53 protein-coding genes and 1 pseudogene (1 of these 54 running past the window's edge) are annotated in these 57671 nt (G+C 61.0%); 28 read left to right on the forward strand and 26 right to left on the reverse strand.

What is annotated here, in order from left to right:
• Positions 1-66: 66 nt before the first annotated feature.
• The 7 genes and pseudogenes from ftsA to ligA all read left to right on the forward strand — a co-directional run bounded on the left by ftsA (position 67) and on the right by ligA (position 10025).
• Positions 67-1398, forward strand: coding sequence for a cell division protein FtsA (ftsA, locus tag PMI11_RS05605; RefSeq protein ID WP_007814338.1), 1332 nt, complete (start codon positions 67-69; stop codon positions 1396-1398).
• Between the two features lie 56 nt (positions 1399-1454).
• Entirely contained in the window at positions 1455-3164 is a 1710-nt protein-coding gene (gene ftsZ, locus PMI11_RS05610; protein ID WP_007814341.1) for a cell division protein FtsZ, read from the forward strand.
• 261 nt (positions 3165-3425) lie between these two features.
• Positions 3426-4382 (forward strand): UDP-3-O-acyl-N-acetylglucosamine deacetylase, encoded by a 957-nt coding sequence (lpxC, locus tag PMI11_RS05615; RefSeq protein WP_007814342.1) that lies wholly within the window; start codon positions 3426-3428, stop codon positions 4380-4382.
• A 273-nt stretch (positions 4383-4655) separates the two neighbouring features.
• Complete coding sequence (locus tag PMI11_RS05620) at positions 4656-5525, forward strand: outer membrane protein assembly factor BamD (protein ID WP_193385595.1); 870 nt, start codon at positions 4656-4658, stop codon at positions 5523-5525.
• Between the two features lie 5 nt (positions 5526-5530).
• On the forward strand, positions 5531-7204 hold the full coding sequence (gene recN / locus PMI11_RS05625; protein WP_007814346.1) for a DNA repair protein RecN: 1674 nt from the start codon (positions 5531-5533) through the stop codon (positions 7202-7204).
• Between the two features lie 71 nt (positions 7205-7275).
• Positions 7276-7794 (forward strand): annotated as a pseudogene (locus tag PMI11_RS05630) (DUF6886 family protein).
• 74 nt (positions 7795-7868) lie between these two features.
• On the forward strand, positions 7869-10025 hold the full coding sequence (gene ligA / locus PMI11_RS05635; protein WP_007814352.1) for an NAD-dependent DNA ligase LigA: 2157 nt from the start codon (positions 7869-7871) through the stop codon (positions 10023-10025).
• A gap of 173 nt (positions 10026-10198) precedes the next feature.
• On the opposite strand, the gene PMI11_RS05640 is transcribed toward ligA, so the two are convergent.
• On the reverse strand, positions 10199-10747 hold the full coding sequence (locus PMI11_RS05640) for a GNAT family N-acetyltransferase (RefSeq protein WP_007814355.1): 549 nt from the start codon (positions 10745-10747) through the stop codon (positions 10199-10201).
• A 275-nt stretch (positions 10748-11022) separates the two neighbouring features.
• Between PMI11_RS05640 and PMI11_RS05645 the strand changes: the two genes are divergently transcribed.
• Together PMI11_RS05645 and PMI11_RS05650 are read left to right on the forward strand one after the other, a co-directional pair.
• A complete protein-coding gene (locus PMI11_RS05645; protein ID WP_007814356.1) occupies positions 11023-11613 on the forward strand; it encodes a 3'-5' exonuclease in 591 nt (196 codons plus the stop codon).
• Between the two features lie 66 nt (positions 11614-11679).
• Complete coding sequence (locus PMI11_RS05650; RefSeq protein ID WP_007814358.1) at positions 11680-12171, forward strand: CreA family protein; 492 nt, start codon at positions 11680-11682, stop codon at positions 12169-12171.
• 48 nt (positions 12172-12219) lie between these two features.
• Here PMI11_RS05650 and PMI11_RS05655 read toward each other — a convergent pair whose 3' ends face one another.
• Positions 12220-12693 carry a chemotaxis protein CheW gene (locus PMI11_RS05655; protein WP_007814360.1) on the reverse strand — a complete coding sequence of 158 codons (474 nt, stop codon included), beginning with the start codon at positions 12691-12693 and terminating at the stop codon, positions 12220-12222.
• 2 nt (positions 12694-12695) lie between these two features.
• Positions 12696-14660 carry a methyl-accepting chemotaxis protein gene (locus tag PMI11_RS05660; RefSeq protein WP_007814361.1) on the reverse strand — a complete coding sequence of 655 codons (1965 nt, stop codon included), beginning with the start codon at positions 14658-14660 and terminating at the stop codon, positions 12696-12698.
• 434 nt (positions 14661-15094) lie between these two features.
• Between PMI11_RS05660 and PMI11_RS05665 the strand changes: the two genes are divergently transcribed.
• Entirely contained in the window at positions 15095-15697 is a 603-nt protein-coding gene (locus PMI11_RS05665) for an SCO family protein (RefSeq protein ID WP_007814363.1), read from the forward strand.
• Between the two features lie 59 nt (positions 15698-15756).
• Positions 15757-16635, forward strand: a complete 879-nt coding sequence (locus PMI11_RS05670) for a 50S ribosomal protein L11 methyltransferase (protein ID WP_007814365.1) — start codon at positions 15757-15759, stop codon at positions 16633-16635.
• A gap of 170 nt (positions 16636-16805) precedes the next feature.
• Here the strand turns inward: PMI11_RS05670 and PMI11_RS37675 are convergent, their stop codons facing one another.
• On the reverse strand, positions 16806-16979 hold the full coding sequence (locus tag PMI11_RS37675) for a hypothetical protein (protein WP_007814367.1): 174 nt from the start codon (positions 16977-16979) through the stop codon (positions 16806-16808).
• A 278-nt stretch (positions 16980-17257) separates the two neighbouring features.
• Between PMI11_RS37675 and PMI11_RS05675 the strand changes: the two genes are divergently transcribed.
• Positions 17258-19093, forward strand: coding sequence for an aminopeptidase P family protein (locus tag PMI11_RS05675; RefSeq protein WP_007814369.1), 1836 nt, complete (start codon positions 17258-17260; stop codon positions 19091-19093).
• 24 nt (positions 19094-19117) lie between these two features.
• Here PMI11_RS05675 and PMI11_RS05680 read toward each other — a convergent pair whose 3' ends face one another.
• Together PMI11_RS05680 and PMI11_RS05685 are read right to left on the reverse strand one after the other, a co-directional pair.
• Positions 19118-19426, reverse strand: a complete 309-nt coding sequence (locus PMI11_RS05680) for an AzlD family protein (RefSeq protein WP_007814371.1) — start codon at positions 19424-19426, stop codon at positions 19118-19120.
• Position 19427: 1 nt separating this feature from the next.
• Positions 19428-20159: an AzlC family ABC transporter permease gene (locus tag PMI11_RS05685; protein ID WP_007814373.1), complete on the reverse strand. Its 732-nt coding sequence runs from the start codon at positions 20157-20159 to the stop codon at positions 19428-19430.
• A 134-nt stretch (positions 20160-20293) separates the two neighbouring features.
• Between PMI11_RS05685 and PMI11_RS05690 the strand changes: the two genes are divergently transcribed.
• Positions 20294-20545 (forward strand): DUF2164 domain-containing protein, encoded by a 252-nt coding sequence (locus PMI11_RS05690; RefSeq protein ID WP_007814375.1) that lies wholly within the window; start codon positions 20294-20296, stop codon positions 20543-20545.
• Here the strand turns inward: PMI11_RS05690 and pncA are convergent, their stop codons facing one another.
• From pncA to PMI11_RS05720, 6 genes are all read right to left on the reverse strand, one after another.
• Entirely contained in the window at positions 20546-21172 is a 627-nt protein-coding gene (pncA, locus tag PMI11_RS05695) for a bifunctional nicotinamidase/pyrazinamidase (protein WP_007814377.1), read from the reverse strand.
• Between the two features lie 188 nt (positions 21173-21360).
• Positions 21361-21888 carry a GNAT family N-acetyltransferase gene (locus PMI11_RS05700; RefSeq protein WP_007814379.1) on the reverse strand — a complete coding sequence of 176 codons (528 nt, stop codon included), beginning with the start codon at positions 21886-21888 and terminating at the stop codon, positions 21361-21363.
• Positions 21885-22211, reverse strand: coding sequence for a hypothetical protein (locus PMI11_RS05705; RefSeq protein WP_007814381.1), 327 nt, complete (start codon positions 22209-22211; stop codon positions 21885-21887). Before PMI11_RS05705 ends, PMI11_RS05700 begins: the two co-directional genes overlap by 4 nt.
• Before the next feature lie 120 nt (positions 22212-22331).
• Complete coding sequence (locus PMI11_RS05710) at positions 22332-22826, reverse strand: hypothetical protein (protein ID WP_007814383.1); 495 nt, start codon at positions 22824-22826, stop codon at positions 22332-22334.
• A 241-nt stretch (positions 22827-23067) separates the two neighbouring features.
• The gene (locus PMI11_RS05715; protein WP_007814386.1) at positions 23068-24123 is read right to left on the reverse strand and encodes a lipase family protein; all 1056 of its coding nucleotides are present in this window, start codon (positions 24121-24123) and stop codon (positions 23068-23070) included.
• Positions 24124-24204: 81 nt separating this feature from the next.
• Entirely contained in the window at positions 24205-26697 is a 2493-nt protein-coding gene (locus PMI11_RS05720) for an ATP-dependent helicase (protein ID WP_037070775.1), read from the reverse strand.
• A gap of 172 nt (positions 26698-26869) precedes the next feature.
• Here PMI11_RS05720 and PMI11_RS05725 point away from each other — a divergent pair, with 172 nt between their 5' ends.
• Positions 26870-27139 (forward strand): hypothetical protein, encoded by a 270-nt coding sequence (locus PMI11_RS05725; protein WP_007814390.1) that lies wholly within the window; start codon positions 26870-26872, stop codon positions 27137-27139.
• A gap of 9 nt (positions 27140-27148) precedes the next feature.
• Here PMI11_RS05725 and PMI11_RS05730 read toward each other — a convergent pair whose 3' ends face one another.
• The 7 genes from PMI11_RS05730 to PMI11_RS05760 all read right to left on the reverse strand — a co-directional run bounded on the left by PMI11_RS05730 (position 27149) and on the right by PMI11_RS05760 (position 33111).
• Positions 27149-27826, reverse strand: a complete 678-nt coding sequence (locus tag PMI11_RS05730) for a YoaK family protein (protein WP_007814392.1) — start codon at positions 27824-27826, stop codon at positions 27149-27151.
• A 27-nt stretch (positions 27827-27853) separates the two neighbouring features.
• A complete protein-coding gene (locus tag PMI11_RS05735) occupies positions 27854-28735 on the reverse strand; it encodes a hypothetical protein (RefSeq protein WP_007814394.1) in 882 nt (293 codons plus the stop codon).
• Positions 28736-28775: 40 nt separating this feature from the next.
• On the reverse strand, positions 28776-29597 hold the full coding sequence (locus PMI11_RS05740) for an alpha/beta fold hydrolase (RefSeq protein WP_007814395.1): 822 nt from the start codon (positions 29595-29597) through the stop codon (positions 28776-28778).
• 129 nt (positions 29598-29726) lie between these two features.
• Entirely contained in the window at positions 29727-30155 is a 429-nt protein-coding gene (locus PMI11_RS05745) for a DoxX family protein (protein WP_007814397.1), read from the reverse strand.
• An 11-nt stretch (positions 30156-30166) separates the two neighbouring features.
• Complete coding sequence (locus PMI11_RS05750; RefSeq protein WP_007814399.1) at positions 30167-32053, reverse strand: amidohydrolase; 1887 nt, start codon at positions 32051-32053, stop codon at positions 30167-30169.
• Between the two features lie 28 nt (positions 32054-32081).
• Positions 32082-32351, reverse strand: a complete 270-nt coding sequence (locus tag PMI11_RS05755; RefSeq protein ID WP_007814401.1) for a XapX domain-containing protein — start codon at positions 32349-32351, stop codon at positions 32082-32084.
• A 70-nt stretch (positions 32352-32421) separates the two neighbouring features.
• Positions 32422-33111, reverse strand: a complete 690-nt coding sequence (locus tag PMI11_RS05760; RefSeq protein WP_007814404.1) for a hydrolase — start codon at positions 33109-33111, stop codon at positions 32422-32424.
• Positions 33112-33443: 332 nt separating this feature from the next.
• Here PMI11_RS05760 and PMI11_RS05765 point away from each other — a divergent pair, with 332 nt between their 5' ends.
• The 5 genes from PMI11_RS05765 (at position 33444) to PMI11_RS05785 (ending at position 40744) form a co-directional block, all read left to right on the forward strand.
• Positions 33444-33926 carry a VOC family protein gene (locus PMI11_RS05765; protein ID WP_007814406.1) on the forward strand — a complete coding sequence of 161 codons (483 nt, stop codon included), beginning with the start codon at positions 33444-33446 and terminating at the stop codon, positions 33924-33926.
• 187 nt (positions 33927-34113) lie between these two features.
• Positions 34114-34902, forward strand: coding sequence for a helix-turn-helix domain-containing protein (locus tag PMI11_RS05770; RefSeq protein WP_007814409.1), 789 nt, complete (start codon positions 34114-34116; stop codon positions 34900-34902).
• A 193-nt stretch (positions 34903-35095) separates the two neighbouring features.
• Entirely contained in the window at positions 35096-36313 is a 1218-nt protein-coding gene (locus PMI11_RS05775; RefSeq protein ID WP_007814411.1) for an efflux RND transporter periplasmic adaptor subunit, read from the forward strand.
• Positions 36310-39462 carry an efflux RND transporter permease subunit gene (locus PMI11_RS05780; RefSeq protein WP_007814412.1) on the forward strand — a complete coding sequence of 1051 codons (3153 nt, stop codon included), beginning with the start codon at positions 36310-36312 and terminating at the stop codon, positions 39460-39462. Before PMI11_RS05775 ends, PMI11_RS05780 begins: the two co-directional genes overlap by 4 nt.
• A gap of 283 nt (positions 39463-39745) precedes the next feature.
• A complete protein-coding gene (locus PMI11_RS05785; RefSeq protein WP_007814414.1) occupies positions 39746-40744 on the forward strand; it encodes a flagellin N-terminal helical domain-containing protein in 999 nt (332 codons plus the stop codon).
• Between the two features lie 74 nt (positions 40745-40818).
• Here the strand turns inward: PMI11_RS05785 and PMI11_RS05790 are convergent, their stop codons facing one another.
• Entirely contained in the window at positions 40819-41406 is a 588-nt protein-coding gene (locus tag PMI11_RS05790) for an NADPH-dependent FMN reductase (protein WP_007814416.1), read from the reverse strand.
• 77 nt (positions 41407-41483) lie between these two features.
• Between PMI11_RS05790 and PMI11_RS05795 the strand changes: the two genes are divergently transcribed.
• From PMI11_RS05795 to PMI11_RS05805, 3 genes are all read left to right on the forward strand, one after another.
• Positions 41484-41894 (forward strand): winged helix-turn-helix transcriptional regulator, encoded by a 411-nt coding sequence (locus PMI11_RS05795; RefSeq protein WP_007814418.1) that lies wholly within the window; start codon positions 41484-41486, stop codon positions 41892-41894.
• A 164-nt stretch (positions 41895-42058) separates the two neighbouring features.
• The gene (locus PMI11_RS05800) at positions 42059-42724 is read left to right on the forward strand and encodes an OmpA family protein (protein ID WP_007814421.1); all 666 of its coding nucleotides are present in this window, start codon (positions 42059-42061) and stop codon (positions 42722-42724) included.
• Between the two features lie 326 nt (positions 42725-43050).
• Complete coding sequence (locus PMI11_RS05805) at positions 43051-44115, forward strand: aspartate-semialdehyde dehydrogenase (protein WP_007814423.1); 1065 nt, start codon at positions 43051-43053, stop codon at positions 44113-44115.
• Positions 44116-44149: 34 nt separating this feature from the next.
• Here the strand turns inward: PMI11_RS05805 and PMI11_RS05810 are convergent, their stop codons facing one another.
• Positions 44150-44557 carry a DUF2000 family protein gene (locus tag PMI11_RS05810; RefSeq protein ID WP_007814424.1) on the reverse strand — a complete coding sequence of 136 codons (408 nt, stop codon included), beginning with the start codon at positions 44555-44557 and terminating at the stop codon, positions 44150-44152.
• Between the two features lie 33 nt (positions 44558-44590).
• Here PMI11_RS05810 and PMI11_RS05815 point away from each other — a divergent pair, with 33 nt between their 5' ends.
• Positions 44591-45505 carry an AraC family transcriptional regulator gene (locus PMI11_RS05815; RefSeq protein WP_007814426.1) on the forward strand — a complete coding sequence of 305 codons (915 nt, stop codon included), beginning with the start codon at positions 44591-44593 and terminating at the stop codon, positions 45503-45505.
• Here the strand turns inward: PMI11_RS05815 and PMI11_RS05820 are convergent.
• Positions 45500-46207, reverse strand: coding sequence for a helix-turn-helix transcriptional regulator (locus PMI11_RS05820; protein ID WP_007814428.1), 708 nt, complete (start codon positions 46205-46207; stop codon positions 45500-45502). The genes PMI11_RS05815 and PMI11_RS05820 overlap by 6 nt on opposite strands.
• An 88-nt stretch (positions 46208-46295) precedes the next feature.
• On the opposite strand from PMI11_RS05820, the gene PMI11_RS05825 reads away from it, so the two are divergent.
• On the forward strand, positions 46296-46694 hold the full coding sequence (locus PMI11_RS05825; RefSeq protein WP_007814430.1) for a VOC family protein: 399 nt from the start codon (positions 46296-46298) through the stop codon (positions 46692-46694).
• 193 nt (positions 46695-46887) lie between these two features.
• Positions 46888-47841, forward strand: a complete 954-nt coding sequence (locus PMI11_RS05830; protein WP_007814432.1) for an NmrA/HSCARG family protein — start codon at positions 46888-46890, stop codon at positions 47839-47841.
• 1 nt (position 47842) lies between these two features.
• On the opposite strand, the gene PMI11_RS05835 is transcribed toward PMI11_RS05830, so the two are convergent.
• The 3 genes from PMI11_RS05835 to PMI11_RS05845 form a co-directional block, all read right to left on the reverse strand.
• Positions 47843-48763: a LysR family transcriptional regulator gene (locus PMI11_RS05835; RefSeq protein WP_007814434.1), complete on the reverse strand. Its 921-nt coding sequence runs from the start codon at positions 48761-48763 to the stop codon at positions 47843-47845.
• Between the two features lie 122 nt (positions 48764-48885).
• Positions 48886-49980 (reverse strand): AbrB family transcriptional regulator, encoded by a 1095-nt coding sequence (locus tag PMI11_RS05840; RefSeq protein ID WP_193385596.1) that lies wholly within the window; start codon positions 49978-49980, stop codon positions 48886-48888.
• 152 nt (positions 49981-50132) lie between these two features.
• Positions 50133-51035 (reverse strand): LysR family transcriptional regulator, encoded by a 903-nt coding sequence (locus PMI11_RS05845; protein WP_007814439.1) that lies wholly within the window; start codon positions 51033-51035, stop codon positions 50133-50135.
• A gap of 89 nt (positions 51036-51124) precedes the next feature.
• Here PMI11_RS05845 and PMI11_RS05850 point away from each other — a divergent pair, with 89 nt between their 5' ends.
• From PMI11_RS05850 to PMI11_RS05860, 3 genes are all read left to right on the forward strand, one after another.
• The gene (locus tag PMI11_RS05850) at positions 51125-52177 is read left to right on the forward strand and encodes an aldo/keto reductase (protein WP_007814441.1); all 1053 of its coding nucleotides are present in this window, start codon (positions 51125-51127) and stop codon (positions 52175-52177) included.
• A gap of 100 nt (positions 52178-52277) precedes the next feature.
• Positions 52278-53690, forward strand: a complete 1413-nt coding sequence (locus tag PMI11_RS05855) for an FAD-binding oxidoreductase (RefSeq protein ID WP_007814443.1) — start codon at positions 52278-52280, stop codon at positions 53688-53690.
• Between the two features lie 89 nt (positions 53691-53779).
• Positions 53780-57493 (forward strand): AsmA family protein, encoded by a 3714-nt coding sequence (locus tag PMI11_RS05860; protein WP_007814445.1) that lies wholly within the window; start codon positions 53780-53782, stop codon positions 57491-57493.
• Positions 57494-57503: 10 nt separating this feature from the next.
• Here the strand turns inward: PMI11_RS05860 and PMI11_RS05865 are convergent, their stop codons facing one another.
• A protein-coding gene (locus PMI11_RS05865) for a ribbon-helix-helix domain-containing protein (RefSeq protein ID WP_007814447.1) crosses the window boundary here: on the reverse strand, positions 57504-57671 show its 3' portion. It continues 54 nt past the right edge of the window; 168 of the gene's 222 nt are visible here — the last part of the coding sequence; its start codon lies off the right edge, out of view; the stop codon is at positions 57504-57506.

Genomic DNA, 57671 nt, shown 5'->3' on the forward strand with positions numbered 1-57671 from the left:
GGCACCCCGCCGGCAGGCGGCAGTCACGGCGCGCACCAAGGATTTAAAGAAGGCGGGGCAGAATATATGAGCATGTTCGGTTCATCCCATTTCGGATTGCCGCGCCTGAAGCCGCTTTCGTCGAAGCGGTCGCACATCGTTTCGGTACTCGACATCGGTTCGACCAAGGTCGTCTGCATGATCGGCCGCCTGACGCCGCGTGAGGAAAGCCAGATCCTGCCGGGTCGCACGCACAATATCGAGATCATCGGCATCGGCCATCAGCGTTCGCGCGGCATCAAGACCGGCGTGATCGCCGATCTCGATGCGCTGGAAAGCGTCATTCGCCTTGCCGTCGACGCGGCCGAGCGCATGGCGGGCCTCACCGTGGAGAGCCTGATCGTCAACCTGACGGCCGGCCGCCTCGGCAGCGACATCTATACCGCGACCATCGATCTCGGCGGTCAGGAAGTCGAGTTGAACGACCTGAAGAAGGTGCTTTCGGCCGCCTGCCAGCAGTCGCTGCGCCAGGACCGGGCCGTCCTGCATTCGCTGGCGACCGGCTTCTCTCTCGACGGTGAGCGCGGCATCCGCGATCCGCTGGCGATGTATGGCGATGCACTCGGTGTCGACATGCATGTCGTGACCGCGGAACGCTCGGCGCTCAAAAATCTCGAGCTCAGCGTCAACAGGGCGCATCTTTCGGTGGAAGGAATCGTTGCAACACCTTATGCATCTGGTCTTGCCGCACTCGTCGACGATGAAGTCGAACTTGGCTGTGCGGCCATCGACATGGGCGGCGGCACGACGACGATTTCGGTCTTTGCCGAAGGCAAGCTTGTCCATACCGATGCTGTCGGCCTCGGCGGTCATCATGTGACGACCGACCTCGCACGCGGCCTTTCCACACGGATCGAGGATGCTGAACGTTTGAAGGTGGTCCACGCTTCGGCGCTGACCAATTCTTCCGACGAGCGTGAGCTGATCTCCATTCCGCCGATCGGCGAGGATGATCGTGATCAGCCGACGCAGGTGCCGCGGGCTCTGGTCTCGCGCATCGTTTCGGCGCGCATCGAAGAGACGATGGAACTCATCCGCGACCGGATCCAGCGTTCGGGCTTCAGCCCGATCGTCGGCAAGCGTGTCGTGCTGACGGGTGGCGCCAGCCAGCTCACCGGCCTTGCCGAAGTGGCGCGCCGCATCCTGGCCCGCAACGTCCGTATCGGTCGTCCGATGGGTGTCTCGGGTCTTCCGACGGCAGCCAAGGGCCCGGCCTTTTCGACGGCCGTCGGGTTGATGATCTATCCGCAGGTCGCGGACATGGAAACACATGCGTCACAGAGCAGCCTGCTTCTGTCGCTTGGAGGTAATAACAGCCGCATCGCCCGCATGGGCCAGTGGCTGAAGGAAAGCTTTTGAAATTGAGTGAATTGGCCGGCGTGGCGATGCGGCCAGAGAGAGAAGGAACTGGTACCATGACTATCAAGCTGCAAAAGCCTGACATCACCGAGCTGAAGCCGCGCATCACCGTGTTCGGCGTCGGCGGCGGCGGCGGCAATGCCGTCAACAACATGATTTCCGCAGGCCTCCAGGGCGTCGACTTCGTCGTTGCCAACACGGATGCCCAGGCTCTGACGATGACGAAGGCCGAACGGATCATTCAGCTCGGCGCCAGCGTCACGGAAGGTCTCGGCGCCGGCTCACAGCCGGAAGTCGGCCGTGCAGCCGCCGAAGAATGCATTGACGAGATCGTCGATCACCTGAACGGCACGCATATGTGCTTCGTCACCGCCGGCATGGGCGGCGGCACCGGTACGGGTGCTGCTCCTGTTGTCGCACAGGCCGCCCGCAACAAGGGCATCCTGACGGTCGGCGTCGTCACCAAGCCGTTCCACTTCGAAGGCGGACGCCGCATGCGTCTGGCCGAATCCGGCATTCAGGAACTGCAGAAGTCTGTCGATACGCTTATCGTCATTCCGAACCAGAATCTCTTCCGGATCGCCAACGACAAGACGACCTTTGCCGACGCTTTCGCCATGGCCGACCAGGTTCTCTACTCGGGTGTTGCCTGCATCACCGACCTGATGGTGAAGGAAGGTCTCATCAACCTCGACTTCGCTGACGTCCGTTCGGTCATGCGCGAAATGGGCCGCGCAATGATGGGTACGGGTGAAGCTTCCGGTTCGGGCCGCGCCATGCAGGCCGCCGAAGCGGCGATCGCCAACCCGCTGCTCGACGAAACCTCGATGAAGGGCGCACAGGGCCTGCTGATCTCCATCACCGGCGGTCGCGACCTCACGCTCTTCGAAGTCGACGAAGCTGCAACCCGCATCCGCGAAGAAGTCGATCCGGACGCCAACATCATCCTCGGGGCGACCTTCGACGAATCGCTCGAAGGCATCATCCGCGTCTCGGTCGTCGCCACCGGTATCGACCGCGCGATGAACCAGGCTGCCGATCGTTCGTTCCAGCCGGTCGCAAAGCCGGCTATCCGTCCCTCCGCGGCCGTTGCTCCGGCTCCGGCCGCAGTTCAGCCTGCTCCGGTAATGCAGGCACCGAAGGCCGACCAGATTGCACAGACCATCCGTATGGCTGAAGCGGAGATGGAACGTGAACTGGAAATCCCGGCTCCGCGTGCCGCTGCCCCGATCCAGCAGCAGCCGGCGATGCAGGAAACCTTCCGCCCGCAGAGCAAGATTTTTGCTTCTGCGCCTGAAGCAGCCCCGGTGATCCGTCAAGCTCCGGTACAGCCGGCTCCCGTCATGCAGCAGTCGGCTCCACAGCCGGTCATGCAGCAGCAGCCAATGCACCAGCCGGTGATCCGCCAGGCTCCCGAGCAGGTCCGCATGCCGAAGGTCGAGGACTTCCCGCCGGTCGTCCAGGCTGAGATCGACCATCGCTCGCAGCCTGCTGCTTCGCACGTCCAGGAAGAGCGCGGCCCGATGGGTCTGCTCAAGCGAATCACCAATTCGCTCGGCCGCCGCGAAGAGGAGGTCGCTCCGGAAATGACCTCCGCGCCGGCTGCATCCTCGCAGCAGCGCCGTCCGCTGTCGCCGGAAGCAAGCCTCTACGCACCGCGTCGCGGTAACCTCGACGACCAGGGCCGTGCCGTTCCGCAGGCCCGCATGATGCAGGAAGACGACCAGCTGGAAATCCCGGCCTTCCTGCGCCGCCAGTCGAACTGAGAAGAGCACTTCTCCACAGAAAACGCCCGGGACTGTAATCCCGGGCGTTTGCATTTCTACCTGATTGAATTCTAAATGCTTTTCGCTCTGCGGATTTCGTAACAAATCGAAACGAACAGTGATTTGGATTGCAGCGCGCGTCCACGTAAGTATGAGGCAAGCGAACTGCCCTTAGAGTCCGCTTCGAGCGGTTCGGGCAGTGTAGAAGAAAGATCCAGCCGGTTGGCAACAATGGGTATGGAAGAATAAAGGCAGAATTTTATGGGACTTGGCTTGTTGGGCTTTCAGACGACGGTATCGCGTCCGGTGACTCTTTCGGGCATCGGCGTTCATTCTGGTGCCGACGTTTCGATCACCTTCAATCCGGCCGAAGCCGGCACCGGCGTGATTTTCCAGCGCATCCATGACAATGGCGACGTTAGCGAACTGAAGGCTGTCTCCTCGCAGGTCGGCAATACCGATCTCTGCACCGTTCTCGGCTTCTCGCCGGCCCATTCCGTCGCGACGATCGAACACGTGATGGCAGCCGTTTACGCTCTCGGCCTCGACAATGTCGTGATCGAAGTCAGCGGCGCCGAAATGCCGATCATGGATGGCAGCTCGGTTCCCTTCGTCGAAGCTATCGAACAGGTCGGTCTCGTTTCCCTCGGCGTCAAGCGCCGCTACATCCGCATCACCAAGCCGGTTCGTATCGAGCATGGCGGTTCCTGGAGCGAGTTCCGCCCCTATGACGGCACGCGCTTCGAAGTCGAGATCGATTTCGAATGCCCGCTGATCGGCCGCCAGAAGTGGGAAGGCGATCTCACCGCCGCCGTCTTCAAGACCGAACTGTCGCGTGCGCGCACCTTCGGCTTCATGCGTGATGTCGAGCGTCTCTGGGCTTCGGGCCATGCCCTCGGCTCCTCGCTTGAAAACTCGGTCGTCATCTCCGACGACAATACCGTCATCAATGTCGAAGGCCTGCGCTATGCCAAGGACGAGTTCGTGCGTCACAAGACGCTCGATGCCGTCGGCGATCTGGCGCTCGCCGGCGCACAGTTCATCGGCTGCTACCGTTCCTATCGCGGCGGCCACAAGATGAACGCCAACGCTCTCAAGGCACTGCTCAGCGATGCCTCGGCCTATGAAGTGGTCGAGACTTCGACGCCGCGCCAGCGCGTTGCCGTTCGCGAATTCATTGCAGTCAGCGCTCCGGAATTCGCCCCCTGGTCGGCATGACCTCCAGTATACCAATTAAGGCCAGGGCCGCCTCCTAACGGGGGCGGTTTTTTTATGGGGAAGGGGCCACAAGCGCGTCGATAGATGTTTTGCGGCATATATTTAGCCGCTGCCGCTTCGAATGCCGGTGAAAAGCCAGACATTCTCGGCAGTGCTGCCACAAAAATGCGTTAATGCGTGATCATTGCGTTGCTCTTGACAGGTATTTGTGGCTAGAAACGCCAGCTAGGCGTGGCTGCTGTGGAGTGGACGGCGGCGGTGGGATTCTTTCGAATGGCTTATGCAAGGTCTGACATGATGATGAAGACAGCGCGCGCTTTGCTCGCATCCGTGATGGTGCTGAGCGCAGGTGCCTTGATTTCCGGCTGCCAGTCGGACCCTGATATCGACATCACCAAGCTCGGCCTCGAAACCGATCCGCCAGATGTGCTTTACACCCAAGGCCTCGCCAACATGAAGGCCGGCAACATGGCCGAAGCTGCGCGCAAGTTCGACGCGATCGATGCGCAGAACCCCTTCTCGGAATGGGCGCGCAAGGCGCTCGTCATGAGCACCTTCGTCAAATACCGCCAGGGCCGCTTCGACGACGCGCTTGCATCGGGCAACCGTTATATGGCGCAATATCCGAAGTCCAAGGATGCCGCTTACGTGCAGTATCTCGTGGGCCTGACCTATTCCAAGCAGATCGTCGACGTGACACAGGACCAGCGCGCCTCGCAGAAGACGATCGAGGCGATGCAGGCCGTCGTCGACAACTATCCTGACTCCGAATACGTGGATGACGCGCAGGCCAAGATGCGCTTTGCGCGCGACCAGCTGGCCGGCAAGGAAATGCAGGTCGGCCGCTATTACATGGAGCGCAAGGAATATCTTGCCGCGATCTCGCGCTTCCGCATCGTCGTCGAGAAATATCCGAACACGAATCAGGTGGAGGAGGCGCTCGCCCGTCTCGTCGAAGCCTATTATGCGTTAGGCGTCGTCGAGGAGGCGCAGACTGCCGCTGCCGTTCTCGGTCACAATTATCCCGACAGCCAGTGGTATGCTGATTCTTACAAGCTGCTGCAGTCGGGCGGCGCGGAACCGCGTGAAAACAAGGGTTCGTGGATCGCTGCAGCGGGCAAGAAACTCCTTCTCGGTTCCTGAGGCCAATGCTGATCCAGCTTTCGATCCGCGATATCGTTCTGATCGAGCGGCTGGATCTTGCCTTCGAGACCGGCCTCTCCGTGCTGACGGGTGAGACGGGTGCGGGCAAATCCATCCTGCTCGACAGTCTGTCGCTGGCCCTTGGCGGGCGCGGCGATGGCGGCCTCGTTCGCCATGGCGAGGAGAGGGGCCAGGTGACCGCCGTCTTTGATGTCGGCCTGGATCACGGCGCCCGCAGGCTCTTGCGCGAAAACGGCATCGATGACGAAGGCGATCTGATCTTTCGCCGCCAGCAATCCTCCGATGGGCGCACCAAGGCCTATGTGAACGACCAGCCTGTCAGCGTGCAGCTAATGCGTCAGGCTGGACAGATGCTGGTCGAGATCCACGGCCAGCACGACGACCGCGCACTTGTCGATACCAATGCCCACAGAACGCTGCTCGACGCCTTTGCGGGCATCAACGAGGATGTGCAGGGCGTGGCCGCGCTGTACCGGCAGTGGCGCGACAGCGAGCGCACGCTCAAGAAGCACCGCGAGAAGGTCGAGGTCGCTGCCCGCGAGGCGGATTATCTGCGCTCCTCCGTCGAAGAGCTCGAAAAGCTCTCGCCACGCGATGGCGAAGAGGATGAGCTTGCCGACCGCCGCCAGAAGATGATGAAGGCGGAGCGTATTGCCGGCGATATCGCCGAGGCCTCCGAATTCCTCAACGGCAATGCCTCTCCCGTGCCGCATATCGCCTCGCTGGTGCGTCGTCTGGAGCGCAAGAGCCATGAGGCGCCCGGCCTGCTGGAAGACACTGTAGCCCTGCTCGATGCGGCGCTGGATCAGCTTTCGAATGCGCAGATGGAAGTGGAAGCCGCGCTGCGCAAGACAGAATATGATCCGAAGGAACTGGAGCGCGTCGAAGAGCGGTTGTTTGCGCTGCGCGCTGCCTCCCGTAAATATTCCGTTCCCGTCACCGAGCTTCCGGCGCTCGCCGTGCGTATGATCAGCGATCTTGCCGATCTCGATGCCGGTGAGGAGCGCCTCTCCAAACTCGAGGCGGAAGTCGGGGTCGCCAAGGCGAATTACGATGCGGCCGGCCGCTCGCTTTCCGAGAAACGTCACCATGCCGGCGATGCGCTGGCGCAGGCCGTCATGGCCGAGCTGCCGGCGCTGAAGCTCGAGCGCGCCCGCTTCATGGTGGAGATCACCACCGATGCGGAGGAGGCGACGGCCGAGGGCATCGATGTTGTGGAATTCCACGTCCAGACCAATCCGGGCACACGGCCGGGCTCGATCATGAAGGTCGCCTCGGGCGGCGAACTCTCGCGCTTCCTGCTGGCGCTCAAGGTGGCGCTTGCCGACCGCGGCTCGGCGCCGACGCTCGTCTTTGACGAAATCGACACGGGCGTGGGTGGAGCGGTGGCGGATGCGATCGGCCAGCGGCTGAAACGGCTTTCCGAGCGCGTGCAGGTTCTCTCCGTCACTCATGCGCCGCAGGTGGCGGCCCGCGCTGCCACGCATCTCTTGATCTCCAAGGGGCCGTCCGGCGACGGCTCCGACAAGATCGCCACGCGTGTCGCAACCATGGCCCAGAAGGACCGCACGGAAGAGATTGCCCGCATGCTCGCAGGGGCCTCCGTGACGGAAGAGGCGAGGGCGGCTGCCGCGCGGTTGCTGGCGGGGAACGGCTAGGCATAAGCCGCCGGTGACAAGCCGGAGGTGCTGCGCTATCTGACGTCACCCACCGGTGAGGTTCGGCCATGATGCGGCTTTTCCATTTCAGCGATGATCCCGCTATTGCGGTTTTTGAGCCGCGCCCTGTGCGCGTTCCCTCGGAGCGTCTGGCGGGAATGGAATGGCTGAACGGTCCGCTCGTCTGGGCGATCGATGACATCCACGACTTCATGTATCTCTTTCCGCGCGATTGTCCGCGTATTCTGATCTGGGCGACGCCCGAGACATTAGATGAAGATCGCCGCTTGCTCGGCGACTGGCGGGGTGCCGCCTATATCGAGCGTGGCTGGCTGGCGCGGCTGTAGGCCGAAAGCATCCACCGCTACGAGATGCCGTCCGATAGTTTCGAGGACCTGCAGGACGCGGGAATGTGGGTGTCGCGCAGGACGGTTCTGCCGCTCGCACTCACAGCCATGTCCGGCCTCGATCGCGAATTTGCGCCGCGCGGCATCGAGCTCCGTGTCGTTGACAGCCCCATGCCGCTGAAGGCCCTGCAGGATAGTGCGCTACATGTCAGCGCCATCAGACTGCGCAACGCGCAGCCATAATTCAAAACATTGGTGCTATTTCAATCGCGGAATTTTGCTCTAAAACCATTGCAGATTCTCTGGAGTGAAGCTGCATGTCGACCGAATCCGTCGCTGTTGAGGACCTGACCCTTGAAGACGCTGCCATCGAACTGGGACGGCTGGCCAAGGAGGTTGCGCGTAACGATGCGCTCTATCATGGCAAGGACCAGCCGGAGATTTCCGATGCTGACTATGACGCGCTGAAGCGCCGCAACGATGCGATCGAGGCGCGGTTTCCGGAGCTCATTCGCGAGGACAGCCCGTCACGCCGCGTGGGGGCCGAGCCGTCCAACACGTTTGCGCCTGTCGTTCATGCCCGGCCGATGCTGTCGCTCGACAACACCTTTTCTCAAGAGGATGTGCGCGACTTCGTTGCCAGCGTCTATCGCTTCCTCGGCCGCCTGCCGGACAATTCCATCGCCTTTACGGCCGAGCCGAAAATTGACGGGCTTTCCATGTCGATCCGCTATGAGAACGGCAAGCTGGTGACGGGCGCGACCCGCGGCGACGGCACGACGGGCGAAAACGTCACGGCCAATATCCGCACCATCAAGGAAATCCCAAACGAGCTGCCGAAGGGTGTTCCATCCGTCGTGGAAGTGCGCGGCGAGGTCTACATGGCCAAGAGCGACTTCATGGCGCTGAACGCTCAAATGGAGGCCGAAGGCAAGCAGACATATGTCAATCCGCGCAACACTGCCGCGGGGTCGCTGCGCCAGCTCGACGCGAAAGTGACGGCGAGCCGCAAGCTGAGATTCTTCGCTTATGCCTGGGGCGAGATGTCGGACATGCCCGCCGATACGCAGATGGGCATGGTCGAGACCTTCAAAAGCTGGGGTTTCCCGGTCAATCCGTTGATGAAGCGGCTGAGCTCGGTTGACGATATCCTTGCCCATTACAGCGAGATCGGCCTCGAACGACCGGACCTCGATTACGATATCGATGGCGTCGTCTACAAGGTGGACAGCCTCGAGCTGCAGCAGCGTCTCGGCTTCCGCTCGCGCAGCCCGCGCTGGGCGACTGCGCACAAGTTTCCTGCCGAGCAGGCCTTCACTGTTGTCGAGAATATCGACATCCAGGTCGGCCGGACCGGCGCGCTGACGCCGGTGGCGCGGCTGACGCCGATCACCGTCGGCGGCGTCGTCGTCACCAATGCGACCCTGCACAATGAGGATTATATCAAGGGTATCGGCAACAACGGCGAGCGCATCCGTGAGGAGGAGCACGATATCCGCATCGGCGACACCGTCATCGTGCAGCGTGCCGGTGACGTGATCCCGCAGGTGCTCGATGTCGTCATGGAAAAGCGGCCTGCTGAGGCGCAGCCCTATCAGTTTCCGAAAGTGTGCCCGGTCTGCGGTTCGCATGCGGTGCGTGAGCGGCATGAAAAGACCGGCAAGCTCGATTCCGTCACTCGTTGCACCGGCGGCTTCATATGTCGCGCGCAGGCGACGGAAGAGCTAAAGCACTTCGTTTCGCGCAATGCCTTTGATATCGAGGGACTTGGCTCCAAGCAGATCGACTTCTTCTTCGAGAGCGAGGATCCTGCGCTGCAGATCCGCACGGCGCCCGATATTTTCACGCTGGAGAAGCGGCAGCAGCAGTCGATCACCAAGCTGGAGAATATCGACGGTTTCGGCAAGGTCAGCGTCGGCAAGCTCTATGCGGCGATCAATGAGCGACGCAGCATTGCCCTTCATCGCTTCATCTACGCGCTCGGCATTCGTCATGTGGGTGAGACGACGGCGAAGCTCCTGTCGCGCTCCTACAATACCTACGAGGCCTTTGCGACGGCAATGAAGGAGGCGGCAACGCTTTCGGGCGATGCCTGGAACGACCTCAACACCATCGAGGGCATCGGCGAGGTCGTGGCGCGCGCCATTGTGGAATTCTACAAGGAGCCACGCAATATCGAGGTGATCGGCCGCCTGATCGACGAGGTGACGCCGCAGGAGGCCGAACAGCCGGTTACAACGGGTAGCCCGGTCGCGGGCAAGACGGTCGTCTTTACCGGTTCGCTGGAGAAGTTCACCCGCGAAGAGGCGAAGGCGAGGGCCGAAGGCCTCGGGGCAAAAGTGGCGGGTTCGGTCTCCAAGAAGACCGATATCGTGGTTGCTGGCCCCGGCGCCGGCTCCAAGCTCGACAAGGCCCGCGAACTCGGTGTCCAGACCATGGACGAGGACGAGTGGCTGGCGCTGATTGGCGGGTGAGGGGAGCACTGCGCTAGACGTCGGGCCTCCGTCTTTTTACAGGCCTGCCTTTTACTCGCCGTCATGCTCGGGCTTGTCCCGAGGATCTGCCAGGCATCAATATATGAGACGGCATTAGATGCTCGGGACAAGCCCGAGCATGACGGAGGAGAGGTTGGCAGACCCAGTTGTAGTTAGAGCCCGCCGCTCTTCTCGTTCCTCAGCCGCGCCATCGTATAGGCATCGACATATTGCCCGTCGCGATAGCCGAAGGACCTGAGCAGACCTTCCTTCTCGAAGCCGAATTTCTCGTAGAGGCGGATGGCTGCCTTGTTATCCGTGTAGACGGTCAATTCCATCCGCTTAATGTCGTGCCAGTTATCAGCGGCGTCGAGGAAGGCGGCCATCAGGAAGGTTCCGACGCCGCGGCCGGTGAAATCGTCGTGCACCCCCATGCCGAGACTTGCGGCGTGCTGGCGTCGCCCTTCGAAGCGGTTCATACCGCCGTTGGCAACGAGCTTGCCATCGAGCTCGACGACGAGATTGAGCGCACTGGGCGAGGGGGTTTCCATACGCTTGCGCACGGCGTCGATGCTTTGAAAGGGCGGGCGCAGTGTTCCCGCCCGGTAGCCCGGCAGGTTCATCAGTTCGGTGACGGCTTCGAGATCGCTCATGCGCAAGGCGCGAACGCTGAGGCCTTGCAAGAAAGGATTCTCGGGTGGGGTATCCTGATTGACTGACATCATACTCTCCTTGGGGTTCTAAAAGAGGAGAGCGGAGTTTTCGGAAAACCCTGCTCGCCTCGGCAGGGTTCTCGAGGATGATCGGACGGCTAGTGACGCACTATCTCTCCCGCGTACCCTGCAAGGGTCGTGGTGATAAGATGAAGGGTGTGGGCCGCAGAGTTGATCATGGACGGAAGTTTCGCCATTCGCGTGCAGATGTCAACAGGCCATAATTTGCCTTCGGATGCGGCTATCTTTATTCCGATAAGGACAGACGATTCGGATATCTGCCCGTGAAGACCATCGCCATCGATTTCGAGACAGCCAACGAACAGCGCGGCAGTGCTTGCTCGGTCGGCCTTGCCTGGATCGAAGACGGGCGGGTGACGCGGGTCGAGGAGCGGCTGATCCGCCCACGCGACATGCGCTTTTCCGGCATGAATATCGCGATCCACGGCATTCGCCCTGAGCATGTCGAGGATGCGCCTGAATTCCCCGAGGTCATGGACGAGTTTGTTGACGACTTCCGAGGCGCGACGATGATCGCTCATAATGCCGCCTTCGATTTCAGCGTCTGGCGGGCGAGCCTCGATCTTTACCGGCAGTCCTATCCGGAGCTGACCTATCTCTGCAGCCTGAAGATGGCGCAGCGCATCTGGCCGCATTTCCTGTCGCACCGGCTGAACCTGATTGCCGAGCATCTCGGCCTGCGTTTCGTCCACCATAATGCGGCTGAAGATGCTGCCGTTTGCGCGGCAGCGGCAATCGAAATGGCAAAGGCCGTCAAGGCTGCGACGGTTGCCGCCATTCCAGCTGTCATCGGTATGACACCAGGTAGGCTGATGGCGGCCGGCTACGCGCCCTGCACCTGCCGCAAGAGCTGAGCTTCGCTTTCTTGCAAAGGGTTTGGCCATTCTTATCTTAGCTTCCGGATCAACACGGGAGTTGCCATGTCCGCTTTGCGCAATCTTTTCCTCTCTGCAGCGTTCCTCACCGTTTCCGCAGGCGCGACATCCGCAGAAGTCGTCGGCAAGGTCGGGGTCGACTGGATCGGCAACGACATCATAATCGAGGCGGTCTCCGACCCTGAGGTGAAGGGAGTGACCTGCCATGTCACCTATTTCGACCGCAGCCTGATCGACCGGTTCAAGAACGGCAACTGGTTCGAAGATCCCTCGAACAATTCCATCGCCTGCCGCCAGACGGGGCCGATCGAGATCGGCAATATCGATATGTCCAAGGATGGCAGCGAAGTGTTTCGCCAGGGCATGTCGCTGATCTGGAAGACGCTGGCAGTCAACCGCATCTACGACAAGGCGAATAATACGCTAATCTATCTCGCCCATTCGCGCGAGCTGACGGATGGTTCGGCGAAGATGTCGATTTCGACGATCCCGCTCTACGGGCAGGACGTGGTGTGGAAGAACGGCAAGCCGCAATGAAAAAGGCCCGGACGAGCCGGGCCTTCTGATACCAGATGGGAAGAGCGATCAGGCAGCTTCGCGTGACAGCTCGTCGGCGATGACGGTGTCGAGGTTGAGGAAGCAGACCATGGTCTTTTCGAGCGCGACGATGCCGCGGCAGAAGGCGCGCTGGGCTTCCGGGATGATTTCCGGCGGCGGCTGAAGGTCTTCGCTCTTGATGGTCATCATGTCGGAGACCTGCTCGACCAGCAGGCCGACGAGCTTACCGGCGATGTCGGTGACGATGATGGCGGAACGCTCTGACGGCTCCGTCATCTTCATGCCGAGGCGGCAGGCCATGTCGATGACCGGGATCACCGCGCCGCGCAGGTTGATGAGGCCGAGAACGTAAGGCGGGGTGTGCGGCATCGGGGTGACCGGCGCCCAGCCGCGGATTTCGCGGATGGCCATGATGTCGATGCAGAATTCCTGATCGCCCAGATGGAACGAAACGATTTCGAGATAGGCACCCGACTGCTTGATGGCGTTGTTGTTGTTCATGATCAGAATTCTTCCCAGTTGTCTCCGGCCGGAGAGGCGAGTGTCCTGGCGGCTGCGCCGCCCGTGAATGCGCCCGCGACCTTGCCGATGAGGCGCCGTGCGGGTGAAGACTTCGGATGCGAGGCTGCGGAGGCTTCTCGCGGCGTTTGACGGGCGCTCATGCCCTCGCCGATATTGAACTGCCGAACCAGCTGCGTCAGGTTTTCCGCATCAGTTGCGAGAGTGTGGCTGGCGGCGTTCGTTTCTTCCACCATGGCCGCATTCTTCTGCGTCACCTGATCCATCTGGCTGATGGCTGTATTGATCTCATTCAGTCCGACTGATTGTTCGCGCGCAGAGGTTACGATTGATTTAACATGACCGTCGATGCGCAAAACATCTTCGCCGATCTGGCGCAAAGCCTCGCCGGCAGCCGTCACTAATTCGCCGCCGATTTTGACTTCAGCGCCGGATTTTCCGATCAAGGTCTTGATATCCTTGGCTGCTCCGGCTGCGCGGCCGGCCAGTTCGCGCACTTCCTGGGCGACGACCGCAAAACCCTTGCCGGCTTCGCCAGCACGCGCCGCTTCGACGCCGGCGTTGAGTGCCAGCAGATTCGTCTGGAAAGCAATCTCATCAATGACGTTGATGATGGTGCCGATCTCGCGGGAAGCGCCTTCGATTCGCTCCATCGCGGCCATCGCATCGCCAACGATGGCATCGGATTTCTCGGTGTTCTGGCGAGTGTGAGCGACCATGTTGCCGACTTCCTCGGCGCGGTTGGTGGCGTTACGGACGGTGGCGGTGATCTCGTCCAGCGCCGCCGAGGTCTCTTCCAGGGAAGCGGCCTGTTGTTCTGTGCGCTTGGCAAGGTCGTCGGCGGCGGCTCGCATCTGGTGGCTGTTGGCCTGAATCGAGCCGCTGTTCTGGGCAATGTCGCTCATCGCCCTGCGCAGGCGCATGGCAGTCTGGTTGAAATCTTGACGCAGCCTTTCCAGCTCGTCGCGGAATGGCTGGTCGATGGTCGCCGTCAGATCGCCGTTGGCAAGGCGGGTGAGGCCCTGCGCGAGCGCCATGACGGCGGCGCTCAGCGCCTCCGCATCGGCAAGCTTGGCAGATTCGCGCTCGCGGCGCTCGGCATCGCTGCGCTGGCGGTCGGTCTCGGTGCGGGCTTCCAGATCGATCTTTTCGATGGCTGCAAGGCGGAAGCGTTCGGCGGCGCGGGCCATTTCGCCGATCTCGTCACCACGCTCCTTACCGGCGACGTTGCTTGCAAGATCGCCGTTCAAGATGCGCAGCATGCTTTCGCGCACGGTGACGATGCCGCGGCGTATGGAGCCGCCATGGATATATTGCAGCGCAGCCATGGTGAGGATGGCGATGACGCCAAGCGCGATCTGGATGACCAGCGAGTTGCGGGAGGTCTCGTTGGCGCTTTCGATGCGCTTGCGGGCAACGACGGTGCCGTCACTGGCGAACTTGTCGAGGGTGGCGGCGAGCTTTTCGCCGTCAGCGTCGATACGATCGTCAATCTTGTCGAATTCGGCATCGGACGCGCCCTGTTCGACGAGCGCCTTGAGGTCCACCTGGATGGCCTGGCGAAGCGCGCCGACATCGGAATCGTAGCTTTTCAGCAGGTCGCCGGCCTTCAGCTCCTCGGCGATCATGCTTATTTCCTTCGAGCCGCTGGAGAGAGTTGCTAGCGAATCGGCAATGATCTTCAGGCGGTCGGGCTGGACGATCTTCTCTTCCCGGTCGACGATCGAGTCCATGGCGGCGAGAACCAGCGTCAGATTGGCGACTCGCATGTCGTTGATGCTGTCGATGCTCTGCTGGATCTCGTCAGCGCGGCGCAGGCCGGTATCGACCTGCATGTTCTCGTACCAGCCGATGCCGAGCATCGAGCCGAAGCCGATGAGAGCAGCCCCGCCGAGCGTCCAGAGCCGCTGGCCGACCGAAAGGTTTCTGCGAACCGTCGAATTTGTCATAAAGCCACCCTCCGCCCCAGGCGGTTTTTAGTTCCCTCGATTTTTATGCTGATCCGGTTCATGCTCCGGCCGACATCATGTCGGAACAGTGCCGAAGCACTGTGTGCATTACTAAATATAGATATCCGAAATTAAGCCTTTCCTAACGATATATTTCTTGGGGTTGCTTCGAGCCGTTCACGGCAAGCCGTTAGAAAGGTGCGATAATTCGCCTTTGTACGACTTTTTCTCAGGACGTTTGCCCGCATCTGGCATTCATCAAGGTGGGGCAATTAATCACGGGTGAGAAAACGCATTCTTGAATTGCGTGGCTGCGATCGCGACTATAATCACACAGGCGAGACGGATGGGGGCATCCGGACTTTTGTTTTTACGCAATTCCGGACGCAAAACCGCTGCGCACTTTTGCTGGAATTGCTAGCAAGGAAAGTACCATGAAGAATTTCCGTATCGCCGTCTGGATCGCAGTGCTAGCACTCGCCGGTGTGCTCGGCTGGTTCACGCTGGACCAGAGCCGAACGAGGGAAGTGGTGGCTGAGGGTCCGTTCGGGGTGCCGTTCACGCTGGTCTCGCAGAGTGGCCAGCCGATTACGGAGCAGGCCCTGCGCGGTAAGCCGACGGCCTTGTTCTTCGGCTTTACGCATTGCCCTGAGGTCTGTCCGACGACCCTCTTCGAGCTCAACGGCTGGATGGAGAAGGTCGATCCGGAGGGTAACAAGCTGCAGGCCTATTTCGTGACCGTCGATCCCGAACGCGACACGCCCGAGATCATGAACGAGTATGTCTCGAATGTTTCCAAGCGCATCACCGGCATCTCCGGCCCGCCGGACAAGATCGCCGACGTCATCAAGGGCTTCCGCGTCTATGCCAAGAAGGTGCCTGTCGACGAAAAAAATCCTGATGGAGATTACACGATGGACCATACGGCCTCGGTCTTCCTGCTGGATTCGGCCGGGCGTTTTGCGGGAACGATCTCCTATGGCGAAAACCCCGATACGGCGATAAAGAAGCTTGAGAATCTCGTCGCCAAGGGATGACCGGCAGCTGAATATGTTGGAACCGGGAGCGGGCGACGCAACCGGAAAGATTGCCTATCGTGAGTGAAATCCGCCTTTACGTGTCGACGACTGAAAAGCAGGCCGAGGAAATCCTCGACCTTCTGAGCGAGGTCTTCGGGGAAGAAGATTTTGCCATCGGCACGACCGAGATCGACGAGAAGAAAGATATCTGGGAAGCCTCCGTCTACATGATGGCGGAGGAAGAGGCGGATGTGCGCACTCGTATCGAGGCGGCGCTGAAGGATGCTTTCCCGAATGCCGCGCTGTCGCGAGAGGTCATTCCGGATGTGGACTGGGTGGTTAAATCGCTTGAAGGGCTGAAGCCCGTCAGGGCGGGGCGCTTCCTCGTTCATGGCTCGCATGATCGCGACAAGGTGCGCACCGGCGACATCGCCATCGAGATCGATGCCGGCCAGGCTTTCGGTACCGGCCATCATGGCACGACGGCCGGCTGCCTGGAGGTGATCGACCGGGTGGTCCGGGCACGCAGGGTGCGCAATGCGCTGGATCTCGGCACGGGAAGCGGCGTGTTGGCAATTGCGGTGCGCAAGCTGCGCAACATTCCCGTGCTTGCAACCGATATCGACCCGATCGCGGTCCGTGTCGCGGCCGAGAATGTTCGGCGCAACGGCATCGCCAGCGGCATCAGCACGGTGACGGCACCCGGCTTCCATTCGACCGCCTTTTCCGAACATGGACCTTTCGACCTCATCATCGCCAATATTCTGGCGCGGCCGCTGATCAGAATGGCGCCGCAGCTCGTCACCAATCTGGCGCCGGGCGGATCGGTGATCCTGTCCGGCATCCTTGCCAGCCAGCGCTGGAAGGTGATTGCCGCCTATAATGGCGCGAAGCTTCGCCACGTGCGCACGATTTGGCGCAATGGCTGGGTGACGATCCATCTCGATCGTCCGTAATCTCGGGGAATTCAGAACAAGAAAAAAGGCGGTGCCAGGGGCACCGCCTTGGACCGGCATTTAAATCCGGTCTTGCCCGCGAGCTCGAAGGAGGAGGATGCTCGAGCGGGCACTACTGCATTCCGATAGGCCTGTCCGGTGGAGGGAGGAGGATCGGAAGGGCTTTAAGCTCAGAATGCGTAGCTCGGTGCGCCCTTGTGGCGCGTGGAACGCTGGCCTGCTGCGAGCACCTTGAGGCTATCCTCATTCTGTGGGCGGCGGGCACCGATGACGTGACGCACAGTCTGGCGTTCGCCAGCCTGTACCGGGCTGCTGTAAGCGAAGCGCGAGAGAGAGGCGGTCATTTCAAAAAATCCTTTGTTGATGGTTCGTCGTGAACCGTTCGATGCGCTGTATATAGCTATTCCGTCATGCGGTGGCAGAGGGTTTGTTTCATTGCAGCCATGCGCGTAATGCATGAAGCGTGCCAGTTTCCCACATCGAGACACATTTCTGCCAAATTATTGGGCGGCCTGGCCTTCCCAGGCGGTTCGCATCGCTTTTTCTCCCCAATGACTGAAAATTCGCTAACATGGCCGTTATCCCATTAACCGGATTCGTTTCATTCATTCGGGTTTCCAGCATGTTCCAGTCTTTCGAAGTCACCTCCACGCCGCAGTTCGGCAGGGAACGGGTTTCCGCACTGCGCGCCAGTTTCGACGCGCTCGGCATCGATGCTTTCCTCGTGCCGCGCGCCGATGAATATAACGGCGAGTACGTGCCTGCCTGCGCGGAGCGGTTGTCGTGGCTCACTGGCTTTACCGGCTCTGCGGGCGTTGCGCTGATCACCCGGACGGAAGCGATCGTCTATGTCGACGGGCGCTATGTGACGCAGCTTGCCGAGCAGGTGGATGGGTCGGTCTTCACGGGCGGCGATCTCGTCAACGAACCGCCGCATGTCTGGCTGCCTGCGCATGGCAAGAAAGGGCTGAAGCTCGGTATCGATCCGTGGCTGCATTCGGGTGCCGAGGTGCGCAAGCTCGAAAAGGCGGTGTCGGAGATCGGTGGCGCACTGGTTTTCCTGCCGCATAATCCGCTCGACAAGCTCTGGGCTGACCGGCCGGCGGAACCGCTTGGGCCTGTCGTCATCCAGAACGTGGCGCAGGCCGGTATTCTCGCCAAGGACAAGATCGCCATCATTGCCGCCGATCTCGGCAAGAAGAACCTCAAGGCAGTGCTCATCGCCGACCCGTCTTCCATTGCCTGGATCTTCAATATCCGCGGCGCTGACGTGCCGCATACGCCGCATCCGCTGGCGCGCGCCATCATCCATGCCGACGGCAAGGCGGAGATCTTCCTCGACAAGCGCAAGACCGGCATCGAGCCGGAAGCCTATCTCGCGCAGATCGCCACCCAGCTTGCGCCCTCGCTGCTGGATGAGAAGCTCGCTGCGGTCGCCAAGGATGGCGGCCGCATCCTCATCGATCCCGATATCGCCTCCTATGCACTCGCCGAGATCATCCGCAAGGCTGGCGGCGAAGTCGTGGAAGGTGTCGATCCGGCAAAGCTGCCGCGGGCTGTGAAGAACAGCGTCGAGATCAATGGCTCGGCCGCTGCCCATCTGCAGGACGGTGCGGCCATGGTGGAGTTTCTCTACTGGCTGTCGCAGAGCAAGCCCGGCACGATCACCGAAATTGGCGCCGCCGAACGGCTGGAAGCGGCTCGCGCCAGGCTGGGTCAGAGCATGCAGAACCCGCTGAAGGATATTTCCTTCGACACGATCTCGGGTGCCGGCGAACATGCGGCCATCATGCACTACCGGGTGACGACGGCGACCGACCGGCATATCCACCCGGGCGAACTCTTCCTGATCGATTCCGGCGCGCAATATATCAACGGCACGACCGATATCACCCGCACTGTCGGCATCGGTGCTGTCAGCGAAGAGCACAAACGCTTCTTCACATTGGTGCTGAAGGGCATGATCCAGATCAGCACAGCGCGTTTTCCGAAGGGCACGCGCGGCTGCGATCTCGATCCGCTGGCACGCATCGCGCTATGGCGGGCAGGGGCCGATTTTGCGCATGGCACGGGCCATGGTGTCGGCTCCTATCTCTCGGTTCACGAGGGGCCGCAGCGCATTTCGCGGCTTTCGACTCAGGAGCTGCTGCCGGGCATGATCCTCTCCAACGAGCCGGGTTACTATCGGCCCGGCCATTTCGGCATCCGCATCGAGAACCTGATCTATGTGCGGGAGGCTGAAGCCATCGATGGCGGCGACATGCCGATGCTCGGCTTCGAGACGCTGACCTTCTGCCCGATCGATCGCAGCATCGTCATCCCCGAATTGCTGACGCATGACGAGCTGCACTGGTTCAACGAATACCACCGCCAGACGCGCGAGGCTCTGATGCCGCTGATCCACGACCATGACGTCAAGGCATGGCTGGAGAATGCGACTCTGCCTTTGGAATACTGAGCGGCCGGATATCCGGCCTTCGGTTTAGAGACCGATCGTGTGCCGCCAGGTCATCACGATGATCCAGGCGGCCGCGAGCATCCAGGTGTGCGAGAAGCGCAGGCCGATGATGAGGGCGACTGCGAGCGCCAGTTTCGAATCCCAACCACCGATGAAGAAGGCGGGCGCGACAAGCGTCGTCAGCACTGCTGCCGGCACGGCGTTCAGCGCCGCTTCCATGCGCGGCGGAATGCGCTTCATCTTGGTGATCATGATGTAGCCGCCGATGCGGGTCGCGAAGGTCGCGGCTGCAGCAGCCAGAATCACGAGAGCCATGTGGAGATCGAACTGCATCTCAGACCTCGTGGTTTTCGGTGTTGAGAGCGTCGGCTTCAAGATCCGGCTCCTCGGCGGGCAGGGGCATCAGCGCGGCAAGGAGGATGCCTGCCACAGCGCCCAGGCTTACGTGCCAGGGGGAGCCGACGAAATGATAGGCGATGACCGAGGCGACGGCGCTCGTCAGTGCCACAGCCAGGAAGTTGTCACGCTTGCGGAAGCCGAGCACGATGCCGAGGAAATAGGCCGGCAGCAGGATATCGAGGCCGATCGTCTTCGGATCGCCAATGAGGGATCCGAGCATGCCGCCGATAAGGCTGATGATGACCCACGGAATGTAAATGATGATGCCGAAGCCGAGATACCAGGTGAAGGTAACGGGCTGACCTGCCTCACCGCGCCTGACGGTCTCGGCAAATTGTGGATCGACCAGCAGGAAGAAGGTGAAGAACTTCTGGATCGCCGTGAAATGCCTGATGTAGCGGGCAATCGCCGCAGAATAGAGCACGTGGCGGAAGTTGACCGCGAGGATCGATAGAACGATCACCCAAGCCTGCACATTGTGGCCGAAAAGCTCGATACCGACCAGCTGACTGGCGCCCGCATAGACGGTGGCGCTCATGAAGGTAAGTTCGGAGAGCGACATGCCCTGCTCGGCGGCAAGGGCGCCGAACAGCGCTCCGAAGGGGGCAGAAGCGAGCGCCACGGCAAATCCGCCCCGCAAACCTTCGACAAAGTCGGCGCGATTCATGGGATTAGGTCCTGTTGGAATTGAAATTTCCCTCTATGGTGTCTCACCTGCTGCGGCAATTGAATTTCCTTGATTCATCAATCGATTTTGCTGAAGCGTTACCGGTTTACGTCACCGGCAAGGCGAGGGAGACAATGAAGAAGATCGAATTTACAAAAGAGGAAAAAGCGGAAATCGTTTCGCGCATCCGGCAATATTTCGACCGTGAGCTCGACCCGATCGGCGCGCTGCCGGCCGAATTCCTGCTCGACTTCTTCGCCGAGAAGATCGGACCCTATTTCTATAATCGCGGCTTGAGAGATGCCCACGCCGCCTTCCTGAAGAGCATGGAGGATTTCGGAGAGGAGATCTATCTCTTGGAGCGCGAAGGCGAGAAGAACGGCTGATTAGGCAGCCAGAATATCGGCGCTGTTGACGATCTCAATGCCGTTCTGGCGCATCTCGTCGATGGCCGCGGCGACACCTTCGGGCGTTATGCCACGGCTTGCGTCCTCGATGAAGCGGACCTTGACACCAGGGATCAGCTCCAGCGCATCGAGCGCAGAGAATTTTACGCAATAATCCGTCGCAAGCCCGCAGACGTCGAGTTCGGTGATGCCCTGATCCACCAGGAAATCGGCAAGGCCGGTCACGGCATACTGATCGTTGTCGCGGAAAGCGGAATAGCTGTCGACATTCTTGTTCTCGCCCTTCTGCTGGATGAGGTCGATTTGGGCAGAGTGGAGCTCGGGGTGCAGTTCGGCGTCGCGCGTATATTGCACGCAGTGATCCGGCCACAACATCTGCGGCTTGCCGGAGAGTTCGCCCATCTCGAAAGGGTTCTTGTCGGGATGCGAGGAGGCGAAGCTTCCGTGGTCGGCCGGATGCCAGTCCTGCGAGGCGATGATGAGATCGTATTTGCCGCTGTCGATGAGGCTGTTGGCGACGGGAACAACTTCATGGCCATCCAGAACCGGCAGGTTGCCTCCGGGACAGAAGCCATTCTGAATATCGACCAGCAGCAACGCCTTCATCAAGCTATCCCTTACGCATTCCGCGTCGCAAAATGCCGACCAGTGCCAGCACAATCAACTAGTGGATTTCCGGGGGGCAAGGCGCAAGTGCTATTTCTCGTATCGAGAGTGGCAAATGGCTGCATCAACGTATTTTTCTGCTGCCGTTCGCGTTATACGCGAAAGCGGCAAGTATTTCGCGTTTTATATTAGGGCTTATGCATGCGCTGGGGAGCCGGATGCCTGAAGACCAGGTCGTCCTCATCACCCTCCTGGCGCGCCGCTGCTGCATCCGGCATGGCGCCAAGCCGTTCGGCGAGACGGATCGACCTCACATTGGGAGGAGCGATGTAGCTCACCAGAGTCTTCAGGCCACGCACTGCAAAGGCCCAGTCGCGCAAGGCAACGGCTGCCTCATAGGCATAACCTTTGCCCTCTGCTTGCGGATAGACGAGCCAGCCCAGTTCCTTCTCGGGAAAGAGCGGACCGTGATTGATGCCAACTTGGCCGAGGCATTGTCCCGTGGCGCGATCCTCCATCATCAGGGCACCGTGGCCCATCAGCGCCCAGAGGGCGACGTCATGGCAGAACATGCCCCAAGCGGCCTTGGTCGAATGCGGGCCACCCATATAGAGCGCGCGATCGGAGATCATCAGCGCGTGATAATCCGGCCAGTCTTCCATCATGGGAGGCCGCAGGATCAGGCGCTCGGTTTGAAGCGTCGGTATTGCCGTCATTGGGCATCTCGTGCGTCGTAGGATCCGGTTCGAAGACAGGCGGCCATCGCGTCGACGGTTCGTGCCGAAGCGTTGTGAATAGCAGCATTAACAGGCCCGATCCCCATATTGATGACGACGATCTTGTCGAGGTAAGCCGCAACTGCTTCCAGTGAAGAGTTTTGAAGAACCATACCGACGGCGTGGAGAAGGTAGGAATCGTATTCGTCGGCTGCAGCTTTGCGCCACGCCGGATCTTTCCATTGTCTGATGCCGAGCGGATCCCAATGATCCCAGCCGATCTGCCGCAAGACTTTCATATCGATGGAAGAATGGTCAATCATCTTGGCAACCTCTCCGATAAATCAAGCCAGCGCAAGCGGCTGGCGAAGAGAGGCTGTCTCCGCGACTGAGGAAAGCGCATTGCCTGTTCAGCGAGGCTCCCCCGGCGGAGCCTCATTGCATCAGGCCGTCTGGTCGCTGTCGCCGTTTGCAACGGGCGAGTTGCCATAGGTCGTCTGGTATGCGCGAAGCGCGGTCTGCATGTCAGTCAGGACTTTGGCCATCAGGCCGCTGTCTTGATCGTCACCACCGGCGGCGGCAATCTTCTGCGGGTCGGCGGAAAGAAGTTCCGATGTGGTCAACTTGCCGTCGCCATTCGCATCCAGAGCAGCGAGCGCACCCTTGGAATCGTCACTATTGTCATCGGTGCCGGCCTTGCTGTCGTCGTCCGTCTTCTGGAGCGAGAGCATGAGCGCCAGAATATCGGCTGCGATCTTCTGAACGACATCAGAGCCGGAGGAATCGTCATCGCCGGCGGACGAGGCGTTGGTGGACGAGGATTGGGAAGCGGCGGCAAGCTCGTCCGCAGAGACGACGCCGTCACCGTTCTTGTCGAGAGGATTGAGAGGGGCTTGGTACTGGGTCAGCGTGCTGCCCAGGGCTGAAACACTGGTCACTTGAACCTCCTTTGAAGGTCTTGTGAAGCCTGCCTTTCATGGGCGGGCAATGACCGGGCTAAGCCTGTTCGCGAGTCGGGTCAAAGCGGCGTTTTGTCAGTGCGAGTGGCTATTGACGTGAATCGCCGTGAGCATCAACCCTCGGTGCAACCGAATTCGTCTGTTCTAATTTATTAAGAAATTCAAGATCGCAAGATAGAATCACGGTCACCGCTCGCCAACGGACTTCTCTTGTTGCGGGCTAGCGAATACAGACGATATCCCGTCCACCTTTTGTCACGCCTCCGTTGGCCGCAATTGTCTGATCGACATCAGGGAACTCCCGGCGCAGCTGGCCGCAATAGAGCTTGTATGAATAGTCCTGCGTCTGCCTGACAAAGCCGTCACTTATTTCGCATGGATATTCCGACTGCGTTCTGCAGTTCAGCGGCATTCTCAGCATGCCCGCAGCAAGATTTATCATCGCGTGCTGAGCGACGCCGTCTCCTTTGCCCAGCTCGATTATGTTGACCTTGTAGCGGGAGAAGGACAGCTGGTTTTCTTTGGAGTCGAGCTTTCTGTTCGCAAGCCTGCGCAGCTTGGAGAGAATTTCGTAGTCCTCGCTGGCCTCCACTACGACGGGAGGTGTCTTGCCGCAGCTGTGAACAACGGGCGAGGGATCAAAAACGACAGCAGAAACTCCATCGAAACATGTTGCGACATGAAGCGCCAATCCTCCACCAAGGGAATGGCCGGTAACGATGAAACGGACATCGCGCCCGAACCGCTCATTGACGCGTTTCTGAAGCTCCTTGAACTGCGCTTTGATCTTTCTGTACTGGTTGGGAAGAGGAATGGCCTGGGTGAACCAGGAAAAGTTGGAATACCAATCACCAAACGAGGTGAAGTCGGTTCCGCGGATCGCCATGAGAATGACCGTGCAGCCCGCCATGGGGCGGTAATAAACATCGAAGGACAGCCCGGTCAGGTTATCGGAATAGCGATTTTCCCTCCAGCTTTGCGGATTGAAATCGAAATCGTACCATCCGAGTCCAAGCGACTTCTTTCCGATGTCGAATACTATTCCATTTGCGTTGTCGGCATAGGCATCGACATTCGCTGCCGCGAATATCCCGTAGGCGGCTGATACAAGCTCGCGATTATAATTCAGCTTCTTGCCGTCGTACCGGTAGTCGACGGGGCGAATGACTTCGCCCTTGCATGACAGATCCCGATTTCGGTCATCGGTTGCTTCTGCGGTGGAGTAGAATGTTGTTTGAACAAGAATGACCAAAAGTAGTTGAAGAAACAATCGCACGAATAATTCCCCCGAATACTCGCCCTAATAATGGGAGAATTTACGCGGGGTGCCTCGCGAAAGTCAATCGGAATAGTTGTATTATACCCGTTCTACAAACCCATCCAGGACACGCTTTTGGCCGGCCCGGTCGAAGTCGATCGTCAGCTTGTTGCCTTCGATGCCTGATATGGAGCCGTTGCCGAATTTGATGTGGAAGACGCGATCTCCGACAGCAAAGCGCGAGGGTTCGGTCGCTGTCGATTTCGCCACCAGTTCGCCCTCGATGGTGCGGCCGCGCGGGCCGCTTTCGCCGTAGCCGATGCGCTCCACGGCGTGGCCGGAGCGGGTGCCCCAGTTGTCGCGGGTGGCGTCGGTCTTGTTGGCCTGGGCGCGTTTCCAGCCGGGCGTCGAATAGGAATTGGAGAAGGGATCGGCCTTGTCGAAGCGCGACTGGCCATAACCGCCGCCACGGCCGTAGCCGCCGTAATTCTGCTCCATCTCGGCGACTTCCACATGGGTTTCCGGCAGCTCGTCGAGGAAGCGCGAGGGGATGGTCGATTGCCAGAGGCCGTGGATGCGGCGGTTGGAGACGAACCAGATGTGGCAGCGGTGCTTGGCGCGGGTGATGCCGACATAGGCGAGGCGGCGTTCTTCCTCCAGGCCGGCGCGGCCGGATTCATCGAGGGAGCGCTGGTGCGGGAAGAGGCCTTCCTCCCAGCCGGGCAGGAAGACCGTGTCGAATTCCAGGCCCTTGGCCGAGTGCAGCGTCATGATGGAAACAGCGTCGAGGTTCTCGTTGGTCTCGGCATCCATGACGAGGGAAACGTGCTCCAGGAAGCCGCGCATCGATTCGAAGCTTTCCATCGAGCGGATGAGTTCCTTGAGGTTTTCAAGGCGGCCAGGCGCTTCGGCGCTCTTGTCGTTCTTCCACATGTCCGTATAGCCCGACTCTTCGAGTATCTGCTCGGCAAGTTCGGTATGTGGTGTGTTTTCAAGCAGTTCCTGCCATCGGCGGAAAGATTGAATCACGTCGAAGAGAGCCTTGCGCGCCTTCGGCTTCAGCTCGTCCGTCTCGATCATGTCGGCGGCGGCTGCGAGCATCGGGACATCACGGGCGCGGGCGTAATCATGCAGCGCGCGCACCGTCGTATCGCCGAGGCCGCGCTTCGGCGTGTTGATGATGCGCTCGAAGGCGAGGTCGTCAGCCGGCTGGGCGACGAGGCGGAAATAGGCCATGGCGTCGCGAATTTCGAGGCGTTCATAGAAGCGCGGGCCGCCGATGACGCGGTAGTTCAGGCCGAGGGTGACGAAGCGATCTTCGAATTCGCGCATCTGGAACGAGGCGCGGACAAGAATCGCCATGTCGTTCAGCAGATGCTTCTTGCCGTCGGCATCGCCGCGCTGCAGGCGCTCGATTTCCTCGCCGATGGCACGTGCCTCTTCCTCGGAATCCCAGGAAGCGTGGACCTGCACCTTGACGTCGTCAGGATCGGAACGATCTGTGAAGAGCGTCTTGCCGAGGCGGCCTTCATTATGGGTGATGAGATGGGCGGCGGCACCCAGGATATGGGCCGTCGAGCGGTAGTTGCGCTCCAGCTTGATGACCTTGGCGCCCGGAAAATCCTTCTCGAAGCGCAGGATATTGTCCACTTCCGCGCCGCGCCAGCCATAGATCGACTGGTCGTCGTCGCCGACGCAGCAGACATTCTGCGGCTCGCCCTTGGGGCGCTGGGCGAGAAGCCGCAGCCACATATATTGGGCGGTGTTGGTGTCCTGATACTCGTCGACGAGGATGTAGCGGAACTTCTGGTGATATTCCTTGAGCAGATCCGGCTGCTTGCGGAAAATCGCGATCGGATGCATCAGCAGGTCGCCGAAATCGCAGGCATTCAGCGTCGACAGGCGGTTCTGATAGGCGAAGTAGAGATCGCGGCCGCGGCCATTGGCGAAAGCGCGGGCGTCGCCTTCGGGAATATCGGCGGGGCCGAGACCCTTGTTTTTCCAGGTATCGATCATGCCGGCGAACTGCTTGGCTGGCCAGCGCTTGTCGTCGAGGCCTTCGGCCTGGATGATCTGCTTGATGAGGCGGATCACATCATCGGTATCGAGGATGGTGAAATCCGAGCGCAGGCCGACGAGTTCGGCGTGGCGGCGGAGTAACTTGACGCCGATCGAGTGGAAGGTTCCGAGCCAGGGCATGCCTTCGACGGCGCCGCCGACGAGAAGCGCAATGCGCTCCTTCATCTCGCGGGCGGCCTTGTTGGTGAAGGTCACGGCGAGGATCTGCGAGGGGAAGGCGCGGCCGGTCTGGAGGATATGGGCAATGCGGGTGGTCAGTACGCGCGTCTTGCCCGTGCCTGCGCCGGCGAGCACGAGGACGGGGCCTTCGAGCGTCTCGACGGCTTCACGCTGTTCCGGGTTTAGGCCGGTGAGATAATCTGGGCGGCCGCCATCGCGGGCCGCCATGGCGCGGGCAGCAATGCCGCCGCCGGCAGCGGGCGCCCTTGCGGGCGCGGCGGGCGGTTGCGGCTTGCGCGGCGCATCGCCCGGTTCTTCGTCGAAGAAGGGCATATCGTCGAAACTATTGCTCATGGCGCGTAATGTAGTGATTCGGGAAGGAAAGACCAGAAAAGATGTTCTGCTTTCATTCCCAGCGGCTGCGCTATCCTCAGCCTGTTTATTTGCCTGGTCGGGAAGCCTGCCCAAGAGTTGTGGTCCTCCTGGACCTCAACTATGGTCTCGCGCCAGCCATCGGGAGAGCCATATGCACTTCATCGCCATTCTCGCCAATCTGATCCTGCTGATCGTCGTTGCTGCGCTGATCGTGGGGAATGGTTTGCCGGACAGTGGTGAGGGCCTCGGATTCTTTGTCGCCGCCATCGTGGCTCCCGTGTTGAGCACGATCGCCTTGCTGCGCCGCAATGTGTCGATTTCCGAACTTATTTCGCTTGAGATTCGGGCACGCAAGGCGACGCTGCGACAGCGCATTGCCGAGGCTGAGGCAAAGACCGCCGGCAGGGACATCGGAGGCTAAGGGCTGCTCTCAAGCGGCCTTAGGCCCGGCAAAAGCCAGGCAGACCGACACCAGCGCAAAGAGCGGCGGTAGCGCCAAGCACCAGATGCCGACGGTGGCAAAGAGCAGGGCGGCCAGGCCGCAGCCGAGCGCGAAGGCGGCCACTGCAATTGCCATGCGCGACAGGCGGCCTTTCACTGTCTTTGCCTGATCTCCTGACATGCCATGGGCGAGGTCGCCGAGATCGATCATGATCTGCGTCGTCGTGCCGGTCATCAGCGTGCTCGGCGGTGAGGCACCGAGATGGATGCGGTGAGCGGCGTTCTGGATCGCCATGGCGATGACGAGCAGCATGCCGGTCGCGACCAGTGGCAGGCCATCCGGATTGGTAAAGGGCGCGAGCCAGATGGCGCAGGCGCCGCCGGCAATCAGGAAGAGAAGCTTGATCACGAGCAGGATGCGCAAGCCCTTCTCATCGCCTGGCGGCACATTGTGGGTGAGGTAACGCAGCAGGAGGATCGTCAGGCAGAAGACCGGCAGCGCCAGCAGCTTGGCGATGATGCCAGACGTGCCGTGCGTGAGTGCTGCGCCGAGCGTCACGAAGTTGCCGGTGACATGTGCGGGGAAGAGGCCGCCAAGCGCCAGGAAGCCGGCGGTATCGACATAACCGCCGGTCAGGCTCAGGAGCACGGGCAGGGCTGGGCGCATTGTTTTTTCCTCTATGAATTCGTTTGCCTAGTGTGCCGTGACGGCATGGATTTCGGCAATATAGCCGCCGGGGAATTGCACCATGGCGGCGCGGCGATCGCCGGACTGGTAGGGCTCGACGAGAATGTCGGCGCCGCTCTCCTTGGCCTTCGCAAGAGTGGCATCGAGATCGGCGGTCTCATAGCCGGTCATTTCGCGACCATAGGGGAAGGGCAGCTGGCCATCGGTGACGAGCACGGTCATGCGGCCGAAGACGGATTCGATGCGCAGGCGATGAAAAGTCTTGTCCGGCAGGCCAATTTCGGTGCCGGGCGCCTTCTCTTCGTCGGAGACGACCTTGCCATGCGAAAAGGCGAGGAAGGCATGGGTGAAGGCGGCGACGCGGCCGGCCGACACGTAGACGCGGTTTTCCGGGATGGTCGTGAAGGCCGGATAGTTTGGCGTCGTCGTGTGCCAATAGAGCTGCATGTTGACACCGCCCGGCCATTGGATGACGGCATCGCGGCCGATCGGATCCGGGAAGGCGGAGACGATGACATCGGCGCCGGCAGCCTTTGCCGCGGCTATGGCCTTGTCGAGATCGGTGACGAGATAGCCGGTGCGCTCAGCACCGAAGGGGTACGGGATCGGCGTCTTGAAGCCGAAGAGCGAGACTGTGCCGACGGGCGTCTGCAGAAGCTGCGACGTCGTGCTGCTCCGCGTTGGCGTAACAGTTGCCGTCACCTGCTTGGTGCTGGTGCCGCCGAAGGTGGCGAGGAAGCTTTTGGCGAAGGCGTCCACATCGCCGGGGGCGACATAGACATGGGTCGTATCATATTGCGCGCCGACGCCTGACTGTGGCGAGGCGGCATGGGCCGGGGCACCGGCCAGGCCGAGAAGGGCAACAAGGGCTAACGATAGACGAAGCATTGCGTGATCTCCTTCGGCCTGGCCGGCCGCTACTTCCGATTTACGCCTTGATGAAGGCGAGAACGTCGGCGTTGAACTTGTCGGCTTCGGTCTGGGCGAGACCATGCGGGGCGCCCGGATAGACCTTCAGCGTGCCGTTCTTCAGAAGCTTGATGCCCTTTTCGGCAGCAGCCTGGATCGGCACGATCTGGTCGGCATCGCCATGGATGAGGAGCGCCGGAACGTCGATCTTCTTGAGGTCGTCGCTGTAATCGACCTCGGAGAATTCGCGGATGCAATCGTAATGGCCCTTGATGCCGCCGGCCATACCCATGAGCCAGAAGGTTTCGCGCAGACCCTCATTGACCTTGGCGCCATCGCGGTTGAAGCCGTAAAAGGGCATGGTCAGATCGCGATAGAACTGCGAGCGATCGCCGGCCGTGCCCTTGCGGATACCGTCGAAGACTTCGATCGGCAGGCCTTCGGGATTGGCAGGCGTCTTCAGCATCAGCGGCGGCACGGCGCCGACGAGCACGACCTTGGCGACGCGGCTGGTGCCATGGCGGCCGATATAATGGGCGACTTCGCCGCCGCCGGTGGAATGGCCGATCATGATGAGGTTTTTCAGATCGAGCTTCTCGATGAGCTCGGCGAGGTCATCGGCATATTGATCCATATTGTTGCCGTTCCACGGCTGCGAGGACTTGCCGTGGCCGCGGCGGTCATGGGCGATGACGCGGTAGCCCTGCTGGGCGAAATAGAGCATCTGCACTTCCCATGCGTCGCCCGAGAGCGGCCAACCGTGGGAGAAGAGAATCGGCTGGCCGTTGCCCCAATCCTGATAGTAAATCGTCGTTCCGTCTTTGGTGGTGATCGTCGGCATTGAACTTGTCCTATGCTGAGGTTGGCAGGGTCTACGCCCTGGGGGCGGATGGTTTGCACCGCGGTGCTGACACGGTCAGGAAACATTTTTGCAATGGTCAGCGGAAGTGATGCTTAGGTGCAGGTTGCCCTATGCTTTTTCCCTGAGATCGAGCCAGGCGACGAGCAGGAAGCCGCCGACGAGGCCCAGATGTTCGAAGAAGGAATTGGCGGCCATGAAGCGCTCCATTCCATCAGGCAACTCCCAGAAACGCAGGGCGAGGAAGGTGGCCATCAGTGTGAAGCCACCGAGGGCAAGTGCGCCCAGCCAACGGAAAAAGCCGGTAAGAATCATGAGTGAGGCGGCAAGCTCCAGGATGATGACGAATACGGCAAAGAGCGGGGCAGGCGAGAGGCCGAAATGCGTCATCTCGCCGATCGCGCCCGGAAAGTCCGTGAACTTGTTGAGACCGCCCTGCAGATAGGCGGCGCAGAGGCCGAGATAGGCGATGAAGCGCATGAAGGCCGCGCCGAAAAGAGGGCGGGCGAGGGACGCAAGTCGGATTTCAAGGGCATGCATGGCATCGATCCTCAGACGGCCCAGCAGGCGCAGCCGAGCGCACCCCAGAAGCTCTTGAGATCGGAGACCGGCGCCTTCGAACCCCAAGCGTTGGCGTGGGCATGGCCGTGGACATTGCAATCATTGGCGCAGCCGCAGGCGGAAATCAGGCGGCGGTGCAACGAGTTCTTGCCGGCGCCCTCAGGCTCGCCCCAGGCGGCATATCCACCGAAGGCGCGTACCGGCGACCAGTCGGGCATGGCGGGCGGAACCGGGTTATCATCGAGCTCGGCGAAGTGGCCCGCGCCATAGACGATCTTGCCGCCGACCATGGTCAGCTCCGACGTAAGGAAGGATATTTCCTCTTCGGCACAGGCAAAGAAATCCTTGTCCGGCACGATGAGATCGGCGAACTGACCTTTCTCGATGCGGCCCTTCTTGCCTTCCTCGTTGGAGAACCAAGTGACGTTTTCGGTCCACATGCGCAGCGCCGTTTCGCGGTCCAGGCAGTTTCTGCGCGGATAAATCGCCATGCCGCCGACGGTGCGGCCCGTGATCATCCAGGAGAGGGACACCCAGGGATTATAGGAGGCAACGCGGGTGGCATCGGTGCCGGCGGAAACCTTGACGCCCTTTTGCAGCATGCGGGCGACGGGCGGGGTGGCCTCGGCAGCCCCCAGGCCGTAGCGTTCGACGAAATATTCGCCCTGATAGGCCATGCGGTGCTGGACGGCGATGCCGCCGCCGAGAGCGGCGATGCGGTCGATCGACTGTTCGGAAATTGTCTCGGCATGGTCGAAGAACCAGTTGAGGCCTTCGAGCGGGATGTCCTGATTGACCTTTTCGAAGACATCGAGCGCGCGGCTGATCGTCTCGTCATAGGTGGCGTGCAGGCGCCAGGGCCAGCGGTTTTCCGCAAGTACGCGCACCACCTCTTCCAGCTCGCCTTCCATTTCCGGCGGCATGTCGGGGCGCGGCTGTCTGAAATCCTCAAAATCGGCAGCGGAAAAGACCAGCATTTCGCCCGCACCGTTATGTCGGAAATAGTCGGTGCCCTGCTTGTATTTCACCGAAGCGGTCCAGTTCAGGAAGTCTTCCTTTTCCTGCTTCGGCTTCTGGGTGAAGAGATTATAGGCGAGGCGCACGGTCATCTGGCCGTCATCGGCAAGCTTCTGGATAACGGCATAGTCGTCGGGATAGTTCTGGAAGCCGCCGCCGGCGTCGATGACGCCTGTTATGCCCAGGCGGTTCAGCTCGCGCATGAAATGGCGGGTGGAATTGACCTGATAGTCGAAGGGCAGTTTCGGACCCTTGGCGAGCGTCGAATAGAGAATGCCGGCATTGGGCTTGGCAAGCAGCAGGCCGGTCGGATTGCCGTTCGCATCGCGGGTGATCTCTCCTCCGGGCGGGTTTGGCGTATCCTTTGTATAGCCGACGGCGCGAAGGGCTGCGCCATTCAGCAGCGCACGGTCATAGAGATGCAGGATGAAGACCGGGGTATCGGGCGCGACCGCGTTGATCTCGTCGATGGTCGGCAGGCGCTTCTCGGTGAACTGATGCTCGGTGAAACCGCCGACGATGCGGACCCATTGCGGTGGCGGGGTGATCGCCACCTGGCGCTTCAGCATGTCCATGGCGTCGGCCAGCGAGCGCACGCCATCCCAGCGCAGTTCCATGTTGAAGTTCAGGCCGCCTCTGACGACGTGGGTGTGGTTATCGATCAGGCCGGGAAGGACGCGTTTGCCCTTGAGATCGACCACCTTGGTCTCCGGTCCCTTGAGCGCCATGATCTCGGCGTCATGGCCGACGGCGAGGAACCTGCCGTCCTTGATAGCGACGGCGCTGGCGGACGGATTGGAGCGGTCAAGCGTGGTGATCAGCCCGTGATGCAGGATGAGGTCGGCGGTTGCGTTTTCCATAATCTTCGTCCTCGAGCGAAAGCAGGTATCAGACCTTGTCGGAAGGCTTGATGTCGGCGGGATTTGTGCCCTTGGGCAAATGGCCGAACATGTGTGGTTTGATCTGATGCAGCCACGAGACTGCGGCCGGCTCTTTGTTGATAATCGTCTTAGCGAAGGGAATGATCTGTTCGCCGACAAGGATGCCGAGCAGACCGACAAGCGCGATCACAGGAGGAGCCGGCGAACGGACGTTCAGGAGGCTGTAGACAATGCCGACGAGAAGGCCGGCTCCGAGGGATAGGAGATAGATTTTCATGGGATCCTCGATTCATTTCGGCATGCAGCAACGGGGAAGCGGCAATGAAGCCGCTCCCCCGGGAGAGAACTCACTTGGCCGGGTTCGGGCCAATGCGCTTGCCATGCGTGACGCGCTCGGCCGCCTTGTGGACATGGGTATAGGCGTAATCGACGCCCATGCCATAGGCGCCTGAATGTTCCTTCACGATGGTGGTGACGGCGTCATAGGTTTCGCGGCGGGCCCAGTCGCGCTGCCATTCCAGCAGTACCTGCTGCCAGGTGACGGGAACGCAGCCAGCCTGAACCATGCGGTCCATGGCGTATTTGTGGGCATCGGCGGAGGTGCCGCCCGAGGCATCGGCGACCATGTAGATCTCGTAATCGGTGTCGTGCATGCAGGAGAGCGCAAAGGTGGTGTTGCAGACTTCCGTCCAGAGGCCTGACACGACGACCTTCTTGCGGCCGTTGGCGGCGTTCTTCGCCAGCGCGTCGCGAACGTTCTGATCGTCCCACGAGTTCATCGAGGAGCGTTCGAGAATCGTGTTTTCGGGGAAGACAGCGAGCAGTTCCGGATAGGTGTGGCCCGAGAAGGCTTCGGTTTCGACCGTGGTGATGGTGGTCGGCACCTTGAAGGCTTTGGCAGCCTTGGCGAGGCCGACGACGTTGTTCTTCAGCGTCTGGCGGTCGATGGACTGGACACCGAAGGCCATCTGCGGCTGCTGGTCGATGAAGATCAACTGGCTGTTCTGCGGCGTGAGGACTTCAAGATATCTGGACATTGGTCGTTCTCCCTGGTCATGAGGCATTAAAGGCAAGAAATCTGTTGCCGACATGCGTTCGTAGAGGTGTCGGCCGGCATCGCTTCCCCGCAAGAGCGAGGCCGCGTATTGCCGCGAACCTACTTGGCAAAAACCAATTCTGATTGTTTGTTCTCACCCTCTTTTGTCGAAAATTGCCCTGACCTGCAGGGCCGTGTTGAGGCTACGGAAAACCGAAAAACGGGAGGCCGAAAAGCAAGGCCGATAAAATTTTCGTACCCGGCTGTCGGGACGGGCACGGCTCACACGTCCTAGCCATGAACGGAGACCAACAGACCGAAGGAGGACGTTTCATGGTCAAGGTTATTTCACATCTCTGGTTTGCAGAAAGCGCTCGCGAGGCGGTCGAATTCTATGTCTCGCTCGTGCCCAATTCCGCGATCGGCGAGATCACCACCGTGCCGGCGGAAACGCCGAGCGGCCCTCCGGGCAGCGTCGAGATTGTCCAGTTTACGCTCGGCGGCCAGAATTTCGTCGCCATGCGGGCCGGGCCGTTCGAACCGTTCAACCATGCCTATTCCGTGCAGGTCCTCTGCGAAGATCAGGCGGAGGTCGACCGCATTTGGGATGGCTTCCTTGCCAACGGGGGCACGGCAGAACAATGCGGCTGGCTCAGGGATCGCTGGGGTCTTTCCTGGCAGATCGTGCCCAAGGCGCTGACCGAGATGATGAGCGGTACGCGCAAGGGTAATGCCAAGAAGATGACCGAGGCGATGCTGCAGATGGTCAAGCTCGACATCGCCACGCTTGAGAAGGCGTTTCAGGAAGCCGCCTGATCTTTCGGGAAACGGTATGACGGACGGCAGTCTCGGGAGGGGCTGCCGTTTCGATTCCGTCAGTGGTTTTTGAGGGGAAATCATGTAATTGTGATGACAGGGGGGCAATTCGAAAACGGGGGTGATTGAATTGGCGTCTCGGCCAAAGATTTCATTGCTTCAAGCCGGTGCGGTCTCGATCGTGCGCATGCGCAGCAATAGCGTCGACCATGACGAAAGTGGGCCGATTCCCCAGGCGGAGGCTTTCAGCGTCATTGCCCAGTTGAAACCTTTCGACAATCATCGCCTCTGGCGCAGCGGCAAGCTCGTCCATGACGGCGGCCATCCGGCAGGCGCGCTGGCGATCACCGATCTTGGGGAAGAATGGCGCTGCCATCATCGCTCCTCATTCGACAATATGCGCTTCAACATATCCCGGCAGGGGCTTTCCGATTTCAGCTATGAGGCAGGGCGCTCGGGCTTTAACGGGCTTGATTGCGGGCAGGGGCAGCTCGATCCTGTTGTGCAGGGGCTTGCCATGGCGCTGCTGCCGGCGCTCAGCCAGCCGGCACATGCGAGCGCACTCTTCATCGATCACATTCTCCTGGCGCTGCAGGCGCACCTGGTGACGCGTTACGGCAAGGTCAATCTGCCGGCCGAGCGCAGTGGCGGGCTTTCGGGACGTCAGCTCAACATGGCAACGGCGTTCCTCGCATCGCTGACGGCGCGGGAGGCGACGATCTCAGATGTCGCGGCGCAATGCGGGCTTTCGACCAGCTACTTCATCCGCGCCTTCAAGAAATCGACCGGCCGCACGCCGCATCGCTGGCTGATGGAATACCGGGCGGAGAAGGCGCGGCAGATGCTGCTCGGCACGGCCTCCATCGCGGAGATCGCAGTTGCCTGCGGTTTTGCCGACCAGAGCCATCTCACGCGTGTCTTCACCGCACTCAACGGAGTTTCGCCCGGAACATGGCGGCGGGAGCGGCGCATTTAGCTTCGCTCAAGTAAAAGTGACCGGACGGGTTATTTTCAAAATTTGCTGACATTACAAATCCGTAATGACGGGTGGTTACGCTTGCTGCCGGCCGGGGGAAGGTGCGATATTGTCGCACCAGGCGGGACTTGTCATCCCGCGCGCCTCTTTCGACCGACCCTGGACCCAACCTCGAGTCCCTCCGGAGACGTGAATGCCCTTTTGGAAGCAATTTGCACTTTGTATCGTCGTCATTTTGGCCGGCTTTGCCGCCTGGGTTTACTTTGTGCCCGGCGCCGGCGAGACGATGCGTAATGCCGGTATTCCTGACACCATCGTCTCCATGATCGCACCCAAGGGTGAGGAAGCAGCCGATGCAGGCGCTCAGGCACAGGGCGGGCAAGGTCAGGGTGCTCAGGGGCAAGGGCAGGGCCGTCGGAATGGCGGCGGCAGTGGCGGCGGACGCAATGCTGCCGTGCTCGTCGTCACCCAGGCCGTGGTACAGGGCGTCGTCAACGACCGGCTGAACGCGATCGGCACGGGTGACGCGATCCGCTCCGTTGCGGTCACGCCGCAGGCGACGGGCACGATCCGCGAAATCCTCATCAAATCAGGCGATATGGTCAAGCAGGGCCAGGTTCTCGCCAAGCTCGACAGCGAAGAGCAGGTGATTGCCCAGGGGCAGGCACAGGTGGCGCTGAACAGCGCGCTTGAGAAGTCCAACCTCTACCACAGCATCAAGTCCAGCGTTTCGCGCATGGACGTCTTCGATTCCGAGATCGCCGAGCAGAATGCGCGGCTGCAGCTGCAGGCCGCCGAGCTCAATCTTACGCGCCGCAACATCGTGGCGCCGATCGATGGTATCGTCGGCATCGTGCCTGTTAATATCGGCGACAACGTTACGACCTCGACGCCGATCGTCACTCTGGACGATCGCACTGAAATCCTCGTCGATTACTGGGTGCCGGAGCGTTTCGCCAATACGGTTTCCGTCGGCCAGGCGGTAGAGGCAACGTCTGTGGCGCGCCCGGGCAAGGTCTTTTCAGGAGTTCTGGAAGCAGTCGACAATCGCATCGACCCGGCAAGTCGCACGCTACGCCTGCGCGGTCGGATCGACAACGGCTCCGACGAACTGCGTGCCGGCATGTCCTTTTCGGTCAGCATGAAGTTTGCCGGCGATAAATATCCGGCCGTCAACCCGCTCGCGGTGCAATGGGATGCTCAGGGCTCCTTCGTCTGGCGGGTGACCGACGAAAAGTCGCACAAGGTGCGGGTCACGGTCGTCCAGCGCAATCCGGATTATGTGCTTGTCAACGCCGAGCTGAAGGACGGCGATCTGATCGTCACACAGGGCCTGCAGCGCGTGCGCGAGAACGGCGCGGTGCGGGTGGCGACCGATGTCGCCTCGAATGACAAGGTTGTCGCCCAATGAGCGTGACCGAGATCCACCACGGCAAACCGGAATCCAGCAAGGCGACCTTCACCGCACTCTTCGTGCGCCGGCCGATCCTGGCGCTGGTCTTCAATACGCTGATGGTGGTGGCGGGCCTTGCGGCCTATGTGGGCGTGGAAGTGCGCGAGCTGCCCGATGTCGACCGGCCGGTCGTAACCGTGCGCACCACCTTCGACGGCGCTTCGCCACAGACGATCGACCAGGAACTGACCAAGGTCATCGAAGGTGCGGTCGCGCGCGTCAGCGGTCTCAAATCCATCTCCTCCAGTTCCCAGTTCGGCCAAAGCCGCGTGACGCTGGAATTTTCCGATTCCATCGATCTGGCCGTTGCCGCCAATGACGTGCGCGACGCAATCGGCCGTATCGCCCAGAACCTGCCCGATGAGGCGGATGCGCCGCAGATCGTCAAGGCGGATTCGGATTCTTCGGCGATCATGCGCCTTGCGGTGACGTCAGATACGCTCAACATGGACGACCTGACGCTGCTCGTCGAAAACGAGGTGGTCGATCGCCTGGCCTCCGTCGATGGCGTGGCCGATGTCGAGGAATACGGCGATCAGGAGAAGGTCTTCCGCGTCGACGTCGACCAGGGCGCGCTTGCAAGCCGCGGGCTGACCATCGGCGATCTCACCAAGGCGCTCGACAATGCCGCGCTCGACGTACCGGCCGGTTCGCTGAAGAGCCCGATGCAGGATATCGTGGTGCGCGCCACCGCCAGCCTGCAGACGCCCGAGGACTTCCAGAACGTCATCCTGCAGCACAATGTGCGCCTCGGCGATGTTGCGACCGTGACACTCGGGCCGCGCGACGGCGAGACGGCGCTGCGCTCCAACGGCAAGCCGGGCATCGGTCTCGGCATCATCCGCCAGGCGCAGTCGAATACGCTGAATATTTCCACCGGCATTCACGCTGCCGTCGACCAGCTTTCCAAGACGCTGCCCAAGGGCACGACGATCGCGATTACCAGCGACGACGCCGTGTTCATCGATGGCGCGATCCACGAAGTGGTGCTGGCGCTGTTGCTCTCGGCGGTCATCGTTACCATCGTCATCTATCTCTTCCTGCGCGACTGGCGTGCGACGCTGATCCCCTCCGTTTCGATGCCGGTGGCGCTGATCGGTACACTGGCAGCGATCTACATGGTCGGCTTCTCCATCAACATCCTGACGCTGCTCGCCATCGTTCTGGCAACCGGCCTCGTGGTCGATGATGCCATCGTCGTGCTCGAAAACATCGTGCGCCGGCGCTCCGAGGGCATGGGGCCGCGCGCGGCTGCCGTACTCGGCACGCGTGAGGTGTTCTTCGCGGTCATCGCGACGACGGCCACACTTGCCGCCGTCTTTATTCCGCTGTCCTTCCTGCCGGGGCAGGTGGGCGGCCTGTTCCGTGAGTTCGGCTTCGTGCTCGCCTTCTCGGTGGGCCTGTCGTCGATCGTGGCGCTGACGCTGTGTCCGATGCTCGCCTCTCGCATGCTGACCAAGCCGATGATCGAGGATCACGGATTGCTCGGCCGCTTCGGCGAGGCTTTCGCCGGCCTCTACAAATGGGCGCTGCATGCCTGCCTGAACGCGCCTGTCGTCGTCATCGTCTTCTCGCTCATCTTCGGCGCCGCAGCCGTTGTCGCTTTCGGCACGGTCAAGAGCGAACTGACGCCGGAAGAAGATCGCGCCATGGTGATGATGCGGCTGACGACGCCGCAGGGCTCCAGCCTCGAATATACGCGCGACAAGATGCAGCTCGTGGAGGAATACCTTCAGCCGCTCGTCGACAGTGGTGATATCAGGAACGTCTTCTCGATTTCCGGCCAGGGCGGCTCTTCCAACAGCGGCTTCATGGTGCTGACGCTGGCGCCCTGGGGCGAGCGTCACCGCACGCAGGCCGATATCGTCCGCGATATCAACCAGGCTGCGTCAAAGGTGCCGGCGCTGCGCGGCAACGCGATCTCGTCGAACAGTCTGCGTATCCGCGGCGCCGGCAGCGGGTTACAGATGGCGCTGATCGGCAATGATCACGAGGCGCTGACGGCAGCTGCCGCCAAGCTCGTGCAGCAGCTCGATGCCAGCGGCCAGTATGATACGCCGCGCCTGACCAACGAACCGTCGCAGGCGCAGGTTTCCGTCGCGATCGACCGCGAACGGGCTTCCGATCTCGGTATCGACATTACCGGGCTTTCGACCGCCATCCAGTCGCTGCTCGAAGGACGTTCGGTCGTCGATGTCTTCGTCAACGGCGAATCCTATCCGGTGCTTCTGACCTCGACGATGCGGCCGATCGACGATCCGACCGATCTCGAAAACGTCTTCCTGAAGACCGGCGACGGCAAGATCGTGCCGATGTCGGTCATCGCTTCGCTGAAGGAAGGCTCGGTCGCCCCGCAGCTCAACCGCGAGCAGCAGCTCGCCTCCGTGGCGATTACCGCCGGCCTGAAGGACGGCATGTCGCTCGGCGACGCTGTGAAGAATGTCACGCAAATGGCAGCGCCGCTCCTGCCGCCCGGCGCGCGCCTGCTGCCGCTCGCCGAAGCTGCGACACTGGAAGAGAATTCCAGCGGCATGGCGCTGACCTTCGGCTTTGCGATCGTCATCATTTTCCTGGTGCTCGCGGCACAGTTCGAAAGTGTGCTGTCGTCGCTGATCATCATGTCGACGGTGCCGCTCGGTCTTGCCTGCGCCGTCTTTGCGCTCATCATCACCGGCTCCAGCCTCAATATCTACAGCCAGATCGGCCTCGTGCTGCTTGTCGGCGTGATGGCGAAGAACGGCATCCTGATCGTGGAATTCGCCAACCAGCTGCGTGACCGCGGCGAGGATGTGCGCACGTCCATCGAGAAGGCTTGCGCGCTTCGCCTGCGCCCGGTCATGATGACGATGATCGCGACCATTCTTGGGGGTGTTCCCCTGGTCTTTGCCCATGGCGCGGGTGCGGAAGCGCGCGTGGCGCTCGGCTGGGTCATCGTCGGTGGCCTCGGCTTCGCGACGCTGGTGACGCTGTTCATCACGCCCGTCGCCTATCTGCTGATTGCCCGCTTTGCCAAGCCGCATGCCCATGAGGAAGCGCGCCTGCACGAGGAAATGACGCATGCGACGCGTCCGAAGCCGGACCCGGAACAGCTTCAGGCTGCCGAGTAAGAGGGCGAACAAGCCATTTTAATACTTTCGAAAGCGCCCGCCGGATCTCTCCGGCGGGCGTTTTTATGGTGTATGAAGTCTTGTGAAATAAGATAAATTACTTCTGAACTTTAGCCGTTTATTAAGCATAACCGGCAATGATCGCTATCAGTAACCGGCCGGTCTTCCCCAGTTTTTCCGAAGGCCATTGCGCTGATTTTCCAGCGACGGCGGACATGAATGTCCGCGTGATTTCGGTACATCCTGTTGTGTTGCGTTCTGTTTGTGTTTTGGAGTTCGTACCGTGAGTATTTATCAGCGCACCTCCGTGGATGCGGCGCTTAATGTGCTGCGTGATATCAATCGGAACATGACGGTGACGCAGAACCATGTCACGACAGGTCTGCGTGTCGAGAAATCCAGAGATAATGCCGCCTATTGGTCGGTTGCGACGACAGCTCGCCACGACAACAAGGCCCTTTCCGCCATTCAGGATGCCCTTGGCATGGCGGCTGCCACCATGGGAACGGCATCTGCCGGCGTCGACAGCGTCGTCGACGTCGTCACCGAGATCAAGGCCAAGCTTGTCGCGGCAACCGAGCAGGGCGTCGACAAGACCAAGATCGGTGAAGAGCTCGAGCAGTTGAAGGCGCAGCTGCGCAGCGTTTCCGAGGGCGCCGGCTTTAACAACGACAACTGGATCATTCTCGACAATACCACGACGCCGACGCAGCCGCGCCAGATCCCGGCCTCCTTCATCCGTAATTCGGACGGTACGGTATCGGTCGGCATGCTGAGCTATCATATCGATATCCCGCCGAGCGGCGCGACCTCCTCCAAGGATGCACGCTATGTGATCGACGACCGGGCAGGCGGCACCGGCGAATATGGTGTGTTGACTTCCGCCTTTTTCGCAAGCGAACTGGGCACCGCGCAGAACTGGGTGCTGACGAAGAGCAAGAACGGCAACACGACCGGCCAGGTGGAAATCGGCCTGACGGCGAATACCAGCAAACAGGACCTGAACGAGATGATCAGCGTCGTCGATGCGGCGCTCGGACAGCTGACGACCGTCGGCTCGGCTTTCGGCGCACTGGAAAAGCGCATCAGCATTCAGGATGAATTCGCCAAGAACCTGTCCGACAACCTCACCTCAGGCATCGGCCGCCTCGTCGATGCTGATATGGAGGCGGAATCGAGCAAGCTCAGGGCACTGCAGACCCAGCAGCAGCTCGGCCTGCAATCGCTGAATATCGCCAACGCATCCTATGACACGGTTCGTCAGCTCTTCCAGAACTTCTAAGCCTGAATTCAATAACATGACCGCGCGGCAAGCCATGCTCACCGCGCGGTTTTCTCTTTGGTAAAGTTCAGGCTTCAGGCGGCCTTTGCAGCCATCGTCGCCTTGGCCCACCAGACCAGTTCATCGAAGGCTGCCTTTACTGTCGGCAGCAGGTTCGCCTCGATCTCCTCGATCGGCTTGTTGCCGAAGGCCGGGTGGATCGACATGAAGTCGCCGCCGCCGATATGCACGGCGCTGCGGGTGGAGACCATATGAAGCTCAACACCGATTCCGCGCAGATGTTCGACCGCGCGCGTGGCACCCGTGCCGCCATAGCCGATCGCGGTGAACGGCTTGCGCATCCATTCCTTGTAGGCCTGGTCGAGCGCATTCTTGAGAACGCCAGTGATCGAATGGTTGTATTCGGCGACGACGAAGATATAGCCGTCGAAGCGCCCGATCGTTTCCTGCCAGCGGACCGCTGCCGGATTCTGGCTTGGCATCCAAAAGTTCGACGCCATCTCCTCGAAGAAGGGCAGCGGGTGATCGCGCAGGTCGATCAGTTCCACGTCGAAATCGTCACGTGCTTGAGCCTGTTTCAAAATCCATTGTGCCGGTGCGTCGGCAAATCGGGTGGGGCGGGTAGAGCCGATAATAACGGCGATACGGGGCTTAGAATTCAAAGTAACCTCCTGTATACTGGTTTCCAACGGTAACCAGATTACGAATGGTTCGCGGGGTCGCACAAGGAGGCACTTTATTGAAACCAGATAACCACGAGGAAACCGCCTCCTGCGAGGGCGCCGAAGACTGCGGGCAGGTTCATGCCTGCGATCACATCAGCCGCATGCTGGCGCGCATCAGCGACAAGTGGAGCCTGCTGGTGGTGCGTGTGCTGGGTCACGGGCCGCTGCGTTTCAACGCTTTGCGCCGCGAAGTCGGTGAGATCAGCCAGAAGGTCCTGGCATCGACATTGCGGGAGCTGGAGGAGAACGGCTTCGTTTCCCGGACCGTCACGCCGACCACGCCGCCGCAGGTCGAATATGCGCTGACGGATCTCGGCCGGGAGTTCCTGGATCCGGTTCGGGGGCTTGCCGAATGGGTCGTCGCAAACTCGGCGCGCATGGACGAGGCGCGGGCGGCCTATGCCAAACGCCGCGGGCTCGACTGAGGCAACCGCTGCGGTTTGCCAATAAAGCTGGTGATATCGGGGCAGGACTGCAACAGGCCGATGTTTTCCATGGGAAATTTGTCTTATCAGATAAGCATCTTCATCTTGTTGCCGCATTCCCTAATATCTGCTCGCACCAGCTTCGAACGGAGAACCTCCTGTCCATGATCAAGAAATTCATCCTTCTGGCCGTTGCGGCGAGTTACCTCTCAGCTTGCACGACGACCGACCCCTATACTGGTGAGCAGAAGGTATCCAATACCGCTGGCGGTGCTGCCCTTGGCGCGCTCGGCGGTGCCCTCGTCGGTGTCGCCGTCGGCGGCGGCGGACATGGCAAGCGCAACGCGGCGCTGATCGGCGCCGGCATCGGCGCGCTCGCCGGCGGCGCGATCGGCAATTACATGGACCAGCAGGAAGCCGAGCTTCGCGCGCAGCTTGAAGGCACCGGCATCTCCGTTACCCGCCAGGGTGACAACATCATCCTCAACATGCCGTCGAACATCACCTTCGATATCGACCAGGATGCGGTGAAGCCGGGCTTCTATCCGACACTGAATTCGGTGGCGATCGTGCTGCGCAAGTTCAACCGGACGCTGATCGACGTCAACGGCCATACGGATTCGACCGGCAGCCTGCAGCATAACCAGGATCTGTCGCAGCGCCGCGCGCTTTCGGTTGCCGATTATCTCGGCGGCCAGGGCATCGATCAGCGCCGCGTCTCTGCCGTCGGCTTCGGCCCGTCGCAGCCGGTCGCTTCCAACGCGTCCGAAGCTGGTCGCGCCCAGAACCGCCGCGTCGAAATCCAGATCGCGCCGATCACCCAGGGCTGATCAGGGAGGGCTGATCGGGCAAAGCCCGAGTAAGTCCTATCTGAGCAGATTTTACCGTCCTCCGCAGCGATGCGGGGGACGTTTTCGTTTCCGATGTCGAAAGCGCGGAGGGCCGTCTGGCTGGGTGCAGGACTTCATGCTACAGCTTGCTCCTGCGCATGATGATGACCAGCAAATGCACGACGAAAACGACCGTCCTTTCGGGGCGCTCCTCGGTGCATGCGCGCTCAATGGCATAGCGCAAACCACCCGAAGGCCCCACCGGAGACGGACGGGGCCGACAACAGAGACAGGTCCCGTTCTCCCATCCCAGATGTGAGAGACATATGCCGACCAATCTCGAAGATACTGCCTCAACGATTTCCCGCCGGTTCCATACGCCAACGCCCGCTGTTGCCATTGTTGGCGCCACAGGTGCTGTGGGTGTCGAGCTGCTTCAATGCCTGGAGCGGCGGAACTTCCCGCTCAGCCGCCTGCGGCTGCTTGCTTCCGCGCGTTCTGCCGGCAAGACGCTGCCCTTCGCCGGACAAGAGATTGCCGTGGAGGAACTGAGCGAAGCGAGCTTCGAGGGGATCGACCTCGCGCTCTTTTCCGCCGGCAGTGGTATTTCCAAGCACTATGCCGACGCCGCAGTGCGGGCCGGCGCCATCGTCGTCGATAATTCCTCGGCCTTCCGCATGCATCCTGAGGTGCCGCTTGTCGTGCCCGAGGTGAATGATGCAGCACTCGCCTCCCATCGCGGCATCATCGCCAATCCGAATTGTGTGGCGGCGATTGCGACCGTGGCGCTGGCGCCGCTCCACAGGGCGGATCCGATCCGCCGCCTCAATATCGCGACCTATCAGGCGGCATCCGGGGCAGGGGCCGCGGCGATGGAGGAGCTCAGGGAATCGACGGCCGCCTATCTCAGGGGTGAGAGCTATCAGCCGCGTGTGCTGCCGCATCCCTATGCCTTCAACCTCTTCAGCCACAATGCCGATATGGACATTGAGAGCGGCTATAATGGTGAGGAACTGAAGGTGATTGCCGAGGTCAGGCGAATCCTCGGCGCGGACGAACTTCCTGTTGGTATCACCTGTATCCGCGTGCCAGTGCTGCGGGCGCATGGCATGGCGATGACCGTGACCTTCGATGAGGCGATCACGCCGGAAGAGGTGCGCCGCCTCTATGCCGATGCTCCGGGCCTGCGGCTGGTCGATGACCGTGCGGCCAATCATTTTCCGATGCCATCGGAGGCTTCCGGTCAGGAAGATGTGCTGGTCGGCCGGATACGCAAGGATTTCGGCGATCCCACGGGGTGCAGCATCGCGCTCTTCGTCGTCGGAGACCAGTTGCTGAAGGGGGCTGCCCTGAACGCGGTGCAGATCGCCGAACAGTTACTGGCGCGCTGAAACGGGAACGGCCGGGATGACCCGGCCGTTTGCTTCAATGCTGCATCGCCGCGCCTTTGGTGATCTTGTCGACGATCTTCTTGTCGGCGCGCAGCGCAATGCCGACGACCTTGGCATCCTCGGGGGCGTATTCGGCGAAGACGGCGCGATTGGCGGCATCATGGCCGGTTGCAAACATCTCCTCGATGAAGACAGAGGAGGTCACCTCGCGCTCGATCGCGCGGCGGTGGATGGTCGAGATCGTCGTTTCGTCGGCCGACAAGACGATGATCGGCTGGATGGATAGCGGGTTGTAGAGATTGCCGGCACGATCCTTGTAGGGCTCGCCGATGATTTCAGGATATTGCCCGGCGATGCCTGTCGAAAGGAAGGCCGTGACATTCAGCTTCTGCCAGCCGGCAAGATTGTTTCGCAGGACGATCGCAATTTTGGTATCAAACATTCCAGTCTCTTTCATCAGGGTATCGGAAACGCATTGAGCCAGGATCTAACGCCGCAGATCTTCGAGGGTCTTGAACGTTTGTGCGAGCCGCAAGGGGGTAGCGGCATATTGGCCGCGCCCGCCGGCGGCGGCATCCTGACTGCACCGGCCTTTCCGGGCATCGAGCGTATCGAGGCGCAGTTCTCAGGCAATGTCTTTGAGCCGCATCGGCACGATACCTATGCGCTCGGCGTCACGCTGCATGGGGTACAGACCTTCACCTATCGCGGCGAGCGGCGCTTCAGCATGCCGGGGCAGGTGATCGTCTTGCATCCCGACGAAGAGCATGACGGCGGGGCGGCAACGGAGGCCGGGCTACATTACCGCATGCTCTACATGGAGCCGGCGCTCTTGATGGAATGCCTGGAGGCGGAAAAGATTGGGCTTCCCTTCGTCGATCAGCCAGTCATCGCCGACGGCGCGCTGGCGCAAGTGCTGCTCGCAGCACTCGGCGAACTCGACCGGGAGCTGGACGAACTTTTCGTCGACGATTTCGTCAGCCGCGTGGCGGGCGGGTTGTCGCGCCATTCGCAGGTACACCGCCGGGCTCTCGGCACGGTTGCCTGGAGGCAGGTGCGTGCGGCGCGCGATTATCTGGAGGCGCATGCATTGCGGCCAGTGCGCTCCGGGGAACTGGAAAGCATTACCGGCCTCGACCGTTTCACCCTGTCACGGCATTTCCGCACGGCTTTCGCCACCAGCCCGCATCGCTACATGCTGATGCGGCGGCTGCAGCAGGCAAAAGCGTTGATGGGCGAGGGCGAAGGTTTCGCCGATGTGGCGGTCGCCACTGGCTTTGCCGACCAGGCACATTTCATCCGGCATTTCAAGAAGGCCTATGGGGTGACGCCTGGGCGATGGGTGGGGCTTCAGCGGACAGCGCAGGTCAGCAATGGCGGCGTATCATAGCGCTTGGAGCGAACGGGAAAGTTCGGCTTCACGCCATTGCAGCCATTGCTGTCTCAATTTGCCTCTAGACAGGCCGATGGTCTCTTCGAGAACCTTGAGATCGAGAATGCGTTCGGTGCGAAAATGGCGAAAGGCCTGTTTCGCTTCGCACCACGCAATCAAAAGACAGCGCGCATCCTCATAGCCCAGGAGTACCGGCCACACGATACGGCTGGTTACCGCGTCATTCGCCGCGCGATATTCAAGCTCAATCTTTCGCCCCTCCCTGATCGCCCGCCGGACTGGACGGCTGTCGAGCGTCAGGCTGTCCATGACCTCGCCAGGTTTCAGGCTGACCGAAGGTTCGGCAATGAACGGAAGAAGGTCGTCCGGTACGGTTGATGCAATCTTTGCGATGACATCTCTGGCCGCAGTGTTGATGGCCGGGTCACCCAGCTTTGCCACCATCTGAACGCCCAGTAGAACAGCCTCGATTTCCTCTGCAGTCAGCATCAGCGGCGGCATATCGTATCGTGGGTCGAGGACGTAGCCAAAGCCAGCTTCCCCTTCGATGGGAACGCGCTGGCCAATCAGGTGGGCAATGTCACGATAGACGGTTCGTCGCGCGACCTCGAGTTCGTCCGCAAGCTGCGCCGAGGTGACGGGGCGGTTTGACCTTCGAAGAATCTGAATGATCTGAAAAAGCCGTTCCGCTTTTCGCATGGCTGGTGACTCCTGCTGCCACAACGCTGGCAGGATGACTATGTCACAAGAGCGGGCAAAGAGATCATTACGCATGAAGGAGAAAATGATGAAACTCGCATCCACCCGTCTCGTCGCTTCGGACATCGAAAGCATGGTGGCCTTCTATGAACTCGTGACGGGCTATCGCGCGGACTGGCTTGCTCCCGTCTTTGCCGAGATCGTGACACCCGGTGCCGCCGTGGCGATAGGGAGCGCGGAAACGGTTGCGCTCTTCAAGGAGGGCAGTGCGGAGCCACGCGCAAATAAAACCGCCATTCTTGAATTCATGGTATCGGACGTCGATGCTGAATTCGCTCGGCTGAGGGATCATGTCGAGGTGGTGCATGAACCCAAGGATTTGCCGTGGGGAAATCGCACGGTTCAGTTCTCCGACCCGGAGGGCACCCGCGTGGCGCTTTATACACCCGTTACCGAGGCTGCGAGACAACGCTTCAGCGGTCGATAGGCACGGCTGGCCACACTATTTATCCGTAAAGCGGCATTATCATATGCATTGCGCATGCCTACAGCAAGAAAGCTTGATGACATAACTTGCCTCCCGGGTCCGAGTTATCGGCATCAGCCGAATGCTCTCTTCACTACGACGCCTGGCTGCGCAATCGGCAGCCGGTGACAGGGAAAAGGTTCAAGGCGCAACTATGTCTTCAAATGATAAGCCACTTATCGCAATTGTCGGTGCAACCAGCAAACAGGGGAGGAGCGTCGCAGCGACGCTCCTTCGCAGCGAACGTTTCCGCGTACGCGCTTTAACCCGAAAAAAGGATTCACCCGAGGCTTTAAGTCTGGAGAAACTTGGAGCCGAGATTGTAACCGTCCCTCTCCAGCTTGGTTTCCAGAAGGATCTCGTTGCTGCCTTCGAAGGCGCGGACGGGGCATTTCTGATGACGCCGCCCGTCATGCCACCGGAGACAATAGAGGCTCCTATCGGCCGCCAACTGGCGGATGCAGCGGTTGAGGCAGGTGTCGGACATATTGTTTTCAGCACGCTCGAGAATGTCGACGTCATCTCCGGCGGGACGAAGTATGCTCCGCACTTCACCGACAAAGCGCGCGTTGCAGACTATATTCGCGGTCTGCCGATCTCTCATTCCTTCGTCATGTTGGCATTCTTCTACACAAATCTTCTCGAATATTATCCGCCGCGCATGGAAGGCGACACGCTTGTGCTGCCGATTTATCTTCCCGAAGATTTTAGAGCGCCTTTTGTCGATCCGCTCACGGCAACCGGGCCAGCCGTGCTGGAAATTTTCTCAAATCCCGAGCGCTACAACGGGAAAACGCTGCCTATCGTCGGCGATGTCATCTCGCCGCGTGAGATGGTCGAAACCTTCCGAGAGGTAACCGGCCTTAAGGCAGAATATCGAAACGCTTTCACCAGGGATGGCCTGCTGCGGCATTTTCCAGAGTTTGGCGCCAACGAGCTTTTCGTGCGCGAGCTTCTAGGGATGGTCGAGTATGCTGTCGAATATGGTTATTTCGGCAGGGAGCATGATCTGGAATGGAGCCGTCGCCTGAATCCCGACACGCTCGACTGGAAGCAGTATCTTCGAACCACGGGCTGGCGCGGCGACAAGCGATCTTTCGGGCTCTAAGTCACGATGGGCGGATTCCCGGCAGCTTAGAAATCTCGGCGACAAGAAAATCGGTGAGAAGGCGAACGCGGGCAATAGCGGAACGCTCAGGCACGATGAGCAGGCTCAGCGGGACCGGCGACGGCCGATAGTCTTCGAGCACGACCTCGAGCCGACCGTCGTCCAGGAGATCGTGGATCAGCCAATGATGGGTGGGACCGATGCCGCGTCCTGCGGCCAAGGCTTCGCGCGCTGCAAGCCCGTGATCGACGCGCAGCCTCCCATTGACTGGAACCGTCACATTCCCGCCATGGCGGGAGGAGAGAGCGATCTGATCGCTCCCGGCCACATTGGACATGATGACGGTTTCGTATCGCGAGAGATCGTCCGGGCGCTCCGGCCGCCCGTGGACGGCGAAATAAGCCGGAGCGCCTACCATCAGCCGATGGCTTTTTCCGAGCGCATGAAGCTTCATGGAGCTGTCGGTGAGAGGCCCAAGCCGGAGTGCCAGGTCAACGCCTTCGCGAACCAGGTCGATGCGCTCGTCGGTCAGGTTGAGATCGACGCTGATATCAGGATGCTGGTCCTGAAATTCGAAGATGAGGCGGGTGATGTGCATCACGCCAAGCGCTGCAGTACACGAAAGCCTGACAGCGCCTGCGGCCGCCCGACGGGCGTTTCTGGCTTCCTCGGTAGCCTGTTCGACCAGGCGTAATACCTGAAGGCAGTTGGTATAGTAGCGGCTGCCTTCGTCGGTAAGGGTGACGCGACGCGTGGTTCGGCTGAGGAGAGGTACGCCGACTGCGTCCTCGAGCTCATTGAGGTGCCGCGTCACGGTTGATTGACCGACGCCGAGCTCCCTTGCCACCGTAGACAGGTTGCCTCGCTCGGCAACGCGAACAAAGGTGCGCATTCTGTCAAGAGACAGTCCCGTGTTATCCATTTTTCAGCACAGTGAGGTTCATTCAATCAATGTAGGGAATAACCGGGCCTGCGACTAGTCAAGCATGGGCAGGAGAGCTCGGAGGCTCTTTCGACAGCCGCATATACTGACGATTTCCCGATTTAGGCGGCGTTTTCCGCAAGACCGGAGCGGCGGGCGATGAAGCGGGCGAGCGCCGGGCCGATCAACAGGATCATCATGAAGCGGCCGGTCTGCATGGCCATGACGAAGGGCACGTCGACATCGCTGGACGCGGCGATGATGGCGACGGAATCGGCGCCGCCGGGGCTGGTCGCGAGATAGGCGGTGAGCGGGTCGATGCCGGCGAATTTGTGGAGTGCCACAGCCATGCAGCCGCAGAGCGCCATCAGGATGATGATGGAGGCGGACACGCGCGGCAGTGCGCGGGCGGCGTGTTTGATGATCGAGCGGGTAAAGCGCAGGCCGATGCTCCAGCCGATCAGTGCGTAGCTGAGCGCCAGGATCCAGGTGGGTAGTTCGATCTTCAACAGGCCGAAGCCCTGCAGAAGAGCGCCGCCGATCAGCGGGATGACGATATTGCCGCCCTGGATGCGGAAGCGGAAGACGGCGTAGCAGCAGAGGGCGGCGAAGGCGACAGTCACGGCGAAGGCCGGCCAATCGACCGGCGGAAAGAAGATGACCGGCGGCGGCTCTTCGCCATCGGCGGCGACCCAGAGGCGGGAGATGACGGAAGCGCCAACGGCGACGAAGACGACGCGCAGATATTGCATGAAGGCGACGAGGCGGGCATCTGCCCCATAGGCTTCCGACATGATGACCATGGCCGAGGCGCCGCCGGGCGTGGAGCCCCATACGGCCGTCGTGCCCGGCAATACCTGCCAGCGCGTCAAAAGCCAGCCGAGACCTGCGGCGATGGCAATCACCGAGATGATGAAGACGAAGAAGAGCGGCGCGTCCTTGGCCATGGTGCCGAGGATATCGGGCGTGATGTTGCGCGCCATCAAGAGGCCGACCAGCACCTGGCCGAATTGCAGCGGCCAGTAAGGGATGCGCAGCTGCCCCTTGCCGACGGTGAGCGCCAGCACGATGGCCGCGACCATCGGGCCGATCAGCAACGAGGCGGGCAGGGCGAAGAGTTCGAGAAAAAGGACAAGAATGGTCGACAAAGCGAGCAGCAATGCCCATTTGGGCAGGCTCGCTTTCTGATGGAAGCTGCTTGCGTCCAAAATTGTGATCCCCGAACTTTTCGACCGGAGCGAGCCCGAAGGCGGAGGTGGGAGGAGGCCCCGGCAATATGAAGAGGCCGGCTGCGAGGGCCGGCAGGCGCAGACCCGGTATAGGCGCGGGTTGGCCAAGGGGTCAATTGCGGAATCTGGCCTTTGTGCTCCTAAAGTCTGGTGTGTTTGGCAAGGAAATCAAGCAGGGCACGAACGCGCGCCGGCAGAGGACCGCCCTGGCCGATATAGACGGCATAGAACTCTTCGACATCGCCGGGATTGAGCTCTTCCAACACGGGGGCAAGCCGGCCGGCGGCGATATCGGCGCGCACGGTGAATTCCGTCATGCGGGCAAGACCGGCACCCGAGAGCGCGAGATAACGCATAGCCTCACCGTCGCCGACCTGAAGGCCGGGGGTGACCGGAATGGTGATCGTCTCGAAGTTGTCTGTGACAGGCCAGCCTTCCAGCGCCCGGGCATAGGAGAATCCAATGCGGCGGTGGCGGTGCAGTTCGGCAGCCGAGCGTGGTTCACCGCGATGTTGAAGGTAATCGGGTGAGGCGACGATGATCTTTCTGGCAGCGCCAAGCTTGCGGGCGATCAGGCTCGATGTCTTCAGCGGGCCTGCGCGAATTGCGACATCGGCGCGCTCTTCCAGCAGATCGACCACCTTGTCGGTGTGGGTGATATCGAGTGTGACATCCGGATGCTCGGCCATGAAGGCCGGGATCAGCGGCGCCAGAACATGATTGCCGAAGGAGCCGCTGGTGTTGATGCTGATGCGGCCCGCCGCCTGTTCTCCCGCTGAGGCGAAACGTTCAGCCTCCGATATATTGGCGAGGATCGCGACACTGCGCTCGTAGAAGGCGCAGCCTTCGGGCGTCAGTTGCAGCTTGCGCGTCGAGCGGTTGACGAGGCGGGCGCCGAGCCTTGTTTCCAGCCGGGCGACCAGTTTGCTGACAGCTGATGGCGTCATGCGCCGCACTTGGGCCGCAGCAGAAAAACCGCCGCGCTCGACGACGCTGACGAAGACTTCCATTTCGCCCGATCGATTGATGTCCTGACGGCTCATGATGAATTCAAATCACAGATGATATGCTTTAAGGCAATCTATATCATCGTTCTGGCCGGGTCTATCTCTTCAAAAAAGGAGATTGATTCATGGAATACAGAAATCTGGGCGCATCGGGCTTGAGAGTGCCAGTGCTGAGCTTCGGGGCCGGCACCTTCGGCGGCAGCGGACCGCTCTTCGGCGCCTGGGGCACGACGGATGCGCAAGAGGCGCGGCGGATGGTGGATATCTGCCTGGAGGCGGGTGTGACGCTGTTCGATACGGCGGACGTCTATTCGGCCGGTGCTTCCGAGGAGGTGCTGGGGCAGGCGATTTCCGGAAAGCGCGATGCGGTGCTGATCTCGACCAAGACGGCGCTGCCGATGGGCGAGGGGCCGAATGATTGGGGCACCTCGCGGACGCGGCTGATCCGCGCGACCGAGGATGCGCTGCGCAGGCTCGGCACTGACTATATCGACCTTTTACAGCTTCATGCCTTCGATGCCTCGACGCCTGTCGAAGAGGTGCTTGCGACGCTCGACGGCCTCGTTGCATCGGGCAAGGTTCGTTATGTCGGCGTGTCGAATTTCTCCGGCTGGCAACTGATGAAATCGCTTGGGCTGTCCGAGAAATATGGATACCTGCGTTACGTGGCCCATCAGGTCTATTATTCGCTCGCCGGACGGGATTATGAATGGGAACTGATGCCGCTTGCCGCCGACCAGCAGGTGGGTGCACTCGTCTGGAGCCCGCTCGCTTGGGGCCGACTGACCGGCAAGATCCGCCGCGGTGCGCCATTGCCGGAGGGAAGCCGTCTGCACCAGACTGCCGAATACGGCCCGCCCGTCGATGACGAGAAGCTTTTCGATATCGTCGATGTGCTGGACGAAATTTGCGCCGAGACTGGCAAGACCGTGCCGCAGATCGCCATCAACTGGCTGATCGGCCGGCCGACGGTCTCAAGCGTCATCATCGGCGCGCGCAACGAGGAGCAACTCAGGCAAAATCTCGGCGCGGTCGGCTGGAGCCTGACGCGGGAGCAGATCGGCCGGCTGGACGCGGTCAGTGCCGTGACGCCGCCCTATCCCTATTTCCCCTATTATCGGCAGGAGGGTTTTGCGCGGCTCAACCCGCCCGCGGTCCCTGCAACAAAGATGGGATGAAATCTTCCGGAATCTTGGCTGGACAGCCGCTTTGACTTGCCTCATACCCGGCCTGCTACAGATGCTGTAGCAGGCTGTGGAATGCAGGGAGATCAAGGGCATGGCGCTGCGCGACGCGAAGGCTGGGGTGCGAAACGAGGTGGGCATCGAGGCCGTTACCGGCATTCTGAAACAGCGCTTCGGAGAGCGCTTCCAGACCGGCCAGGCCTTTCGCGCCCAGCATGCGCACACGACCACCTATATTCCCGCCCAGCTGCCCGACGGCGTGCTCTTTGCCGAGACGGCTGACGATGTGAAGACCGTTGTGCGGGCCTGTTCCGATCATAAAGTGCCTGTTATCGGCTTCGGTACCGGCTCGTCGCTTGAGGGGCAGGTGAATGCGCCGAATGGTGGCATTTCCATCGATTTCAGCCGGATGAATCGGGTACTTGAAGTCAATCCTGAGGATCTCGACTGCACGGTCGAGCCCGGCGTCACGCGCGAGGCGCTGAACACCTATCTGCGCGATACCGGCCTGTTCTTCCCGATCGATCCCGGCGCCAATGCCTCGATCGGCGGCATGACCTCGACGCGGGCCTCCGGCACCAATGCCGTTCGCTACGGCACGATGAAGGACAATGTCCTTGCCGTTACGGCAGTCACTGCATCCGGCGAGGAAATCCGCACGGCGCGCCGCGCCCGCAAATCGTCGGCCGGTTACGATCTCACACGGCTCTTCGTCGGCGCGGAAGGCACGCTCGGCATCCTGACCTCGGTGACGCTGCGCCTGCACGGCATTCCGCAGAAGATCGGCGGAGGTGTGTGCGCCTTCCCGAGCGTAAAGGCAGCGTGTGATGCCGTCATCATGACGATCCAGATGGGCATTCCGGTGGCGCGCATCGAGCTTGTCGATGCGTTGCAGATGCGGGCCAGCATCGCCTATGCCGGCCTTCCCTATGAAGAAAGCCCGGCGCTCTTCCTTGAATTCCACGGCACGGATGAGACGGTGGCGCTGCAATCGGCCGCTTTTGCCGAGATCGCGGCTGAATGCGGGGGCGGCGAATTCAAGTGGGCGGCGACCCCGGAGGAGCGCACGAAGCTCTGGAAGGCGCGCCACGATGCCTACTGGTCGGTGCGGGCACTGGCGCCTGGACTTGCCGTACTTTCGACCGATGTTTGTGTTCCGATATCACGGCTTGCGGATTGCGTTGCCGAAACGCAGGCCGATATCGAGGCAAACGGTTTGCTGGCGCCGATCGTCGGCCATGCGGGCGACGGGAACTTCCATGTGCAGCTTTTGTTCGACGACAAGAGTGCCGCGGGGATTGCCACGGCCGAGGAGTTCGTGGCCCGGCTGAATGCGCGGGCGCTGGCAATGGACGGTACATGCACCGGCGAACACGGGATCGGGCAGGGGAAAATGGCATTTCTGGAACAGGAGCTCGGGGGTAGCGTGGATCTGATGCGCCAGATCAAGCGCTCGCTCGATCCCGACAATATCCTCAATCCCGGCAAGATTTTTCATCTGGGCTGAAAATGGAATAATCTCATGATCTTGGCCCTTGCCCCCGGCATGAATAGCGCTAGTGTCGGCAACAGAATCCCGAATGGAGAATCCCTGACTTGGTAGGCCGGTTCCTCGTCTTTCTAGGAGGAGTGATCGTCGTAGTGCTCTTCGTGGCGCTGCTGGCACCGCTGTTCATCGACTGGACGGATTTCCGGATGAATTTCGAGGATCAGGCAAGCCGCATCATCGGCAAGAAGGTGACGGTGCATGGCACGGTCGACGCACGGCTTTTGCCGTTTCCGTCCGTGACGCTGCATGACGTGCGCGTCGGCCAGGAAGAAGACGGCACGCCGGTGGTGCAGGTCGAGCAGTTCTCCATGGATGCCGAGCTTGCGCCTTTCCTCTCGGGCGAGGCGCTGATCTTCGACATGCGCGTCGTCAACCCCAAGGTGCGGCTGCGGCTTCTGAAGGACGGATCACTGGACTGGATGCGCGGCAGCCAGCCGGAAATTCCGGCCAAGACCGTCGTTCTGGAAAATGTGCATGTCAACGGCGGCGAGATCGAGTTTATCGACGACCAGTCCGGCCGTTCGCGGCATGTGACGGGGCTCAATGCCGAAATGTCGGCGAAGTCGCTCGCCGGTCCATGGCGCATCGAGGGCGACGGCACGCTCGACGGTGAACATGGCAGTTTTTCGATTTCCAGCAACCAGCCGGACGAAAACGGGGTGCTGCGTGTGCGCACCCGGCTTGCCCCGGAAAAACATCCCGTCAGCGTCGATCTCGACGGCGAACTCAAGCTCGTCGACAGCCGGCCGAACTATCAGGGCACGCTTTCGGCTGCGATCGCGGATCGTGACGGCAAGACCGAAAAGGGTGAAGCGCCGCCGCCGCGCCTCAAAGGTCGTTTCGAGCTCACAAACGACCGCATCCGCGTTCCCGAATACCGCATGGAAGTCGGCTCGACCGACGACCCCTATGTGATCACGGGCGAGGCGACGCTCGACACCGGTAGTGCGCCGGAATTCCTGCTGACCGCCGATGGCCAGCAGATCGACGTCAACCGTATCGGCAATCAGGGTGCCGCGGGCAAGACCAACCGCGACCCTGCGGTTTCGGCACGTCAGCGATTGAACTCGCTGCTCGAAATTGTCGGCCAGGTGCCGATCCCGCAGGTCCCGGGCAAGGCGACGGTGCGCCTGCCGGCAATCGTTGCCGGCGATACGACGATCCGTGACGTAGCGCTGGAACTGAGGCCGGCCGGCAATGGCTGGATGATCGACAATGCCGTCGGCACGCTGCCCGGCCGCACGCAGGTGGAAGGCAAGGGCAAGCTGACGCTCACGGGTGATCCGTCCTTCAACGGCCAGATGGTGGTTGCCTCCACACAGCCTACGGGTCTTGCCTCCTGGCTGGCAGGTTCGGTCGATCCGGCGATCCGCCAGCTCCGGCAGGCCGGTTTCTCCGCCAATGTCAGCCTGACGCATGATCTGCAGCGCTTCGAGAACCTGGAGATCGCGATCGGTGCTGCGACGCTGAAGGGTCGGCTGGAGCGGCAGGCGACCAACGGCCAGACACCGTCGCTTTCCGTTGCGCTCAATGGTGATTCACTCGATCTCGATGCGCTGAGGGCGTTGACCGGCCTCTTTACCGGCCAGGATGCCGGCGACAATGTGCTCGATCACAAGATTGCCGCACAGCTCAAGGCCGACAAATTCACAGCCTTCGGTGTGCAGGCCGACAATGTCGAGACGACCTTTACGCTTGCTGACGGGGCGCTTTCCGTCGACCGGCTGTCGATCAAGAACCTTGCGGGCGCCGAACTGACGGCGACGGGCAAAGCGGAGGGATCGCTGCTCGACTATAAGGGCACCGGCGAGATCACCTTCAAGGCCGCCGATCCCGGCGCCTTCTTCGTCATGCTGCGCGAGCATCTGCCACATCACCCTGTGATGGACCGGCTGGTGCGCAACGCCGGCTGGTATGGCAATACGGCGCTGCGCGGCGCGCTGACGCTCGGCGGCGACGACGGCAATGCGCTTTCGGTGACGCTCGCAGGCGTTTCGAACGGCAGCCGCGTCAACCTCGACTACCGCATGTCCGACCTCCTGGCGCTGACCGGTAGCGGCACGACGACGCTGGAGGCGACGCTCGACAATGCCGTGCCGTCGATCCTGTTCGGGCAGGCGGGTCTCGATCCGCTGCCGGTCGACGCAGGCGCCAACGGCCGCATGACGCTGAAGGTAACGGCGGCGGGCAACGATCCTGCCGATGCCGCGCTGACCTTCGCGACAGACCGGACGTCGTTTACGGCAAACGGCAAGGTCGATGTACGGCCCGACACTTTCATGAACGGCAATGTCGCCGTATCGCTCGAAAGCGCCGATCTCGATCCGTATCTGGTCATGAACGGCATCGCGCTGCCTGAGCTTGGCACCGGGCTGCCCTTCAAGCTGCAGACCAACGCGACCATCGATGCCGACAAGGTGGTGTTGGCGGATCTCAACGGGCATGCGGCCGACAATGAATTCGCCGGCGGGCTGACCTTCGATCGCAAGGCTGCTAAGACGACGGCGAGCGGCACGCTCGCACTTTCCAAGGCCGATCTCGGCTGGCTCGGCGAAGCCGTGTTCGGGCAGATCAACGACCCCGCCAACGGCCAGTTGACGACGGCGGCCCTCGGCCTGCCGCTCTTCCGCGATCTCGACGTCAATCTGAAGCTTACCGCCAAGCAGTTCTGGCCCGGGCTTTTGAACACGGCGGTGAACGATTTCACCTCAAACGTTGCCTATAAGGGCGACGAGCTGCAGCTCAACGACATCGCCGGCAACTGGGATGGCGGCGCGCTCTCCGGTAATATGCTCGTTACGAATGCCAATGGTACGGGCTTCCTGCAGTTGCGGCTGGCGCTTGCCGATTCCGATCTCGGTGGTGTCGTCTGGCCGCGTGACGGCGCTCCTGTCGCCAACGGCAAGTTCGGCATGTCGCTGGCGCTCGAAGCTTCAGGCAAGACGGTTTCGGAAATTGCGAGTTCTCTGAATGGCTCGGGCGAAATCCGGCTCGGCGAGACGAGCGTTCGCGGGTTGAACCTTGCGATCCTGGCGCCGCTGCTGGCCGCCACCGATCCGATGCAGGACCAGATCAATGCCGGCAAGATACATCCGATTGTCGAAACGCTGCTGAACAATGGCGAGGCGAAGCTGCCGCCGCTCGGCATTCCCTTCAACGTGACTGATGGTACGCTGCGGGTCCAGAATGTCAGCGTTGCCAACGATCTCGCGCATTTGAGCGCCGACGCGCAGATCGAGCTGCCGCAGGGGCGCATCAGCGCCACGCTTGGTATCGGGCTCAATCCCGGCGCGGAGGCGCTTTCGGGCGCGGAGCCGGGCATCCGCCTGAACTTCTCCGGCCTGCTGGCCTCGCCCGGCAAGACGATGGATGTGACCGATATCACCAGCTTTCTCTCGCTGCGCGCCTTCGAGCGTGAGCGGCGGCGCGTCGAGCGGCTGCAGACCAATGTGCTGGAAAAGCAGCGGCTGCGGCGCGAGGTGGCGCTCTATCGCTTCAATGACGCCCAGCGGGCTGCAGCTGCCGAGATCGAGCGGCAACGACAGGCGGAAGAAGAGCGGCTGAGGGCTCTTGCGCAGGAAGCGGCCCAGCGCAAGGCGGAAGCCGAGGCGAAGGCGGCTGCCGAAGCTGCGGCGCGCGCCAAGGCTGAGGCAGAAGCGAAGGCAAAGGCTGCGTCGGAGGCGGAGGCTGCACGGCGGGCCGAGCCCTTGCAGCCCGGCCAGCTCAATTTCGATCAGTTGCCGGGCGTTCAGGCCCAGTAAAAAGGGCCGGTCAGGCGTTCGCCACGGCGTTTTTCAGCCAGCACAGAACGTGCAGGCGCAGCGCCGAGGAGAGGTTGCTGTCAGGCGCGCGGCCATCGTCTATTTCTGATATCAGTGCTGCGAGCGGCATGGAGCGACTTGCGGCAATCGCCTTCAACTCGGTCCAGAACTCATCTTC

The organism is Rhizobium sp. CF142 (assembly GCF_000281145.1).
Lineage (GTDB): Bacteria > Pseudomonadota > Alphaproteobacteria > Rhizobiales > Rhizobiaceae > Rhizobium.

Excerpts from the sequence above, each read along its gene's own strand:
- ftsA (WP_007814338.1), top strand. The coding sequence starts at position 67 with ATGAGCATGTTCGGTTCATCCCATTTCGGATTGCCGCGCCTGAAGCCG.
- ftsZ (WP_007814341.1), top strand. The coding sequence starts at position 1,455 with ATGACTATCAAGCTGCAAAAGCCTGACATCACCGAGCTGAAGCCGCGC.
- lpxC (WP_007814342.1), top strand. The coding sequence starts at position 3,426 with ATGGGACTTGGCTTGTTGGGCTTTCAGACGACGGTATCGCGTCCGGTG.
- PMI11_RS05620 (WP_193385595.1), top strand. The coding sequence starts at position 4,656 with ATGGCTTATGCAAGGTCTGACATGATGATGAAGACAGCGCGCGCTTTG.
- recN (WP_007814346.1), top strand. The coding sequence starts at position 5,531 with ATGCTGATCCAGCTTTCGATCCGCGATATCGTTCTGATCGAGCGGCTG.
- ligA (WP_007814352.1), top strand. The coding sequence starts at position 7,869 with ATGTCGACCGAATCCGTCGCTGTTGAGGACCTGACCCTTGAAGACGCT.
- PMI11_RS05640 (WP_007814355.1), bottom strand. The coding sequence starts at position 10,747 with ATGTCAGTCAATCAGGATACCCCACCCGAGAATCCTTTCTTGCAAGGC.
- PMI11_RS05650 (WP_007814358.1), top strand. The coding sequence starts at position 11,680 with ATGTCCGCTTTGCGCAATCTTTTCCTCTCTGCAGCGTTCCTCACCGTT.
- PMI11_RS05655 (WP_007814360.1), bottom strand. The coding sequence starts at position 12,693 with ATGAACAACAACAACGCCATCAAGCAGTCGGGTGCCTATCTCGAAATC.
- PMI11_RS05660 (WP_007814361.1), bottom strand. The coding sequence starts at position 14,660 with ATGACAAATTCGACGGTTCGCAGAAACCTTTCGGTCGGCCAGCGGCTC.
- PMI11_RS05665 (WP_007814363.1), top strand. The coding sequence starts at position 15,095 with ATGAAGAATTTCCGTATCGCCGTCTGGATCGCAGTGCTAGCACTCGCC.
- PMI11_RS37675 (WP_007814367.1), bottom strand. The coding sequence starts at position 16,979 with ATGACCGCCTCTCTCTCGCGCTTCGCTTACAGCAGCCCGGTACAGGCT.
- PMI11_RS05675 (WP_007814369.1), top strand. The coding sequence starts at position 17,258 with ATGTTCCAGTCTTTCGAAGTCACCTCCACGCCGCAGTTCGGCAGGGAA.
- PMI11_RS05680 (WP_007814371.1), bottom strand. The coding sequence starts at position 19,426 with ATGCAGTTCGATCTCCACATGGCTCTCGTGATTCTGGCTGCTGCAGCC.
- PMI11_RS05685 (WP_007814373.1), bottom strand. The coding sequence starts at position 20,159 with ATGAATCGCGCCGACTTTGTCGAAGGTTTGCGGGGCGGATTTGCCGTG.
- PMI11_RS05690 (WP_007814375.1), top strand. The coding sequence starts at position 20,294 with ATGAAGAAGATCGAATTTACAAAAGAGGAAAAAGCGGAAATCGTTTCG.
- pncA (WP_007814377.1), bottom strand. The coding sequence starts at position 21,172 with ATGAAGGCGTTGCTGCTGGTCGATATTCAGAATGGCTTCTGTCCCGGA.
- PMI11_RS05700 (WP_007814379.1), bottom strand. The coding sequence starts at position 21,888 with ATGACGGCAATACCGACGCTTCAAACCGAGCGCCTGATCCTGCGGCCT.
- PMI11_RS05705 (WP_007814381.1), bottom strand. The coding sequence starts at position 22,211 with ATGATTGACCATTCTTCCATCGATATGAAAGTCTTGCGGCAGATCGGC.
- PMI11_RS05720 (WP_037070775.1), bottom strand. The coding sequence starts at position 26,697 with ATGAGCAATAGTTTCGACGATATGCCCTTCTTCGACGAAGAACCGGGC.
- PMI11_RS05725 (WP_007814390.1), top strand. The coding sequence starts at position 26,870 with ATGCACTTCATCGCCATTCTCGCCAATCTGATCCTGCTGATCGTCGTT.
- PMI11_RS05730 (WP_007814392.1), bottom strand. The coding sequence starts at position 27,826 with ATGCGCCCAGCCCTGCCCGTGCTCCTGAGCCTGACCGGCGGTTATGTC.
- PMI11_RS05735 (WP_007814394.1), bottom strand. The coding sequence starts at position 28,735 with ATGCTTCGTCTATCGTTAGCCCTTGTTGCCCTTCTCGGCCTGGCCGGT.
- PMI11_RS05740 (WP_007814395.1), bottom strand. The coding sequence starts at position 29,597 with ATGCCGACGATCACCACCAAAGACGGAACGACGATTTACTATCAGGAT.
- PMI11_RS05745 (WP_007814397.1), bottom strand. The coding sequence starts at position 30,155 with ATGCATGCCCTTGAAATCCGACTTGCGTCCCTCGCCCGCCCTCTTTTC.
- PMI11_RS05750 (WP_007814399.1), bottom strand. The coding sequence starts at position 32,053 with ATGGAAAACGCAACCGCCGACCTCATCCTGCATCACGGGCTGATCACC.
- PMI11_RS05755 (WP_007814401.1), bottom strand. The coding sequence starts at position 32,351 with ATGAAAATCTATCTCCTATCCCTCGGAGCCGGCCTTCTCGTCGGCATT.
- PMI11_RS05760 (WP_007814404.1), bottom strand. The coding sequence starts at position 33,111 with ATGTCCAGATATCTTGAAGTCCTCACGCCGCAGAACAGCCAGTTGATC.
- PMI11_RS05765 (WP_007814406.1), top strand. The coding sequence starts at position 33,444 with ATGGTCAAGGTTATTTCACATCTCTGGTTTGCAGAAAGCGCTCGCGAG.
- PMI11_RS05770 (WP_007814409.1), top strand. The coding sequence starts at position 34,114 with ATGCGCAGCAATAGCGTCGACCATGACGAAAGTGGGCCGATTCCCCAG.
- PMI11_RS05775 (WP_007814411.1), top strand. The coding sequence starts at position 35,096 with ATGCCCTTTTGGAAGCAATTTGCACTTTGTATCGTCGTCATTTTGGCC.
- PMI11_RS05780 (WP_007814412.1), top strand. The coding sequence starts at position 36,310 with ATGAGCGTGACCGAGATCCACCACGGCAAACCGGAATCCAGCAAGGCG.
- PMI11_RS05800 (WP_007814421.1), top strand. The coding sequence starts at position 42,059 with ATGATCAAGAAATTCATCCTTCTGGCCGTTGCGGCGAGTTACCTCTCA.
- PMI11_RS05805 (WP_007814423.1), top strand. The coding sequence starts at position 43,051 with ATGCCGACCAATCTCGAAGATACTGCCTCAACGATTTCCCGCCGGTTC.
- PMI11_RS05810 (WP_007814424.1), bottom strand. The coding sequence starts at position 44,557 with ATGTTTGATACCAAAATTGCGATCGTCCTGCGAAACAATCTTGCCGGC.
- PMI11_RS05820 (WP_007814428.1), bottom strand. The coding sequence starts at position 46,207 with ATGCGAAAAGCGGAACGGCTTTTTCAGATCATTCAGATTCTTCGAAGG.
- PMI11_RS05825 (WP_007814430.1), top strand. The coding sequence starts at position 46,296 with ATGAAACTCGCATCCACCCGTCTCGTCGCTTCGGACATCGAAAGCATG.
- PMI11_RS05830 (WP_007814432.1), top strand. The coding sequence starts at position 46,888 with ATGTCTTCAAATGATAAGCCACTTATCGCAATTGTCGGTGCAACCAGC.
- PMI11_RS05835 (WP_007814434.1), bottom strand. The coding sequence starts at position 48,763 with ATGGATAACACGGGACTGTCTCTTGACAGAATGCGCACCTTTGTTCGC.
- PMI11_RS05845 (WP_007814439.1), bottom strand. The coding sequence starts at position 51,035 with ATGAGCCGTCAGGACATCAATCGATCGGGCGAAATGGAAGTCTTCGTC.
- PMI11_RS05850 (WP_007814441.1), top strand. The coding sequence starts at position 51,125 with ATGGAATACAGAAATCTGGGCGCATCGGGCTTGAGAGTGCCAGTGCTG.
- PMI11_RS05855 (WP_007814443.1), top strand. The coding sequence starts at position 52,278 with ATGGCGCTGCGCGACGCGAAGGCTGGGGTGCGAAACGAGGTGGGCATC.